We start from the raw sequence: 54,450 nt of genomic DNA, 5'->3' as shown, positions 1-54,450 counted from the left end.
CGCGACTTCATCGCGCGCCATGCGGCCGCGGCAGAAGAGACGGCATAACCAGGCAACATCTACGTCCTTGGATTCCCGCCTTCGCGGGAATGACGGCGCGTCAGTTGTACTGCGCCGTCTTCACCAGCATGTGCTTGGCCAGCAGCCCGTGCAGCTGGCCGAACAGGCGCACCAGGTGCATCGTCGCGAACAGCAGCACCACGCCGGCCAGGATCGCCAGCGGCCACAGCCACGGCTCGGCCGCGCCGAACACCACGATGTCGTCGACATACAGGTGCGAACCGAACCCGAGCAGCAGCGCGATAGGGGCCGCGATCATCGACAGCGACACCGTCAGGCCGACCACCGTCACGGTGAAGTAGAGGATGCCCAGCGGCAGCATCATCAGGAAGTACAGCTGCGTGGCCCAGGTGCGCGGATCGATGAAGAGGTCCTTGATGCGCTCCAGCAACGGCTGACCGCGGGTGCCGTAGAGCGGCCTGCGCGGCATGCGCTCGCCGAGCATCGTCTCGACGATGCGGCCCTCGACCAGCGACAGCATCTTCACCGAGCCGAAGTACAGGATCACGAACGGGATGCCGATGATCAGCACGCCCAGTCCGGCCGACAGCGAGATGCCGGTGACCACCCAGGTGAAATAGAAGATGCCGGTGGCCAGCGACAGCAGCATGTAGAACAGCGCGCCATAGGTGCGCGGCTCGGCGATCACGCCGAAGAACTGGCCCAGCGCCGATTTGCGCGGCGGCGGTGCCGGCGGCCGCAGCGCGGTCTGCACCTTGACCTCGGTGTCGCGGTAGATGTCGGCGACTTCGTCCGGTGCGCCGTAGCTGCTGGCGACGGCGACGATGACATCCGCCTCGGACTTGCCGGGATTCTCGGCCAGTTCCGAGCGCAGGTATTCCTCGGCGTCGTACAGCGCATCCTGCACCAGCGCCGGATCGGCACCGGCCAGTGAGCGACGCAGGTGTTCGAGGTACTCGGGGATCGTGGTCGGCAGGCCGGCGCTGCTGGAATTGAACGCGTTCATTTGTCAGGTCCTTCAAGGACGGTATCGACGGAATCACGGGTGGCGCGCCAGGCGGTGATCCATTCCTGCAGGACCGCACGACCGGCATCGGTGATCTGGTAGTAACGACGGGGCGGGCCCGACATCGACGGCTCGACATGGCTGTCGAGCAGGCCGGCGGCGCCGAGGTTGCGCAGCACCGGGTACAGCGCGCTCTGCTTGCCGCTGAGCACGCCCTCGCCGGTGCGCTCCAGGCGCTTGGCGATCTGGTAGCCGTACATCGGCTCGCTCGCCGCCGCCAGCACCGCCAGCAGCACCAGCGACACGGTGCCGGCACTGAGCTCCTTCTGGAATTTGCGCAGCTGGCTGTCGAGGTCGCTCATGGCTCGGGGGTCCACGGTGTCTTGCGGGTCGGGGGTCCCGCTATGCTGGTGGCAACACTACTATCAAGTTCTATATACAGAACCTGCCATTAGTCATGACCCGGCCCTGAGCCCGGTCCCGGTCCGTTCATGGCCTTGCCGCCCCCTCGACTGCGTCCCTGTTATCAAGCTCTCGCGCCGCACTGCAGGCGGCGAGGAGCGCATCGAAATGCCACGGGGTGACAAATCCGCCTATACCGAAAAGCAGAAGCGCCAGGCTGAACACATCGAAGACAGCGAGCGCGACCGCGGCATGCCCGAAGAGGATGCCGAGCGCATCGCCTGGGCGACGGTCAACAAGCAGGACGGCGGCGGCAAGAAGACTGGTTCGGGTCGCAAGACCGCAAAGAAGGCTACGAAGAAGGCGACAAAGAAGGTCGCGAAAAAGGCAACGAAGAAGGCCACAGCGAAGAAGGTGGCGAAGAAGGCCGCAACCAAGAAGGTTGCGAAGAAGGCAACGAAGAAAACCGCGAAGAAGGCGACAAAGAAGGTTGCCGGCAAGGTCGCCAGGAAAGCCACGAAGAAGACTGCAAAAAAGACCGCGCGCAAGGCACCGGCGCGAAAGACAGTACGCAAGCGCACAGCCAGCAAACGCACGAGGTCGAACGGCAAGTCATCGTGACCCACAACACGGTATGGCGATCGTCCTGACCACCGGCGTTCCGGCCGGGCCGAAAGGGCTGGCCGCGGCGCGGGGGCTGGGCCAGAATCTGCCTGTTCATCCAAGGGGGTAAGTCGTGTCGAAGTCACGCCTGTCGCAACCGCGCCTGTCCAGGGCACGCAAATGGTCGTTCGCCCTGCTCTCGTCGGCGTTGTTGCTGGCGATTTCCGCGGCCGATGCGGCTGCTCCGAAACCGGCCGCACCGAAACCGGCCGCTGCCCAACAGGCCGCTCCTCAACAGGCCGCTCCTCAACAGGCCGCAACCGAACCGGCCGCTCCGGCAGCCAAGCCGCGCTCGATGCAGGAGATCCTCGATGCGTCCGCGCCTTCGGACTGGCGCGTCCCGGACCCGAAGAACACGCTGTACCTTGATCTCGACAGCGGCCAGGTCGTGATCGAACTGGCGCCGGCGTTCGCACCGGCGCACGTCGCCAACATCCGCGCGATGGCCAAGAACGGCTACTGGAACGGGATGAGCATCAACCGTTCGCAGGACAACTTCGTCGTGCAGTGGGGCGACCCGGCCGAGGAAGACAAGGACCGCAAGCCGATGGGCCGCGGCACCAAGGCCAAGCTGCCGGCCGAGTTCGCTCGCAAGTCCGAGGGCCTGCCGTTCGATCGCCTGCCCGACGCCGATGGCTGGGCGCCTCAGGTCGGCTTCTCTTACGGCTTCCCGGCCGGTCGCGATCCGGCCACCAACACGGCGTGGATGGCACACTGCTATGGCACCGTCGGCGCCGGCCGCGATGTCGAGGCCGATTCGAGCAACGCCACCGAGTTGTATGTAGTGACCGGCCAGTCGCCGCGCCAGCTCGACCGCAACATCACCGTCGTCGGCCGCGTCATCAAGGGCATGGAACTGCTGTCGGTGTTGCCGCGCGGCACCGGTCCTCTGGGCTTCTACGAGCAGCCTTCGCAGCGCACGCCGATCCGTTCGGTGCGACTGGCCGCGGACGTGGCGAAGAAGGACCGCGTCGCGATCGAGGTGCTGCGCACCGACACGCCGCTGTTCACCGACCTGGTCGAGTCGCGCCGCAACCGTCGCGACGAGTGGTACAAGCACATGGCCGGCCACATCGACCTGTGCAACGTGCCGCTGCCCACGCGCGCACCGCCGCCGAAGCCGGTGAAGCCGGCGCCGGCAGCGAAGGCGAAGGCCAAGCCGAAGACGAAGCGCTGACTTCCGTCTCCGACACACCCTCACCGTCATCCCGGCGAACGCCGGGATCCAGTTGCCGTTGACGTTGATTCAACGTCCATGGGTTCCCGCCTTCGCGGGAACGACGGTGCTCTACGGCGCGGTCCGCTCCTGCCTCGGTTCGCGATTCAGCGCCTCGTCCTGGAACAGGCACATCCGCACCACGTCGTGGTAGCGGCCATCACTGAAGAATTCGTCGACCAGCACGCCTTCGCGGCGAAACCCGGCCTCCTCGTACACCCGGATCGCGCGGTCGTTGTCGACATCGACCAGCAGGTAGAGCTTGTAGAGGTTGAGCACGCGGAAGGCGTAGTTGATCGCCAGCCGCGTTGCCTCGCGGGCGTAACCGCGGTTCTGCTGCTCGGGCGAGATCATGATCAGGAACTCCGCGCGCCGGTGCAGGTGGTCGATCTCCACCAGCTCCACCAGCCCGACCCGCTCGTGCGCGCCGTCCTCGACGATGAAGCGGCGCTCGGACTGGTCGTGGATGTGCTTGCGGTACAACTCCTCCAGCTCGACGAACGACTCGTACGGCTCCTCGAACCAGTAGCCCATGATGCTGCGGTTGTTGTTGAGCACATGGACGAAATGCAGGTCGCCGCGTTCGAGCGGGCGCAGGGTGACGCCGGTGGGCGGGGTCCTGGTGTCGTTTTCCATGGCCTAACCCTACTCCATGGGCATGACATCGCAACGTAGCCGGGGGCGCGCCATCACGCGGTCTTATCCCGCCGCTCAATAGCCTCGTATGGCCCCAACCGAAAGGCCCCCGCCATGCCCTTGATGCGTCTACGAGTCACCGGCAGCGACGACAGCGTCCGCGCCATCAGCAACCTCCTCACCAGCCTCGACGGCATCGAACACATCGAGGAGGTCGACGACCTGATGTCGCACCTGGACGACGACGATTCGAGTTCGGCCGGCCTCATCGACGACCAGGGCCCGGGGCAGCACGCACTGGAGATCGAAGCCCCCAACCTGGCGACGGCCGCCCGCGTGCGCGACGCGGTCGAGGCGCTGGCCTTCGATCTCGACGTGCTGGTGGAGTTCGATACCGAAGAGGACTGACCCCCGCGGCAGCCAACGTCGCGGCATCGGCCGTCAGGGCAGGGCCTTGAGCGTGGCGGTGACGCCCGGCAGCAGCGCCTTCACGCGCGGGTCGCTGGACAGGTCGGCCTCGACGTAGATCGCCTCGAGGAACGCATTCAGATCGTGGCGGCGCGCCAGCCAGGCGCTGTCGCGCCATGCCAGCGCCGGATCGCCGATGCGCGGCAGGAACGCCTTGAACCAGGTCGACCACGCGGCCTCGTCGCGTACCCCGCGCTGTGCCGCATGCACCAGCGGCGCCGCCATCCGCTGCGGTTCGCCGAAGATGTAGGCGTGCCCACTTGGCGGAACGACCTGCACCGCCAACGCATCGACGATGCGGTTCAACTGCGGCGCGTCGAGGGCCGGATTCAGGCTCAGCTGCATCAACCAGTCGGCACCGTGGGCGACACCGTGGCGCCAACCGACGTCGGCGTCGAAGCCGCGATAGTCACGCACCGACTCGAAATACACCGTCGCGCGAACCACCATCGTCGCCCGCTCCGCCGGCGTCATCCAGGGCGTGGTGCGGTCGGTTCTGGCCACTTCGGCCAGTACCAGCGCCGCGAATGGCCAGCGCACGCCTTGCGGGTCGGGCTCGGCGAGCATCGCGTAGAGGCGTTCGCGCATCGGCCGCAGCGTCTCCGGTGCCAGCTCGCCCTTGCGCATCCACGCCGCCAATCCCTCATAGGCAATACCGTCGCGCAGTTGCGGATCGGTATCGCCCAGGCAGTCGAGCAGGCCCATGGCCAGCGCTGAGCGCTCGCCGGCGTCGGCGATGACGAACTGCGACTGCTTCAGCGCTTCGAGCTTTTCCGCGTTCCAGCCGTCGGGCGGGCAGGAGGCCGCGAATGCAGGCGCCGATGCAAGCGCCAGCGTCAAAGTCAGGACCATCGTGCGCATGTCAGCGACCTCCGCGTCGGCGCATGCGCCGCCACAACCAGACTGCCACCAGCACCACCAGTCCGAGCGGGATCAGGAACGCGGCGGCACGGATGGTCCATGCGGTGCCCATCGCCAGGGTTTCACCAAAGTCGCGCAAGGCTTGACCGATCTCGCTGCGACCGTTTTGACCGGCGGGTGGCAGGAACGAGATCGTCAGCTTCTGCGTGTCGATGCGCATGCGGTGTTGCGCACGCTCCTGCTCGGCCGCCTGCAACTGCGCCTCGACTTCGGCCAGCTGCCGCGACAGCGCGATCATGTCGGCGACGGCGAGGTCGCGGCGCTGCTGGAAGGCCTGGAGCTGGGTGCGTTCGTTCTGCAAGCGCTGGCGCTGGAGCTCGTTGTCGCGCACGGCCACGGCCAGGTCCTCGGCGTGAGTGCGGCGGTGACCGATCTCGCCGTCCTTGCCGGCCAGGGAAATCAACGGTTCAACGCCAGCGGGCACCACACGTACGGTCAGGCTGGCACTGCGCGTATCCCCGGCCTGCTGGTCGACATCGAGCACGGTGCAGTCGCCCACGCGCTGCTGGCTGCAGGCATCCCGTACGGCTTGCAGTCGTGGCGGAATCTCCCCGGCATCGAGCCAGACGACGACGCTGTGCTCATAGGCCAGCATCGAACCGGCGCGGTTGGCGGTGGCCTGCGCGGGGCCCGAACCGCCCGCGTCCATGGCGCTGCGCTTCTCGCTGCAGCCTGCCAACGCAATGACCAGCGCCAGGATAGTCGTAGCCGCAAACCTGATCCGCATCGCCGCCCCTCTTGAAGTCAACGGTCGCGACTATGCCATGGGCCGGGCGGCACTTCAGCCCGGATCGACGGCAACAGGCCTATCATCGGCGCATGCCGGCGGAGCAGCCGGCCATCGAATACTGCAGATGACCGACAACAAGCCCATCGACCCGTACGACAAGCCCGCCGGTGGCTGGGATGCACTGAAGAGTTCCTGGCAGGCCCTGCGCGAGCAGCAGGTGCTGGTCAAGGGCGCCAATACCCTATTGCGCGCCAACCAGCCGCGCGGCTTCGACTGCCCGGGTTGCGCCTGGCCCGACCGCAACGTGCATTCGACGTTCGAGTTCTGCGAGAACGGCGTCAAGGCGGTCGCCAACGAGGCCACTTCGAAGCGGGTGACGCGCGAATTCTTCGCCGCGAACAGCGTCAGCGAGCTGGCGCAGTGGGAGGATCGTCTGCTCGAGGCGCAGGGCCGCCTGACCGAGCCGATGGTCTACGACGCCGGCAGTGACCATTACCGTCCGATTGCTTGGGACGATGCATTCGCACTCGTCGCCGATGCACTCAACGACCTGTCCTCGCCCGACGAGGCGATCTTCTACACGTCCGGCCGGACGTCGAACGAGGCGGCGTTCCTCTACCAGTTGTTCGTGCGCGAGTACGGCACCAACAACCTGCCCGACTGTTCGAACATGTGCCACGAGGCCTCGGGCGTGGCGCTGACCGAGCAGCTCGGCAGCGGCAAGGGCTCGGTGACTCTGGAGGATTTCGAGCACGCCGATGCGATCTTCATCTTCGGCCAGAACCCCGGCACCAATCATCCGCGCATGCTCGGCGAACTGCGCACGGCGTCGCGTCGCGGTTGCCGCATCGTCGTGTTCAATCCGCTGCGGGAACGCGGACTGGAACGGTTCGCCAACCCGCAGTCGCCGGCCGACATGCTCGGTGGCAGCGGCACGCGCATCGCCTCGGAGTATTACCAGCCGCGCATCGGCGGCGACCTCGCGGTGGCGACCGCGCTGGCCAAGGTCGTGGTCGAACGCGACGCGGTCGATGCCGACTTCATCGCCGCCCACACCAGCGGCTTCGAGCACTTCGCGGCCTCGCTGCGCGCCACCGGCTGGGACACGCTGGAACGCGAGTCGGGCCTGACCCGCGCCGACCTCGAACACGCCGCGCAGACCTACATCGACAGCCCGACGACGATCCTGTGCTGGGGCATGGGCATCACCCAGCATGCGCGCAGCGTCGCCACGATCCAGATGCTGGCCAACCTGCTGCTCCTGCGCGGCAACATCGGCCGCCCGGGCGCGGGCCCCTGCCCGGTGCGCGGCCATTCCAACGTGCAGGGCGACCGCACGATGGGCATCTACGAGCAACCTTCGCCGGCCTTTCTCGACCGCCTTGGCGCCGAGTTCGACTTCCAGCCGCCGCGCGCGCATGGCCACGACACCATCGCCGCCATCGAGGCGATGCACGACGGCCGCGCCGGCGTGTTCTTCGCGATGGGCGGCAACTTCGCCGCGGCCACGCCCGACAGCGCGCGGGTTGTCGAGGCGCTGCGCCGTTGCCAGCTCACCGTGCACGTCAGCACCAAACTCAACCGCTCGCACCTGGTGCACGGGCGCCAGGCATTGATCCTGCCGTGCCTGGGGCGCACCGAGATCGACCTGCAGGCCTCCGGCCCGCAGGCGGTGACGGTGGAAGACTCGATGAGCATGGTGCACCTGTCGTCGGGCATGAACCCGGCGGCGTCGGACCAGTTGCTGTCGGAGCCGGCGATCGTCGCGCGCCTGGCTGCCGCGACGCTGCCACGCAGCCGCACACCGTGGCTGTGGCTGGTGGAGGATTACGACCGCATCCGCGATCGCATCGCGCGCGTCATCGACGGTTTCGCCGACTTCAATTCGCGCGTGCGCGCATCGGGTGGGTTCCACCTGCACCATCCGGGGCGCGAACGGGTGTTCCCGACCGCCAGCGGCAAGGCGACGTTCCATGCCCATCCGCTGCTGCCGGCAGTTGAAGCGCGGGACGGCAAGCTGTTCACCCTGATGACCGTCCGCTCGCACGATCAGTACAACACCACCGTCTATGGCCTCGACGACCGCTACCGCGGCGTGCACGGCCTGCGCCGCGTGTGTTTCATCAACGCCGCCGACCTGCGCCGGCTCGGCTTCTACGACGGCGAGCTGGTAGACATCACTTCGGTGTGGTCCGACGGCGAGCGCACGGTGACCGGCTTCCGCCTGGTCGAGTACGACATCCCCGAAGGCTGCCTCGCAAGCTACTTCCCGGAGACCAATGCACTGGTTCCGCTCGACCACCATGCCGAACGCGCGCGCACGCCGGCATCGAAATCGATTCCGGTGCGGCTGGCGCGGAGCACGACCGCATGACCGAGGAATCCGCGCTCGCGCTGCTGCAGCTGCTCGCCGAGGAAGACGGGCAATCGATCCATCGCGTGGCCAAGCGGCTCGGGCTGGGCCTGAGCGAACTGCAGCGGCTGCTGTCGGCGCTGGGCAGCGATCCGCGGTTTGACGGACTGGACCTGGTCGAGCAACGCGAGGACGGCGATCGCACGCTGCTGTGGCTGACTTCACGCGGACGGCAGCTGTGCGGGACCGTGTGAGCGAGCCGCTGAGCGATGTGCAGGCGTTGCGCCTGCACGGCGACGTGCGTGCGCCGCACGAGGACCGCGTGATAGTCGAAGCGCCGGTGGCGCTGCTCTACAACGGCGAGCCATTCGTGGTGATGATGGCCACGCCCGAATCGCTTCCGGACTTCGCCCTCGGTTTTGCGCTGAGCGAAGGCATCGTCGCCAGCGCCGATGAATTCCGCCTGGTCGATGTCGTGCGTCATGACGAAGGCATCTCGCTGCACGCTGCCATTCCGCAGGCGCGCTTCGACGCCCTGCAGGCCCGACGGCGCGGCCTCGAAGGCCGCAGTGGCTGCGGCCTGTGCGGGGTCGAATCGCTGCAGGCGGCGCTGCGCCCGGTGCCGCGCGTGGTCGCGCCGACGCCGGTCAGTACAGCGACGATCCACGCAGCGCTGGCCGCCCTCGCCGAGCAGCAGCCCCTCAACACCCACAGCGGCGGCGTGCATGCCGCCGGTTTCGCGCACGCCGGCGGACTGCTGGTGCGCGAGGATGTCGGCCGGCACAACGCGCTCGACAAACTGGTCGGCGCGATGGCGGCGCAACAGCCGCCGCTGCGCGCGCAGGACGGCTTCCTGGTCATCACCTCGCGGGCGTCGTACGAAATCGTGCACAAGGCGGCCACCGCGGGCATCGCGATCGTGGTGGCGATCTCGGCCCCGACCGACCTGGCCATCCGCACCGCCGAAGCCGCCGGCATCACCCTGGCGGCGTTCGCTCGCGGCGGTCAGCTCAATGTCTACGCCCACCCTGGCGGCATCGCCGCCGCCTGAGCCCCCGCCCGGCCGCTTGCGACAGATTCGGCAAGGCAACCGGCGGTCCGCCTCAACCAACGACCCATGCGGGCCCCTCTCCGCAGGCGATATCCTGTGGAGATCGCGGCCTGCCGCCTGTCCCGAGACCTGCCATGCGTTCGTTGCGCCCCACCCTCCTCGCCGTCGCCGTGCTCAGCGCGACCCTGGCCGCCTGCCAGCCGCAGACCCCGCCGGCGCCGGCCGATACCGCCGCCACGGCACCGGCCGCCCCGGCCTCCGATGCCGCCACCGACGCCCGCTTCGCCGAACTCTCGCAGCGCTGGCTCGACGGCTGGCTGCGGCTCAACCCGGTCAGCGCCACGCAGATCGGCAAGCACGACTACGACAGCGAGGTCGACGACCTCAGCGCGGCCGGCCGCGCCAAGCTGGTCGACTTCAGCAAGAAGCTGCTGACCGAGCTCGACGCGATCGACACCACCAAGCTCTCGCGCGAGAACCAGATCGACGCCTCGATCCTGCGCAACCAGATCCGCGGCGACATCTGGGGCATCGAGACGCTGCAGAGCTGGGCGTGGGATCCGCAGGTCTACAGCGGCCTGGCCGGCGGCGCGATCTACAACCTGATGGCGCGCGACTTCGCACCGATGCCGCAGCGCCTGAAGTCGGCCACCGCGCGCATGCAGAAGATCCCGGGCATCTACGCGCAGATGCGCGAGAACCTCGATCCGGCACGCGTGCCGTCGATCCACGCCGAGACCGTCGCCAAGCAGAACGCCGGCGTGCTCAGCCTGATCGACACCTTCATCGTCCCCAACGCCGACCAGCTCAAGGGCGAGGACCGCAAGCAGCTCGACGCCGCCGTCGCCGGCCTGCGCAAGGCCGTGGCCGAGCAGCAGACCTGGCTCGACAAGACCCTGGTGCCCAACGCCAAGGGCGATTTCCGCATCGGCCAGACGCTGTACGACGAGAAGCTGCAGTTCTCGCTGAACTCCTCACTGTCGCGCGCGGAGATCAAGCAGCGCGCCGAGTCCGAACTCAAGCGCGTGCGCGGCGAGATGTACGCCATCGCCCAGACCGTGCTCAAGGACAAGCCGGGCGCTCCGGAACTGCCGGCCAACCCGAACCCTGACCAGCAGCAGAAGGCGATCGAGGCCGCGCTGGAGCTGGCCTACGCCGACAAGCCGGCACGCAACGAAGTGGTCGACTTCGCCAAGAAGACGCTCGCCGAAGCAACCGACTTCACCCGCAAGCACGACCTGGTCACCGTGCCCAACGACCCGGTCAAGATCATCCTGATGCCGGAGTTCCAGCGCGGCGTCGCGGTGGCCTATTGCGACTCGCCCGGTCCGCTCGACAAGGGCCTGGACACCTATTACGCGATCTCGCCGATCCCGGACGAGTGGGACGACAAGCAGGCCGATTCGTTCCTGCGCGAATACAACAGCCGCATGATCCACCTGCTGTCGATCCACGAAGCGATGCCGGGCCATTACCTGGAAGGCGCGCATTCGGCCAAGTCGCACTCGACCCTGCGTTCGGTGCTGCGTTCGGGCCTGTTCGCCGAGGGCTGGGCGGTCTACACCGAGGACATGATGGCCGACGCGGGTTACCTCGATAACGACCCGCTGTTCCGCCTGGTGCAGCTGAAGTTCTACTTGCGCACGATCGCCAACGCGATCCTCGACCAGGGCGTGCACGTGGACAACTGGAGCCGCGAGCAGGCGATGGAACTGATGACGAAGCAGGCCTTCCAGCAGGAGCGCGAAGCGTCCGGCAAGTGGGTGCGCGCGCAGCTGACCTCGGCGCAGCTCCCGACGTATTTCGTCGGTGCGCAGGAGCACTTCGACATGCGCAAGGCGGTGGAAGCCAAGCTCGGCGACAAGTTCAACGCCAAGGCCTACCACGACCAGGTGCTGTCGTACGGCGCGCCGCCGGTGCGTTTCGTCCGCGAGATGATGCTGGACGAGCCGATTAAATGATCGTCATCCCGGCGAAAGCCGGGATCCAGCGCGCGAAGCGCGTGCCCTCACCCCAACCCCTCTCCCGCACGCGGGAGAGGGGCTTCCAAACGAGGAACCCGCCATGTCCCCCGGCAGCACGGTCATTCCCACCCTGGTCTACCACGACGCACCCAAGGCCATCGACTGGCTGTGCGACGCCTTCGGCTTCCAGCGCCAGGCGGTCTACGCCCACGGCGACGTGATCCTCCACGCGCAACTCGTCCATGGCAGCGGCATGATCATGCTCGGCTCGGCCAACAAGGACGGCGAGTGGTCACGGCTGATGATCCACCCCGACGAGACCGGCCAGCGCGCAACCCAGAGCATCTGCGTGATCGTCACCGATGCCGACGCCCACTACGCCCAGGCAACCAAAGCCGGCGCCCCGGTCGTGATCGACATCGCCGACCAGCCCTACGGCGGCCGTGGCTACGCCTGCCGCGACCTCGAAGGCCACCTGTGGTGGTTCGGCACCTACGACCCATGGAAGGACGCCTGAGCGATGGACGAGTTCGGTAACGGACCGAAACCGGTCGACGGTATCCGCGTCGGCGTCGGCGGCTGGACCTACGTGCCCTGGCGCAACAACTTCTACCCGAAGGGCCTGGTGCAGCGGCGCGAACTCGAGTACGCCAGCCGCCACCTCAGCGCGATCGAGGTCAACGGCACGTACTACGGCTCGCAGAAGCCGGCGACCTACACCAAGTGGGCGGCGGAAACACCGGACGGTTTCCTGTTCTCGGCCAAGGCGCCGATGCGGATCATGCAGTCGAAGACGCTGGCGAAGACCGGCCCGCAGGTCGAGGACTTCGTCGGTGGCATCGCCTCGTTGGGCGATCGCCTCGGCCCGATCGTCTGGCAATTCGACCAGGGACCGCCGCTGCAGCGCGACACGTTTGCACAGTTCCTCGCACTGCTGCCGACCGAGGTCGAAGGCAGGCGGCTGCGTCATGTGATCGACGTGCGCGACCACGCCTTCGTCGACCAGGACTACGTGGCGCTGCTGCGCCAGCACAACATGGCCGGGGTGTTCACGGATTCGTCCGAGCATCCATCCTTCGCCGACGTCACCGCGGACTTCGTCTACGCGCGACTGATGCAGACGCGCAGCGACATCGCCGATGGCTATCCCGATGACGAACTCGATCGCTGGGCAGCACGTGCGCGCGAGTGGTCGCAAGGCGGCCAGCCCGCCGACCTGCCCTATCTTGCGCCGCAACATGACGACGCCGGGAAGCGTGACGTATTCGTCTATTTCATCAGCGCCGCGAAAGAGCGCAACCCGGCTGCCGCGATGGCGCTGCTGCGGCGCCTGGGCGCCTGAAGAATCCCGTCATCCCGGCGAAAGCCGGGATCCAGTCGCGCGAAGCGCGCCCGCGTTTCGCAGCCGTGCCAATCGGCACTCGCCCAACGCACGGGCAACAACGGCACAATCCCCCTTCACCCCGCCGGAAGAGATCACGCCATGGCCAACCGTCGCGAGTTCATCTCCACCGCCACCCTGACCGCCGCCGGCATCGCCCTGGCGCCGCTGGTGGCGTGCAGCCAGGAACAGCCGGCTGCAAGTGCAGCCGCGCCGTCGACTGCAGCACCCAAGCCATTCAAAGGACCGCTGCTGACGCGCGCGGTCCCCGCCACCGGCGAGAAGATCCCGGTGATCGGCATGGGCACGTCGGGCAGTTTCGAAGTCGGCACGGATGGCGCCTCGCGCGCACCCCTGCGTGAGGTGCTCGACACCTTCATCAACGCCGGCGGATCGCTGATCGATACCGCACCGACCTACTCCACCGCCGAAGACGTCCTCGGCGATCTGATCGCCGACGCCAAGGCGCGCCAGAAGCTCTTCATCGCGACCAAGCTGTCGGGCGTGAGCGGCCGCGAGGAAGGCCTGGCCCAGTTCGACGATTCGCTGCGCCGGCTCAAGACCGACAAGGTCGAGCTGCTGCAGGTCCACAACCTGCGCGACACCGCCGCGCAGATCGCGCTGGCGCGCGAACTCAAGCAGCAGGGCAAGACGCGCTACGTCGGCCTCACCCATTACCGCGAGGACGGCCAGGCGCAGCTCGCCGCCGAGATGCGCCAGCACAAACCCGACTGGATCCAGATCAACTACTCTCCGGTGTCGCGCGGCGCCGAAAAGACGATCTTTCCGTTGGCAAAGGAACTGGGCATCGCGGTGATGATCAACCGCGCCTTCGAGGACGGCCGCCTGATCTCGCAGATGCGCGACAAGCCGCTGCCACCGTGGGCGGCCGAGGTCGGTGCCGATTCCTGGGCGCAGCTGATCCTCAAGTACGTGCTCAGCCCGCCGGAAGTGACGGTGGTGATCCCGGCCACGTCGAAGGCCCGGCACCAGCTCGACAACCTCAAGGCCGGCACGGGCCAACTGCTCGATGCCAAGCAACGCGACGCGCTCGTCGCTGCCCTGGCCTGACCGGTGCCCATGGCGAACTGGTCGCACAAGATCGCGTCCCTCTTCGGCGTGACCGAAGAGGAGGCGCCGCCGGTACTGGCCGGCGCCCTGGTGTTCTTCCTGCTGTTCGCCGGCTACTTCATGCTGCGGCCGGTGCGCGAGACGATGGGCGTCGCCGGTGGCGTCGACAACCTGCAGTGGCTGTTCACCGGCACCTTCGTCGCCACGCTGGCGGTGATGCCGCTGTTCGGCTGGATCGCGGCGAAGGTGAAGCGGCGCCACATCCTGCCGTGGACGTTCGGCTTCTTCGCCGCCAACCTGGCGTTGTTTGCGGTGTGCTTCCAGCTCGATCCGGAAAACCTGTGGATCGCGCGCACCTTCTACATCTGGATCTCGGTGTTCAACCTGATCGCGGTGTCGGTGGTGTGGAGCGTGTGCGTGGACCTGTTCCCGACCTCGCAGGCCAAGCGCATCTTCGCGCTGATGGCCTCCGGCGCGAGCTTGGGCGGGCTGGTCGGGCCGCTGCTTGGCATCGCCCTGGTCGAACTGATCGGCCATTCCGGGCTGTTGTGGCTGGCGGCGACGCTGCTGGTGGCGGCGATCTTCGCGGCCCGCCACCTGCAACGCTGGCGCGATGCGCATCCGGTGCGGGAGGAACTCACCGCCGGCGCGCGTGCGCGTCCGCTGGGCGGCAGCCCGCTGGCCGGCATCACCACGGTGATGCGCTCGCCGTACCTGCTCGGCATCTCCGCGTTCGTGCTGCTGCTGGCGAGTGTCAGCACCTTCCTCTACTTCGAGCAGGCGCGGCTGATCGAACTGCGTTTTCCTGATCGCGACGACCAGACCCAGGTGTTCGGCCTGATCGACGTGATCGTGCAGAGCCTGACGATCGCCTCACAACTATTCCTCACCGGCCGGCTGGTGCAGCGGCTGGGACTGGGCGTGCTGCTGGTGGTGGTGCCGATGGTGACCGTGCTCGGCTTCCTGTGGCTGGCGCTGGCGCCGACGTTCGCTGTGCTGGCTGTGGTGATGGTGGTGCGCCGCTTCGGCGAGTACGCCTTCGTCAGGCCGGGCCGCGAAATGCTGTTCACCGTCGTCCCTACCGAGGCCAAGTACAAGGCCAAGAGCTTCATCGACTCGGTGGTCTATCGCGGCGCGGATGCCGTCAGCGGCTGGGCCAAGACCTTCGTCGACATGCTGGCGCAGCAGCCGGCGATTGCCGCGCTGGTCGGCGCCGCGATCGCGTTGGCGTGGGCGGTGACGGGCGCGAGTCTGGCGCGGGCGCAGTCGCGAATCGCCGACCAGTTGGAGGCAGCGCCCGCGTCAGCGTCCGTTTCCGGGGACCGCCCTGTCTAGCCCAGGCGCGCCATTGCACGCACCGGGAACGTACCTGCGCCCTTCACCTTGGGCGGGATCGCGCTGAAGGCGAAGCCCTCGTCCGGCAGTGCGGCGAGGTTGCACAGGTGCTCGACGATCAGGATCTCGGCGCCGAGCAGGGTCGTATGTACCGGGCGATCGCCGCCGCGGGTGTCGTCGATGTTCATCGAGTCGATGCCGACCAGGGCGACGCCGCAGTCGCGCAGGTATTCAGCCGCGTCCTCGGTCAGGTACGGGTGTTCGATGGCATAGCCCGGCTCGCGCCAGTAGGCGTCCCACCCGGTATGGACGAGCACGGCGCGACCGCGCAGTTCCCTGTCGCGGAACCACGAGGCGTCGATCGCACGGACGTCGCGGTGGTCGGCGCGGATGACGATGCCGTCCAGGTCAGCGAACGCGGCGATCCCCACCTGCGACAGATCGTGGCCATGCGCATAGCGGTGCGACGGACAGTCGATGTAGGTGCCGGTGTTGGCGACGATTTCGATCTTCGCGATCTGGAACTCGGTGCCGGCGGCGTACTTGGCGCGCGACTGCTCGCGGCTGAGGAAGTCGCAGATGCGCGCGGCAGGAAGACCGGGATACGTGACCAGGCCGTCCTCGATGACGTGGCTGAGGTCGACGTAGGTGCGCCCTCGATCCCCAGCGCCGGAAGCCTTGCGCTTGTGCGGCTCGGTGATGACCTTCTTGTTGAAGATGCGGGCGGGGCCGACCATCAGCAGGCGCAGGTCGCGGACGATGTAGTCGACGAGGGCGGCATCGTCGATGTCGTCGCCGTCGATGTCCAGGCGGAAATCCTGGCCCTGGATGCCGCCGCCGTTGGTGAACTCGAAGTCGAAGTCGAAGACTACGCGCTTGTCGGCCATGGGTTCCCTCTATTCGTCATCCCGGCGAATGCCGGGATCCAGGTGGCCGCGTGCGGCCATGCCATTCAGTTCATGAAGCGCGCTGCGCGCGTCTGGATCCCGACAGCAACTGGATCCCGGCTTTCGCCGGGATGACGATCTGGCAAAGCCGTGGCCGCTATGCAGCCACGGGCCAGATCGTCACTTCGCAGTGCGCTGGCTGAGCGCGACGCTGCCCAGGATCATCACGCCTGCGATGCCCATCTTCAAGGTCAGCGGCTCGTCGAGCAGCAGCCAGGCCCAGGCCACGCCGAACACCGGGATGAGGTAGGTCACGGTCGACGCGCGACCGGCACCGATGCGCGCGATCAGGCGGTAATACATGACGAACGCCAGGCCGGTGCACAGCACGCCGAGCATGCCGGCCGACAACCATGACTTCATCGCCACCGCATGCGTCGGCCAGTTGGCGATCGCGAACGGCAACGTCAGCAGCGCTGCCACGCCGAGCGTGGCCGAGGCCACGGCAGCCGGCGGCAGGCCGGTCAGGTGGCGACGCACCAGGTTGATGCCGACGCCGTACAGGAACGACGCGCCGGCACCGGCGGCGACGGCCCAGCCGATGCTCGCGCCCGCGGTCTTGTCACTGGCCAGCACGATCACGCCAACGAAACCTGCGACCAGTGCGATCGCGCGACGCGCACCGATCTTCTCGCCGAAGAACAGGAAGCCGACGAGCGCGGTGAACAACACCGTCATCGCATTGGTGATCGCGCCCACGCCAGCCGGTGCCGTCTTGGCCGCCCAGGCGAACAGCATGAACGGCATGGCAGAGTTGAGCGCGCCGATGATCGCCAGCTTCGGCCACAGCTTCGCCGGGAACTGCGACCGTGCGCGCCACAGGAACGGCAGCAGCACGAGCGAACCCAGGGCCAGGCGAACCTCGACCAGCGCCATCGCGCCGAAATCAGGGGCCGCCACTCGCATGAACAGGAACGAGGCGCCCCAGATGGCGCCAAGCAGGCACAGTTCGAGCGGCGTGAGCCAGCCGCGTTCCTGCGTATCGGAAAGACTGGAGGTGGATGCAACGCTGGTCATGCCAAACCTCATGTGGAGACGTACTCGTGGGGGAGGACGTGTGCGGGAACGAACGTCGACGCGCGGGCGCGGTCAGCCCTGCGTCGGGTGATAGCAATGCGTGATGGATTCCGAACTGCCGCCTGCGGCAAGGAACGCGGCGTAGCCAAGGTTCACACCGATCAGGCGTACACCGCTTTCGGTGTGCGGGCGATGCCGGCTGTCGGGCGCGAAGTAGACATAGGTTCCGGCGCCGTGGCGGGCCTCGCCCTCGATCACTTCGCCGCTGATCACGTAGTACGACTCGCCGGTCTCGTGGTGGTCCAGCACCGGCCACTGCGCGCCGGGCGCCATGTCCACCACCCACATGCGCAGGCCGGGGCCGGCCGGCAGGTCGCGGCGCAGGCAACCGGGGCCTACCTCGATGGCCGGCACCGCCTCGATGGGCAGCGCCTGCATCGGCAATTGCGGGATGACTTCGTGCAGATGGCCCATTCGTCCGCTCCTGCGGTCGGGCACCGGGACGGCACCCATCGACTAATCTGGCTCTTGCCAGACCGACATTCTCGTTACCTTCCGGCGAGGCACAAGCGCATACTTTGGCTGTCAGACACAAACCAGATTTGAGGCTCGACATGGCACTGCGCGCGGACTGGCTGCCGGCCCTCACGGCATTCGAATCGGCGGCCCGGCACCAGAACTTCGCCCACGCCGCCGAGGAACTGCACCTGACTGCGAGCGCGGTCAGCCACCACGTCCGCAAGCTCGAATCGCGGCTGGGCGTGGCCCTGTTCCAGCGCCATGCGCGCGGGGTGGCCCTGACCGCCGACGGCCGCAAACTGGCCGACGCCGCCGGCAGCGCCCTGGCCGACGTCGACGGCGTGCTGCGCAGCCTGCGCTCCGGCCGCGAAGACCACGACCGCATCCGCTTCACCACCCTGCACTCGCTCACCTACACCTGGCTGACTCCGCGCCTGCCCGAGTTCACCCGCGCCCACCCCAACCTGCGCCTGAGCATCGACACCGAGGTCGCCCTGACCCGCTTCGACGAACCCGGCCCGGACTTCGGCATCCGCCACGGGCCGGGGCACTGGCCTGGCCTCACCGCCCATTTCCTGATGGACGAAGGCCTGCTGCCGGTGGCCTCGCCGAACTTCCCGGGAATCGACGACGTCCGCCAACCCGCCGACGTCGCCAGGCAGCCGCTGATCTCCGACCACTCGCGCCAGGGCTGGCACGACTGGTTCCGCGCCGCCGGCGTGCACGGCGCCAAGTTCGATGAGCGCCTGACCTACACCGACAGCACCGGCGCGATGAACGCGGCCGTGTTCGGCATGGGCATCGCCCTCGCCCGCTCGCGCATCGTCGCCCCGTATCTCGAAAGCGGACGCCTGCAACAACTGCCGGTGCCGACGGTGAAAGCGCGCTGGGGCTATTACGTGGTGTACCCCTCGCACCGCCGGCTGCGTGCGGCGGCGCAGACGTTCGTGGACTGGTTGCTGGCGCTGCCGAAGGACTGAAGCGGCGAGCAACGTCCATGGGTTCCCGCCTTCGCGGGAATGACGGCGGGCCGGGGGACGACGCGCCACCGCAGAAAATTTCCCAGGCCATGTCGATCCCGGGCGGCCCCGTTCGTCATCAGGACAAGAGCCCCACTGCGGCGGCTCCAGAAAGGAGACGACGATGCGCTTCATGGTGATCGTCCGCGCCAATGCGGACTCCGAAGCCGGCGTGATGCCGAGCGAAGAACTGCTGACCCGGATGGGCGAATACAACGAAGAACTGGTCAAGGCCGGCGTGATGATCGGCGGCGAAGGACTTCATCCCAGCAACAAGGGCGCCCGCGTACGCTTCGGCGGCAAACAGCGCACCGTCATCGACGGCCCATTCGCCGAGACCAAGGAACTGATCGCCGGCTACTGGCTGTTCCAGACCGCATCGCTGGCCGAAGCGGTCGAATGGGTCAAACGCGCCCCCGCCCTGTTCGACAACGAAGAGGACTGCGAGATCGAGATCCGCCAGATCTTCGAAACCTGCGACTTTGGCGCCGAACTCACCCCCGAACTGCGCGCCCAGGACGACCGCCTGCGCGAACAGATCGCCGCCCGCCAATAAGCCCGACACTCCCAGGACCACCCATGAAGATCAACGCCTACCTCATGTTCAACGGCAACTGCGAAACCGCGATGCGGTTCTACGCGCAGGCGCTTGGCGGCACGCTCGACCCCATCACCTCGTTCGGCGACAGTCCCGCGCGAGAGCACGTACCGGCCGACCATCGCGACAGGATCATGCACGCACGCCTGCAGGTCGGCGACCAGGTGCTGATGGCGTCGGACGGCATGCCCAACGACAGCTACGACGGCATCAAGAACTGCTCGATCGCGCTCAATGTAGATTCCGTCGCCGAAGCCGAGCGCGCGTTCAAGGCATTGTCGGACAAGGGCAACGTGATCATGCCGCTCGACAAGACCTTCTGGTCGGCCAGCTTCGGAATGCTCGTCGACCAGTTCGGCGTGCCGTGGATGATCAACTGCGAGCGCGAGGGCTGATACGCCATGGCCAGCCAGATCTTCCTCAACCTCCCGGTCAAGGACCTAGACCGCTCGGTCGACTTCTTCGAAAAGCTCGGTTACTCATTCAATCCCGACTTCACCAACGAGAAGGGCGCGTGCATGGTCGTGACCGACGACATCTACGTCATGCTGCTGACCGAAGCGTTCTTCCAGACCTTCACCCGCAAGCCGGTGCACGACGCGACCAAGGGCACGGAAGCCATCGTCTGCCTGACCCTGGACAGCAGCAATGCCGTCGATGCCATCGTTGCCAAGGCCGTGGCAGCAGGTGCGAAGACCCACTTCGATGCCAGCGACGAAGGCTTCATGTACGGCCATGGCTTCGAAGACCTGGACGGACACCTGTGGGAATTCGTCCACATGAAACCCGATGCGGTCCCGAACCACTGACCTGCCGCCCACCAAGGAGATGCCACCATGCGCTTCATGATGCTGATGATCCCAAAGGGCTACGAATCCGCCGCACCCGGCACGGTGCCCGAAGCCGACGCCGTCGCGGCGATGATGAAATACAACGAGTCCCTGCAGAAAGCCGGCGTGCTGCTGGCGCTGGACGGACTGCACCCGCCGTCGATGGGCGCGCGCGTGAGCTTCAAGGGCGGCAAACCGCAGGTCACCGACGGCCCCTTCAGCGAAGCCAGGGAAGTGCTCGGCGGCTACTGGATGATCCAGGTGAAATCGCGCGAGGAAGCCATCGCATGGGCCTCGCGCTGCCCGGCCTCGGACAACGAAGTCATCGAGATCCGCCAGGTGCAGGAACTGGCCGACTTCCCCGCCGACGTGCAGAAGGCCGCCGCCGGCCTGCAGGACATGCAGCAGCAAGCCGGTTCGACACCCAAGCACTGACCACCGACAACGCAACCCCAGGGAACGGAGTAACGAATGTTCAAGTTCATCGCCATCGCCATCGTCGTACTGATCGCCGCCGTGCTCATCTACGCCGCCACCCGCCCGGACACCTTTCGCGTCGAACGCCGCCTCCACATCCAGGCACCGCCGGAACAGGTGTTCGCGCAGATCAACGACTTCAACCGCTGGCGGGCGTGGTCGCCGTACGAGAAGCTCGACCCGCAGATGCAGCGCGAGATCGGCGGCGCCGCACAGGGCACCGGCGCGACCTACAGCTGGGACGGCAACAACAAGGCCGGCGCCGGGCGGATGGAGATCGTGCAATCGGTGCCTTCCTCGAAGGTCGATATCCAGCTCGATTTCAGCCGCCCGATGCGGGCACGCAGCAGCGCGCAGTTCACCATCGTGCCGCAGGGCAATGGCAGCGAAGTGACCTGGGCGATGAATGGCGACATGCCGTACGTCTCCAAGGTGTTCAGCGTGTTCGTGAACATGGACCGCATGATCGGCAAGGCATTCGAGGAAGGCCTCGGCAACCTCAAGCGCCTCACCGAGCACGGCGGTTCCGCGACACCCGCCCTGGAAGGCGCGTGATGCCGCTTCGAACACTGGTTCGGGTACTTGCATCCGCACAACGTCGGTGGTGTGATCGGTCGCCATGACGGCGACCGACATCCACCGCAGCATCGATGCCGTATGGCGTATCGAATCGGCCAGGTTGATCGCGACGCTCGCGCGCATGGTGCGCGACGTCGGCCTGGCGGAAGAACTGGCGCAGGACGCGCTGGTCGCCGCCCTGGAACGCTGGCCCGAGACCGGCGTTCCCGACCAGCCCGGCGCCTGGCTCATGGCCACCGCCAAGCACCGCGCCATCGACCGCCTGCGTCGCAGCAAGCTGCTGCAGCGCAAGCACGAGGAACTCGCGCGCGAGCTTGAAGCCGAACAGGAAAGCGCCGACGACGCGCACCTGGACAAGCTCGACGACCCGATCGGTGATGACCTGCTGCGGCTGGTGTTCACGGCCTGCCATCCGGTGCTGTCCACGCCCGCACAGGTCGCATTGACCCTGCGCCTGCTCGGCGGACTGAGCACGGACGAGATCGCGCGCGCGTTCCTGGTGCCGGAACCGACGATTGCCCAACGCATCGTCCGCGCCAAGCGCACGCTGGCCGACAAGCAGGTGCCGTACGAAGTCCCGCGCGGTGAAGAGCTGGCGCAACGGCTGTCGTCGGTGCTGGCGGTGATCTACCTGATCTTCAACGAAGGCTATGCCGCCACCGCCGGCGACGACTGGATGCGCCCGGGCCTGTGCGAGGACGCACTTCGCCTGGGCCGTATCCTCGCCGGCCTGGTGCCGAACGAGCCGGAAGTGCATGGCCTGGTCGCGCTGATGGAAATCCAGGCGTCGCGCTCGGCCGCGCGCGTGGACGGCGACGGCGAGCCGGTGCTGCTGCTCGAGCAGAATCGCTCGCGCTGGGACCAGTTGCTGATCCACCGCGGACTGGCGGCGCTGGAGCGCGCGGAGAAGCTCGGCTCGGTGCGCAATCCATCGCGCGGCCCTTACACGCTGCAGGCGGCGATCGCGGCCTGCCACGCGCGCGCGCTGACGGCCGAGGAAACCGACTGGGCCAGCATCGTCGGGCTATACGGTGCGTTGGCGCAGCAGGTGCCGTCGCCGGTGGTGGAACTCAACCGGGCGGTGGCGCTGTCGATGTTGTTCGGCCCGGCCGCCGGCCTGGCCGTGGTCGACGGGCTGACCGGCGACCCGCTGCTGAAGGACTACCACCTGCTGCCGAGCGTGCGCGGCGACCTGTTGCGCAAGCTCGGTCGTTTCGGCGAGGCGCGCGAAGAGTTCGAGCGCGCCGCGGGCATGACCCGCAACGCGCGCGAACAGGCGCTGCTTCGGCAGCGCGCGGCCGAGTGCATGGCCGAAAGCTAGCCTCAGAGCGAGACGATAGGCTTGAAGCCGCCCCAGAACATCCGCTTGGCGTCGAACGGCGAGTTCTTGGGATTCATCATGTCGGCCAGTCGCGGGTCGTTCATCACCAGCTTGTTGATCTTGTCGCGCTGCGCGCGCGACTTGTAGGTGATCCACGAGAAGATCACCACCTCGTCGGCCTTGAGCTTCACCGCCTGCGGGAACGAGGTGACCTTGCCCGGCTGGACATCGTCGGCCACGCATTCGTTGACCTCCAGCGCACCGTGCTCGCGCCAGATCTTTCCGGCCTTGCGCGCCATCGCGCGGTACGCCGGCAGGTTCTTCTTCGGTACCGGAATCACATAGCCATCAACATAGAAAGCCATCGTTTGCTCCTCCTTCATGGGCGACTGCGTGGTCGCATGTTCCGGCATGGGCCGTTAGCGTGCCGGCAAGAAAATGGTCAGCGGGTCACGGCGCCTGTGCCTTGCCCGCCTGGCCCTGCGCCTCCTGCACTGCTTCAACTTGAATCCGCAGCGTCACGTTCATGTCGAAGCCGTAGTCCTTGCCGGCGTCGATGCCGAACTCGTCGCGGCGGAACGTGCCCAGCGCATCGGCACCGCACAGTTCGCGCTTGTGCAGCGGGTGCGGGATGCACTTGAAGCGGTCGATGGTGAGGTCCAGCGGCCGGGTCACGCCGCGCAGGGTCAGTTCGCCCTTCACGCGCGTGGGTGCGCCATCGCGGAAATCGGCCAGGCGACCCTTGTAGACCGCCTTCGGATACTTGCCGGCATCGAGCAGGTCGGCCTCGCGCGCCTTGTCGTTCATCACATCGAGGCCGTAATCGACGCTGGCGGTATCGATCGTCACTTCCACCGTGCCGGTGCCGGCGCTCCTGTCGAGCGAGATCTCGCCCTGGCTGGCGTTGAACTTGCCGCGCCACACCGACACGCCCATGTGGTCGGCTTCGAAGCTCGGGAAGGTGTGGTTCGGATCGATTTCATAGCGGACGGGCTTGGCGACGGCGGTCGCAGCGATTGCCAGCAGGGCCGTGGCCACGGCGATTCGGACGGAAGCGGAGCGTTTGGAGGTCATGAGTGGATTCCGGGATGGAAGGGATGGCGGCCGCAATGGCGGCCTTCACTGTCATGACGAATGGGCCGGGGCGAAATCGACATCGCCTCCGTGGACGGCAGAATGTCTACTTGCGACGCCGGGACGGGGTCTTGCGCAGCGCTGCGGCATGGGCGAGCTCGGCCCAGGGTTTCATCGCCTGCGGAGAATCCATGGCCGATTCCGGCACCGACCAGTAGCTCATCCGGATCGGCAGCTGCTGGCCCAGGTAGACGTATGGCTCGCTGCCGGCGGCCTCGAAATGCAGGCGGGTCTCGTTGTCGACCTTGAGGTACAGGGCCTCCTCGATGACCACGCCGATCAGGGTGCCCTCGAGGTACACGCCATGGCCGCCGAACATGGCACGGGTCGTCACCCGGCCCATCCCGTCGAGCAGGTCGTGGAGATGGGCGATCAGGGCACTGCTCATGGATCCGGATGATCGCCGCCAACGATTTTGCCGGCAACTGCGGTGACAATAGGCCCCTCGCCACCAACGCCCCATCGCGACCACGCCGCATGAACCCGACCAGCAAGGCGCAACTGCAAATCCACTTCTGCGTATTGCTATGGGGCTTCACCGCGATCCTCGGCAAGCTGATCACGTTGCCGGCGTTGCCGCTGGTGTGGTGGCGGATGCTGATCGTGGTCGCCGCGCTGGCGCTGCTGCCGCGCGTGTGGCGCGGGCTGCGGGCGATGTCGCCGCGGCTGATGCTGGCCTATGCCGGCATCGGCGCGCTCGTGGCCCTGCACTGGCTGACCTTCTACGGCGCGATCAAGTTGTCCAACGCTTCGGTCGGCGCGACCTGCATGGCGCTGGGCACGGTGTTCGTGGCCATGATCGAACCCTGGCTGACCCGCACGCGATTCTCCAAGCGCGAACTGGCGCTGGGCGTGATGGTGCTGCCGGGCGTGGTGCTGGTGGTCGGCGGCGTGCCGGCCGGGATGCGCGCCGGCATTGCCGTGGGCGCGATGTCGGCGCTGCTGGTGGCGCTGTTCGGTTCGCTCAACAAGCGCCTGGTCGAACACGGCGACCCGCTCACCGTGACCGCGCTGGAACTGGGCGCGGGCACGCTCACGCTGACCCTGCTGGCGCCGTTGATGCCGCTGCTGTTCCCGGCCTTCGCCGGACCGCTGCTGGTGGTGCCCAGCGGCCACGACATCGCCCTGCTGCTGGGCCTGGCGCTGGCCTGCACGCTGCTGCCGTTCACGCTGTCGCTGGTAGCGCTGCGTCACATGAGCGCGTTCGCGCAGCAGCTGGCGGTGAACCTGGAGCCGGTGTACGCGATCGTGCTGGCGGCGCTGCTGCTGGGTGAACAGCGCGAATTGACGACCACCTTCTACGTCGGCGTGGTCATCATCCTCGCTGCGGTGTTCGTGCACCCGCTGCTGGGCAAGCCCCGGCGCCTGCAGCATCCGGAAGTGCTGGGAACCGCCGAGGCCAAGGGCGCGGCCGACTGAGCCCCGGCAGTAGTTTTGTGGCAGGCTTAGCGCCATCACCCCTTGCAGGTTGCGCATGTACCTCGAGCACTACGGCCTGACCGAGCCGCCGTTCTCGATCACGCCGGACCCGCGTTTCGTGTTCCTAAGCGAGCGCCACCGCGATGCGCTCGCGCACCTGCTGTTCGGCGTCGACCAGGGCGGCGGAGGCGGCTTCGTCCAGCTCACCGGCGAGGTCGGCACCGGCAAGACCACGCTCTGCCGCCTGCTGCTGGAGCAGATCCCCGAGACGACGCGGGTCGCGCTGGTGCTCAATCCGCGCCTGACGCCGGTCGAGCTGCTGGAGACGATCTGCGAGGAATTGCACATCGATCTCGATGGGCGCCGGGGCAGCCTCAAGTCGCTGGTCGACGCCCTCAACGCCTACCTGCTCGACGCCTACGCGCAGGGCCTGCGCGTGGTGCTGATCATCGACGAGGCGCAGAACCTGTCGGTCGATGCACTCGAACAGGTCCGCCTGCTCACCAACCTGGAAACGCCGACGCAGAAGCTGTTGCAGATCGTGCTGCTGGCCCAGCCCGAGCTGCGCACGATCCTCGCCCGCGACGAACTGCGCCAGCTCGCCCAGCGCATCACCGCGCGCTACCACCTCACCCCGCTCGACGCGGCCGAAACCGGCGAATACCTGCGCCATCGTTTTCGCGTCGCCGGCGGCCAGCGATTCCCGTTCAATGCCGGCGCGGTGAAGCGCATCCATGCCCACGCCGGCGGCGTGCCGCGCCTGATCAACAACATCGCCGAACGCAGCCTGCTGGCCGGCTATGCGCACGACGCCAGCCAGGTCGATGCGCGCATGGTCGATCTCGCCGCGGCCGAAGTGCTGCCCGGACAGGCGCGGCGGTGGTGGACGCCCAGGGCGCTGGTGACCATCCCGCTTGCCGTCGCCGCGATGGCCCTGCTCGCCTTGGCGGCCACGCTGTGGTGGCCGCGCGCTCCGGCGCTGGCACCGGCGACGGCCTCGACGCCCGCATCTGCCGCCATGGCAGCCGTGACCAGGCCGGCCGCCGTGGCGGCGCAACCGGCGCTCGACGCGACCGCGTTCGCCACTCGCCTCGATGCCGCCACGCCCTCGCCTGCGCAAGCCTGGGGGCAACTGCTGGCGCGCTGGCAGTTGCCTGCCGGCGGCAACGACATCGCCGCTGCCGCGGCGTGCCCTCCCGTGCTCGCCACGGGCGTCTATTGCCTGCGCGGCCGCACCAGCCTCGATGCGCTGATCGCACAGGATCGTCCCGTGCTGCTGCTGCTCAACCAGGGCGGCACCGCCACCTGGGCGCTGCTTGAAGGCGCCGACGCGCGCCATGTCCGGTTGCGACTGGGCAACGACGTCGTCGCGATCGATCGGATCGCCCTGCAGCAGTTCTGGGATGGCGAGCATGCCGCGCTGTGGCGCGCACCGGCCTTCCTCGCCGACGCGCCGCGCCTTGGCAGTCAGGGCGCCGCGACTGATTGGGTGCACGCGCAACTGCAGCCGCGTTACCTGCCCCGATCAACGGGCGCGGCGACCTTCGATACCGCGATGCAGGAGGCGGTGCGCCGGTTCCAGCGCGACCACGGACTCGCCAGTGATGGCCTGGTCGGTCCGGCAACGCTGCTGGCGCTGGCCGCCACCGGCACCGATGGCCCGCGCCTGCTGACGCCAGGGAAGTGAATCGATGTCGCTGATCCTCGACGCCCTGCGCAAATCCGAAGCCGAGCGCCGCCGCGGCCAGGCGCCGGACCTCTATGCCGAGTTGCCGCCGCTGGTGCCGCGCACCGCAACCCGCCGACCGCTGTGGCCCTGGTGGCTGGCCGGTGGATTCGCCGTGCTGGCGTCGCTGTGGCTGCTGCGCGATGTCACGTCCACCGCGGGCGTGGTGACGGCGCCCGTGGTCGACGCGCCTGCCGCTGCTGCCAATGATCTGGCGGATTCGACTGCAGCGGTGGGGCCTGCCGTGCCGCCGGCAACGGCCCCGTTGCCGAAGCCTGGCCCCCGCTTCGCCAGTGAGCCTTCGCGGTCAGCCCTGCCTGAAGCGCGGCCCGCCCGCGAAGCCATGGCGACCGTGGCCGTGCCACCGGAAACCGGGCCAGCACCGTCCCAGCCTGCACCGGAACCGGTGCTGCCCTCGTCGTCGCAGGCGCCGGTGCAGCCGCCCGTGCAGGTGGCCAGCGTGACCCCGCCGGCGCCTGCCGCCACACCGGCCGCAGCCGCCCCGCTACGCCTGGCCGATCTCTCGGCTGGCGAGCGCGAACAGCTGCCGGCCCTGAAGATCAGCATGCACATGTGGGCGCCAAGCCCTGACCAGCGCTTCGCGATCATCGACGGGGCCCGGGTCGGCCAGGGCGACCGCGTCGGCGATGCGGTGGTCGAGGAGATCTCTGCCGACAGCGTGGTCCTCAACTGGCACGGCCAGCGCGTGGCGCTACCGATCCACTGAGCGGGCGGCGCGTCGCAGTTGCACAGGAACCCGCGCTGGCGTGACCATCAGCGGGTCCCGGCTCCACCCAAGTCCCGCCCGAACCCGTCCAGCCACCACTTCCTGTCAGCCATCCATTCCGAGCAAGGGGTCCCGCCATGAACAGCAGCACCCAGCAAGACACCGGCAAGCTGATCCTGCGCCTCGCCGTGGGCGTCCTGGTTTTCCTGCACGGCATCAGCAAGCTCGAAGGTGGCCTCGACGGCATCGTCAAGATGGTCGAGACACAGGGCTTTCCCGGGTCCTTCGCCTACGGCGTGTTGATCGGCGAAGTGCTGGCGCCGCTGCTGATCATCACCGGCTTCTTCTCGCGCATCGGCGGGATCCTGGTGGTGATCAACATGCTGTTCGCGCTCTACCTGGTGCACCTGGGCGACCTGGGTCGGCTCAATGAGCAGGGCGGATGGGCGATCGAACTGCAGATCATGTTCCTGACCACCGCTGCCGCCGTCGCGCTGCTGGGGCCGGGGAAGTACGCGTTCAACCAGCGCTGAGCGGGTTGATGTGCCGGGGTCCCGGGTGCGCTGCGCTTACCCGGGCTACGCCCCCTCTCCCGCTTGCGGGAGAGGATTGGGGTGAGGGCAACGCCGCCGGTTACATGCGGTTGACGCGGAATTTGCGGCCTTTGATCTTGCCTTCGCGCAGGCGCGCCAATGCCGGCGCGGCCTGCGCGCGCGCCACGGCGACGTAGGAGCGCGTGGCGAATACGTCGATCTTGCCGACTGCATCGGCCTTGAGGCCGGCGTCGCCGGTCAGTGCGCCGAGGATGTCGCCCGGGCGCAACTTGTCGGTGCGGCCGGCGTCGATGCGCAGCGTCACCATCGCCGCCGCCGGTACGTTCGATGCCTTGCCGGCCAGCGGCGTGGCCTTGTACCAGATCAACGGCAGGCCCTGGCGCTCTTCGATCTGGCTGGCACGCGCCTGTTCGCGCGGTCCGCACAGGCTCAGTGCCATGCCTTCGCTGCCGGCACGGCCGGTGCGGCCGATGCGGTGCACGTAGATGTCCGGATCCGGCGGCATGTCGTAGTTGACCACCATCGCCAGTTCCTTGACGTCCAGCCCGCGCGCGGCGACGTCGCTGGCCACCAGCACCGTGCAGCTGCGGTTGGCGAAGCGCACCAGCACTTCGTCGCGGTCGCGCTGCTCCATGTCGCCGTGCAGTGCCAGGGCGGTGAAGCCGTAGTGCGCCAGCGAGGCGGCGACTTCATCAACGTCTTTGCGCATGTTGCAGAACACCACGCACGATTCGGGCTTGTACTGCAGCAGCAACGCCGCCAGCAGCTGCGTCTTCTTCGTCGGATCGGCTTCGTAGAAGCGCTGGTCGATGGCGACGTGCTGTTCGTCGCCTTCGACGGTCACTTCCATCGGCTCGCGCAGCAGGCCGCGGCTGATCTCGCGCACGGCCTCGGGGAAGGTCGCCGAGAACAGCAGGCCCTGGCGCGACTTCGGCGTCTTGCCGACGATCTCGCGGATGGGCTCCTCGAAACCCATGTCGAGCATGCGATCGGCTTCGTCGAACACCAGCGTGCGCAGCGCCGACAGGTTCAGCGCGCGCTTGCGCAGCAGTTCCTGGATGCGGCCCGGCGTGCCGACGACCACGTGCGGTGCGTGCTCGAGCGAGGCCAGCTGCGGCGCCAGCGGCATGCCCCCGCACAGGATCGACAGCTTCAGGTTGGGAATGGCGAAGGCGAGCTTGCGCAGCTGCTTGCCGACCTGGTCGGCCAGTTCGCGGGTCGGGCACAGCACCAGCGCCTGGGTGGCGCCCTGGGCCGGGTCGAGGCGGTGCAGCAGGCCCAGGCCGAAGGCGGCGGTCTTGCCGCTGCCGGTCGGCGCCTGCGCGATCAGGTCGCGGCCGGCGAGGATCGCCGGCAGGCTGCCGGCCTGCACGGGGGTCATCTTCGAATACCCCAGTGCCTGGACGCCCTGCAGCAGGGCCGGATCAAGGGACAGGGAGGCGAAATCGTCGGAAAGCGGCTCGTTCATGCCGACATGATCGCAGCTATCGGCCGAGCACGGGCTCGATGAAGCCACGTCATCCCGGCGGACGCCGGGATCCAGGCCGGCAGAGCAACAGCAAAATGGATCCCGGCGTTCGCCGGGATGACGGTGAGGGCTACGCCGGGATGACGGGCAGGCCCTATGCTGCCGCCATCGGCCCTCGGCCTGCCGGGACGCAGTGCATGACCACCGACCCGCTGTTCACGCATATCCGCATCGTCCTCGGCATCGTCCTCGGACTGGGCCTGACCACCCTGCTCAAGGGCATGGCCCGCTTCGTACAGCACCCCGGCCGCGATCACATCTACTGGGTGCACATGGGCTGGGCGATCTCCATGTTCATCGTGCTCGTGCACTTCTGGTGGTGGGAGTTCGGCCTCAGCCACGTCCATCCGTGGAGCTTCGTCGCCTACGCCTTCCTGATTCTGTACGTGGTGGTGCTGTTCCTGCTGTGCACGCTGCTGTTCCCCGACGACCTGGCCGAGTACGCCGGCTGGCGCGACTACTTCCAGTCCCGCCGCGGCTGGTTCTTCGGGATCATGGCGGTGCTGTACCTGATCGACTTCGGCGACACCCTGATCAAGGGCCACGACTACTACCGCCGCTTCAACGTCGAGTACCCCATCCGCAACGTGGTGATGATCGGCCTGTGCCTGGTCGCGATGAAGGTGCGCTCGGAGACCTTCCACCGCTGCTTCGTCGTCGCCGCGATCGCCTACGAGCTGAGCTGGATCTACCGCCTGTACGACTATCTGGATTGAGAAGCCGCAACTGGGCTGTGACGATTCGCCCCTGCCTGCGAATCATGGGTTCGACCAGGCAATGGACGCGTTCGCGATGGAGTACACCGCCAGCATGACGGCCCAGACCGCTGACCCGCGGCAGCAGTTCGAGGCCCTGCTCCAGGCCCACCGCGGCATCGTCTTCAAGGTGGCGGCGACCTATGCCGCCCACGCCGAAGACCGCGCCGACCTGGCCCAGGACATCGCCGCGCAGTTGTGGCGCGCCTACCCGGGTTACGACCCGCAGCGCCCCTTTCCGACCTGGATGTACCGGATCGCGCTGAACGTGGCGATCTCCTGGCTGCGCGGCGAAGGCCAGCGCCGCCGCCGCACCGTGTCGCTCGACGACAACCTCCACGACCTGCCGGACGAACAGGGCATCGATGTCGAAGCACGGCAACGCCTGGAGGTGTTGGAGCGATTCATCGCCGCACTCGATCCGATGCACCGCGCCCTGCTCCTGCTGTACCTGGAGGATCGCAGTTACCGCGAGATCGCCGAGATCCTGGGCATCAGCGAAACCAACGTGGCCACCCGCATCAGCCGCCTCAAGCAGCGCATCCGCCAGGACGTGGCGTAAGGAACGAACATGGAACTCGACGAACTCAAGCTCGCCTGGCAGACCCTCGACCGCCGCCTGCAGCAGCAGACCGCGCTGAACCTGCAACTGCTCACCGAAAGCCGCATCGACAAGGTCCGCTCGCGACTGCGGCCGCTGTGGTTCGGGCAGGTGATCCAGCTGATCGTCGGCGTGCTGCTGACGGTGGCGTTCGCGAGTTTCTGGATTGCCAACACCGGCTCGCCGACGCTGCTCGCCAGCGGCCTGGTGATGCACGCCTGGAGCGTGGCGCTGATCATCTCGGCGGTGATGGAGCTGCTGCTGATCACCCGCATCGATTACGCAGGTCCGGTGCTGACCATCCAGAAATCCCTGGCGCAGCTGCGGCTGTGGCGCACGCGGGTGTCGCCGTGGCTGGGGTTGCCGTTCTGGCTGCTGTGGATGCCGCTGATGGCGATCGCGTTCAAGCAGCTGTTCGGCGTGCAGATGCACGCCAGCTTCTACTACATCGGTATTCCGATCGGCATCGTCGGCATGCTGGCGATGGTGTGGTTCCACCGCTGGGCGCATAGGCCCGAGCGCCGCCACATCGGCGAAGCGATCGATGCCGAAAGTGCCGGGCGCAGCGTTACGCGCGCCCAGCGGTACCTCGACGAGATCGCGCGGTTCGGGGACGAATGACCTGCCCCGACGCGCGCCGGTTCAGGCCCTGGCGCGCTGCGGGAAACCCACCATGCGCTGGGTTTCCTCGCACCACAGCTTGAGCCGGGCGCTGCGCAGGCTGGTCCACATCGTCAGCCGCGGTGCTGCCTGCAACAGCGGGCTCGACTCGAACGCCTCGCGCAGGCGGTAGTTCGGGATGCGGCTGGCGAGATGGTGGATGTGGTGGTAACCGATGTTGCCGGTGAACCAGTGCACGACCCGCGGCAGGTCGAAGTAGGAACTGCCCGCGACCGCGGCGCGACCGGAATCCCAGTCCTCGCGGCGGGCCCAGTAGGCCTCTTCGAAGGTGTGCTGCACGTAGAACAGCCACACGCCGACGGCACCGGCCACCAGCACCACCGGCATGTGCACCATCAGCACGGTGTGCCAGCCGATGCTGAAGCCGAGCGCGAGGAACGCGACCAGCAGCATCAGGTTGTTGAGCAGCACGCTCGCCCATTCCTTCTTCCAGGTGAAGGGAAGATCGAACGGGAAACGGTGCTTGATCACGAACTGGTAGAACGGGCCGATGCCCAGCAGCACCGGCGTGCTGCGGTACAGGCGGTAGCCCAGGCGGCGAATGCGCGGCAGCGCGCGGTATTCGGCGACGGTGAGCGTGTCGATGTCGCCCATCTCGCGGCGGTCGAGGTTGCCCGAGGTGCCGTGGTGCACGGCGTGGGTCTTCTTCCAGTAGCCGTACGGGAACAGCGTCACCAGGCCGAGGCAGCGGCCGACGATGTCGTTGGCGCGCTGGCTGGCGAAGAACGAACCGTGCCCGCAGTCGTGCTGGATGATGAACATGCGCACGTACAGGCCCGCCGCCGGCAACACCAGCAGCAGCGTCCAGCCGAAGGCCCAGCCATCGACCACGCTCCAGGCCATCAGTGCCCACAGCGCGAGGAATGGAACCAGGGTGTTGATCAATTGCCACACGGCGCGGCCAAGATGCGGGCGGGCGAAGCGGGCGCAAAGCTGGCGAAGGGTTGCGGCGGTGGGTGACGCGGAGGCTGTGGCGCTCAAGGCACTTCTCGGTGTGGACGGTGCATTGTGGGTGCGCGCCATGACAGCCACAATGACGTGCGCATGCGTATGGTTATCGGTCATGGGCAGAACTGCGACCGCCATTGCGCCGGCGACCCCGTCTGCCGGGTCCGCAGCCAGCCACTCGCCACCGCGACCGCTCCTACGCTAGGCTGCCGCCCCATGAATGGTTGGTATGTCTACCTGCTGGAATGCCGTGACGGCAGCCTGTACACGGGCATCACTACCGACGTCGCGCGCCGCTACGCCGAACATGAAGCCGGCAAAGGCGCCCGTTACACCCGCGCCCGGCCGCCGGTGCGCCTGCTTGCGCAATTCCCCTACCCCGATCGCGCAACCGCCAGCCGCGCGGAGTACGCCATCAAGCAGCTGCGGCCGGAGCAGAAGCGCGCACTGTGCGCGGATACCAGCCAGCCGCTGGCCGTCTAGCCGCCAGCCATTGCGCAACGCAAGCAGCGCTGCGAACCTGACCGCCCTTCCCCGCGCCATTGCCATGCAACAGATCGAATTCGAACTCGACCGCGACCACGTCGAACTCAACCAGCTGCTCAAGCTGGTCGGCCTGTGCGACAGCGGCGGCGCCGGCAAGGCCATTGTTGCCAGCGGTGCGGTCAGCGTCGACGGCGCGGTCGAACTGCGCAAGACCTGCAAGATCCACGCCGGCCAGGTCGTGACCATCGACGACATCGAGATCCACGTCGTAGACGCTGCCTGACCGACCTGGCTCTCACGCCAGCGCCGAGAATATTTTCCCGAGCAGTTCCTTCAGCGGCATCCTCATCAGGATGACCGGCAGCAGCGGCACCGCTGCAGCGAGTGCGAACTGGGTCAACAGGAAACGCTGCAGCGGAATCGTTCCCATCTCCTTGACCGTGGCGTAGACGCCGGTCAGATCGCACAGCGCCGACGAGTCACCGGCTTCCAGAATCGGCGAAGCGCCACCGCGGGCGCGCCCGAGCCATCGCTGCTCGAAACTCTCCGAACAGTCGGTGCCCAGCGCGCCGTAGGCCAGCAGGCTGTTGCGCTTGAGCGCGGCCAGCCGTGGCACCAGCAACAGCAGCGGCACCACCATCATCGTCACGCCGATCACGACCCAGCCGGCCATGATGAAACGCAGGCTCTTGAGCTCGGCGCCGTAGTACTGGACATCCAGCGCCAGCGTGCCGGCCAGCGAGATGCCACCGACCAGCGGCAGCGCCAGGAATGCGGCCTGCGCATACCCCAGGAACGCCAGCCCGCCGCGGCCGTCGGGATGGGCCGCGTGCAGGTCGAGGTTGAACCGCGAGAAGCGCAGCAGCAGCAGCGTCCACAGGGCGAAGCGCCAGAACCACAGCAGCACGAGGAAGCGGATCACCGGCATCGCCACCCATTGCAGCCAGATCGCGGCGAAGCTCATCGACTCGGCACTGCCCTTCCAGTCGCTGACGTTGTCCAGCAGCCCGAGCACCGGGATCACGTACGAGGCGAAGATGGAGAGCGCGAACAGGATCAGCTCCGGCGTGTTGGCATCGCGCCAGCGCCGCATCTGCGCCAGCACGCCTTCGAAGCGGTCGCGATCGGTCGCGTCGACCAGGTCCTGCAGGTGCTTGATCGCGCGCCACAGGCGTTCGTCGGCCATCGGTGCCGCCAGGACCAGCAGCGGCACGGCGATGACGAACCGCGCCCAGATCGAATAGTCATGCAGCAGCGGAATGGTCACGCCGCCGAACAGGGTGCCCGCGCGCGCGGCGGCCACCACCATCGGCACCACGATGATCAGGACCAGCGCCATGGCGACCAGCGGCGCGAGCCGGTGCTGGGCGCGGCTGAGGCCGCTGATCCTGGAAACGCGATACACCAGCCCGCCACGCAGCAACGAATAGCGCAGATCACTCATCCCGGGGCCCTCCGGCGCGCTGGCTGCGCGCGCCGGGGCATCGTGCCGCGAGCGATGTGATGGCCGGCTCACGCCGCCGGCGATGCTGCGCCGGTCAGGCGTGCATGGCGGTCAGCTGTCGCCCGCCTGCGGCTTGGCCGATTGTTGCGACACGCCATCGGGCTTGCTCGCACCCGGAACCAGCGCCGTCCCCGGATCGAACTCCGACAACGGACTCTCCGCCGGGCAGGCCTGGTCGGGGAAGCCGAAATCCTTGCGCAGGTCGAGGCCGCAGGTATTGAGCGCGTCCAGGTCGGTGTTGGGCGTCTTGCAGCGCTTGTCGAAGGCACGCACGAACGAATCGCGGCGGCTGACGAAGTCCTCGCCGCACTTGCGCATCAGGCGCAGGCGGTCGAGGTCGTCCTGGGCCGGGTTGACGCCGTCCAGGCCGTACAGCTCCAACTCTTCGGTCGTGAGCAGGCGCAGGCCGCGGTTGGGCACGGCCATCATCAGGTCGGCGACCGCGGTCGCGGCGCCGTTGCGCTCGAGGTAATCGCGCACGCGCTCGTAGACCACGCGCAGCTCGGCGTTGAGCTGCGCGCGCGTGGTCGCGGTCGAACTCATGCGGATGATGCGATGGATGCCGACCTGGCCGGCGATCATGCGGGTGTCGCCGGCGCTGAGGATGAACACGCAGGCGCTGTGGCAGATCGCGCCTTCGCGCACCCAGATGGTCCAGCGCGATTCGGCGATGAAATCGCCGGCCTTGATCGCATCCTCGACCTGGCCACCGGCCGAGTCGACGTCGAGCACGCGCTTGTGGATGCCCAGCTCGTTGGCGACATAGGTGACGCGCTCGACCAGCGAACCGAACTCGGCGGTGATCTTGCCCTTGTAGCGCAGGCGCGCGACGCCGCGCTCGACGCACGGCTTCAACGCGTCGCGCAGTCCGTCTTGGTCGAACTTCGCCAGAACGTTGCCGTCGCCGAGCGAGGCGTAGTCCAGCTCGCAGCTGATGGAAGCCTCGCCCGAGGTCAGCTCGAGCGGCGTTTTCCAGTCGATCGAAGCTTCCTCGCTCTTGGGCTTGGCCGCTTCGCGCACGCTGGTCTTGGCCTTGCGCTGGGAACCGTTGGGCTCGGCCTGGGCGGGCGGCACCTTGACTGGCGCCGTGCTGATCGCACCGCCCTCCTGCGGGCTGTTCACCTCTTCGATGACCATGCCCGAGTGGGTTGCCGGCTCGGCCCGCTGGCAGGCCGCCAGCGCGAGGCACAACAGCAACGGCCAGGAGTGCGTGAGTATCTGTCGCAAGGATGTCCCGCTTGTCAGTCGATGAATGCGCGCGCACCCGTGGCACGCGTATACCCAAGGATACGACGGGCGGGCTGACTGACGGCCTAGCGCGGGAGAAATCGCGTAGCCCGGGTAAGCGCAGCGCACCCGGGATCGTCACCCCAGAACCCGGGTGCGCTGCGCTTACCCGGGCTACGGGTTACTGGTGGCGACCTGATCGCATCGACAGGCTCGCGCCGAGGATCTGCTGTGGCGCCATCTGCGAGGCGGCGAGCGGCAGGCCGGCGGCCGCGGTCTCGATCACGAAGATCTCGCCATCGAAGTCGACCAGGTACATCTGCCCGCTGCTGTCGGCATTGATGCTGACGATGTTGGTGAGCGCGCCGGCGTCTGGGGCGAAGTCGCCGTTGCGCTGGGTGAATTCGTTGGCCTGCAGGGTGGTGCCCGGCACCAGCCGGGATACCGGCACGGACCAGATGTTCGGACTGACGAAGTCGGCAAAGATGTATTCGCCGATCAGCGATTCGACCGGGCCGCGATACACCAGGCCGCCGGTGACCGAACTGCCGTTGACCGGCCCGGTGCCATGCGAGTACTGCGCAACCGGTGGTGTCATTCCGGTTGTGGGTCCACCACGGAACGCCGCAGTGCCCTCCAGGATCGGCCAGCCGAAGTTGGCGCCGCCGTCGCTTGGGCGCATCAGGTCGATCTCCTCGATCGCGCCCTGGCCGACGTCGCCGATCAGCAGGTTGCCGGTCTGCATGTCGAAGCTGTTGCGGAACGGATTGCGCAGTCCATACGCCCACACCTCTGGCGCGCCGCCGGACGCGGCAAAGGGGTTGCCTGCCGGAATCGCATAGTCGCGGTTGGGGTCGCCGGGGAACGCATCGGTCGCCGGGTCCACGCGCAGGATCTTGGCCAGCAGCGTGTTGGTGTTCTGGCCGTTGTTGTCGGGGTCTCCGGCGCCGCCGCCATCGCCCGTGGCGATGTAGAGCATGCCGTCGGGCCCGAAGCCGATCCAGCCACCGTTGTGGTTGCTGCGCGGGTGCGGCACCCGCAGGATCGCGTCGCCGCTGGCGGGATCGGCGCGGTTGAGGTCGCCGGTGACGGTCAGGTAGCGGCGCACTTCCAGGGTCCCGTCCGGCGCCGTCACGAAGATGTAGAAGCGGCCGCTGGTGAAGAAATCCGGCGCCGTCGCAAAGCCCAGCAGTCCCCGCTCGCCATCGATCGATATGGTCCCGCTGATGTCGAGGAACGGCGTGGCCGCGACCGCGCCATTCGCGGTCATGATGCGGATACGACCTTCGCGTTCGACCACGAACAACCGGCCGCTGCCGTCAGGCACCGGCGCGACAAAGATGGGGAAGTTGAGCCCGCTCGCCACGCGCCGCACACGGAAACCGGCACCGAGCACATTGGTGACGGTGACCGACAGCGCCTGCGTGACACTGGCCACGCCATCGCTCGCGGCGATGGTCACCAGGTAGACGTTGTCGCCGTTGGCGTCGACGGGATTTTCGAAATCCGGCGCGTTGACGAATGACAGTGCGCCCTGCGCGGTGATGCGCAGGCGCGCCTGGTCGGCGCCGCCGGCCAGCGAGAACGTGACCGGATTGCCGTCGGCGTCGCTCGCGGTCGCTGTGTAGAAGGCCGCCGTGGTGCCTTCGGGCACCGTCGCCGTAATCCCGGAGGTGAACACCGGCGGCCGGTTCTGCGGCGTCGGCGGTGGCGAAACGGTGGCGCGCGGACTGCCTCCGCCGCCGCCACAGGCGCTCAACAACGCGGCAAGAATCAAGGCAACCCATCCCCGTGATGCGCGTCGTCCGGTCTGCACCATGGCGCTGCTCCTTCGTGCCCGCGACGGACCGCGATGGTCCGACGACGGGACGGCGCCGACGAGGCTGGCAGAACCCGCGCCGAACGGGTGTGAAGGTCGGCTTCACCACGGGTTGGACGGTCGCCCGGCCCGACCTGCGGTCCAGTCAGCCGGCGAGCGCGACCGCATTTCGGCCGCATGGCGTTTATCTGGTTTGAACCTCGTCCGGCGCACGCTGCGGCGGTCGCCTGCGCCCAAGTCTTGCGCCATGTCCGGAGACCGCCATGAGCCCGTCGCTTTCGCAATCGCGCCGCCAGTTCCTCGCCCTGCCCGCCGTTGCCGGCGCCGTCGCGCTCCTCCCCGGTGGTCTGTTGTCGGCACTCGCGCGCGAAACGCCTGCGGTGCCCGACCTGTCGGACTGGAACAGCGTGCGCGCCCAGTTCGCGCTCGATCCGGCCTACGCGCATTTCGCCAGCTTCTTCATCGCCAGCCATCCGGCGCCGGTGCGCGAAGCGATCGAAGCCTATCGCCGATCCATCGACCAGAACCCGTTCCTGGTGATCGAGCAGGGCCTGTTCGAGGACGAGGCGCACAACGTCCCGCTGAAAGTGCAGGCCACGATTGCCGCATATCTCGGTGGCAAGCCCGAACAGGTCTGCCTCACCCGCAGCACCACCGAAAGCCTGGCGCTGGTCTACCACGGCCTGCCGCTCAAGGCCGGCGACGACGTGCTCACCACCGTCCACGACCACTACTCGCACCACGAGTCGATCCGCCTGGCGTGCCAGCGCAATGGCGCCGCGATGCGCAAGATCTCCCTGTTCGACGAGGCCGCCCAGGCCAGCACCGACCAGCTGGTCGAGCGCCTGTTGAAGGGCGTGCAGCCCAACACGCGCGTGGTCGGCCTGACCTGGGTGCACTCCAGCACCGGCATCCGCTTGCCGATCCGCCAGCTCGCCGCCGCCCTCAAGGCAAAGCATCCGGATGTACTGCTGGTGGTCGATGGCGTGCACGGCATCGGCGCCGCCGACGAGACCATCGCCACGATGGATGCCGACTTCCTCTGCGCCGGCTGCCACAAATGGATGTTCGCTCCGCGCGGCACCGCCATGGTCTGGGCGACGGCGGAGAACTGGGCACGCCTGCATCCGACGGTGCCGACCTTCAGCGACCTCGAGGCGTACAACGCCTGGGCCGAGAACCGCGATCCGAAGACGCCCAACAGCGCCGCGCGCATGAGTCCCGGCGGTTTCCATGCCTTCGAGCATCAGTGGGCGATGGCGGCCGCGTTCCAGATGCACCAGCAGATGGGGCGGCAACGTGTCGCCGCGCGCATCGCCAGTCTCAACACCCAGCTCAAGAAGAACCTTGCCGAGAATCCAAAGATCAAGATCCACACGCCGATGTCGAGCGATCTCTCGGCAGGCCTGGTCGCATTCGAGGTCGAAGGCGTGAAGACCGAAGACGTGGTCAAGCGTCTGCTGGAGCGCAAGATCGTCGCCAGCAGCAGCCCCTACGCCGTCAGTTACCCGCGCCTGGCACCGAGCCTGGTCAACACGCCCGAAGAAGTGGATCGCGCCGCACGCGCGGTCCACGAGCTTGCGTCCTGAGCCGGCCCAGGCTCAGACACCCCACAGCGCTCGCGCTTCCTCGGCGATGAGGTCCGGGAACTCTTCCGGGAAGAACAGCTTCGCTCCCTCGATGCGACGCACGCCGCGCGAGTTGCCGAAGCTGCGGTCCAGGTGTTCGGCGCCACGCTCGGAGAAGATGGTGTCGCCCGTGCCCCAGAGGATCCGGGTCGGTCCGTCGAAGCGCGCGAGCGCCGGGCCGATGCCCTGCAACCAGTTGCGGTCCAGCCCGATCGCGTAGGCATGGGTGCGATCGGCATTGCGCACCAGCGGGCCGAGGTAGGTGTCGACGGCCTCGTCGCCGGGATGGGACGGACAAGTGAACGTCTGCCCGCCCAGCCCCTGCGGCGAACGCGCCAGCGCCTTGTCGGCCAGCCAGGGCGCCAGCCATTCCTGGACGAACCTGCCCTGCTTGGCCAACTCCAGCACCGGCAGCAGCGCCGGCGGCGGGCATTCGATCTCCGAGTCGCAGTTGGTCAGCAGCAGCGTGCGCACGCGCTGCGAATAGCGTGCAAGGAACAATTGTGCGGCCTGCCCACCGCTGTCGTTGGCGATGATGTCGACCCGGTCGATGCCGAGGCGATCGAGCAGGTCGGCCAGCATCGCCACCTGGGCGTCGGGTGCCACGCTCTGGCCCGGCGCGACTTCGGTATTGCCCAGGCCGAGGAAGTCCGGCGCGATGCAGCGCCGGTACGGCGACAGCCGCTGCAAAGCGCCGCGCCACTGGTAGCCGTTGAGCGGGAATCCGTGCAGGAACAATGCGGCCGCGCCGCGGCCGCGTTCGGCATAGGCGATGTTGCCGAACGCTGTCTTCATGAAGCGGCTGGCGGCGCGGAAAGCCGCGGCCGCGGCGACGTCGTCTGCTGTGGCGTCAGCCGCGGCGGCCACGCCGTTCGTTGCGCCCAGAGCCGCCGAATACCCGCCCAGCGCGCCCGCTGCCGCTGTGCCCATCGCCATTGCCAGGAACTGCCTGCGAATCATGGTCCTGATCTCCAGGGCACGCCGTGGCCCTTCGTTGCGGCAAATGATTCGCCCGCCAGGGCATGCGATCAACGAAGTGGCAGGTCATGGCGTCATGACCTGCGAGGTCATGGAACTCATGGCAGGCCGCCCTTATGCTGCGGCCGTGAACAACTTCGCCCATCCCACGCCCCAGGTCGGCACCGTCTTGCGCGAATGGCGCGCGGCGCGCCGCCTCAGCCAGCTCGGCCTGGCACTCGATGCAGGCATCTCGACACGCCACCTCAGCTGCATCGAGACCGGCAAGGCGCAGCCCAGCCGCGATGTGGTCACGCGCCTGGCCGATGCGCTCGACATGCCCTTGCGCGAGCGCAATGCGTTGCTGGTGGCCGCCGGCTACGCGCCGCGCTACCCGGAAACGGCGCTGGCGACGCCCGAACTGGCGCAGGTGCGGCGCGCAATCGAATTCATCCTCGCCCAGCAAGAACCCTACCCGGCGTTCGTCCTCAATCGCCGCTGGGACGTGCTGATGGCCAACGACGCTGCGATGCGGGTCAACGGTTACGTGATGCGCGGCCGCGCCAGCGCGCACCGCAACATGATCCGGCAGATCTTCGATCCCGATGACCTGCGCGCGGCGGTGGCGAACTGGGAGGAAGTGGCCGGCGACCTGATCCACCACCTCCATGCCGAAGTGGCGGCCGCGCCGTCGGACCTGGCAGCGCGCGCGCTGCTCGATGACGTGCTGGCCTACCCCGGTGTTCCGGCACGCTGGCGCAGGCGCGACCTGGAAACCGCGCCGGCGCCGCTGCTCACGACCGTGCTGCAGCGCGACGACCGGCAACTGCGCTTCTTCTCGACCATCACCACGTTCGGCACGCCGCGTGACGTGACCCTGGACGAGCTGCGCATCGAATGCTGCTTCCCGGTGGACGAGGCGACCGTGCAACTGTGTCGCGAGCTGGCGGCGGCAAACCTATAAGGGCGCGGCGCGGCGCAGCGACCAGAAACCAATGTCGCGGCGATCGCGATACCCGCCGCGCTCGTACAACTGCTTTGCGCGGTGGTTCTCGTGGGCAACATGCAGGAATGGCATGCGCCCACGATCGAGCACGTCGTTGCTCAGCCACGCCAGCAGATGGCGCGCGTAGCCGCGGCCGTTGAAGTCCGGATGCGTGCACACGGCGCTGATTTCCTGGAACTCGTCCATGCCCATGCGCTCGCCGATGATCGCTGCGAGTCGACCGTCCTGGTAGATGCCGAAATAGCGCCCCAGGTCCATCGTGTGCGGACGGAAATAGTGCGGGTACACCAGCGCGGTGAGTTCCAGCACGTCTTGCCGGTGCGCCTCACCCAGTTCCAGGATCGGCGGGCCTTCGACCTCGGCCATGTGTTGCGGGCATTCCATCTGCGCCAGCATCGCCAGCTTGTCCAGGCGCCAGCCTTCGGGCACCGCCGGCGTCACCCCGAGCAGCAGCACGGTGTCATCCGGCGGGACCAGCTGCGCCAGCGCGGTGCCGATGTCTGCACCGTCGGCGGCGACACCAAGGAACGGCGCGATCTGCGCCGGATAGCGGGCAACATCGCCGATGCGCAGGGCCAGGTCGCGGTGACGGCTGCGCAGCGATTCCCAGATGGGGTTGTCGAGTACGTGATCGGCCATACCCGGATGCAACCAGAGATCGGCACGCCCGGCAAGACCATGCCGTCACGATGCACGCCGTCACGATGCATGCGGTCACGATGAGATCACCGGCCCCCTGCGGCCGCCGCCCGCGTCGCGCAGCGCGCTCCTGAACTGCGTGGCATTGGTGCCGCTCTTGGCGCGGAAGGCGCGGGCGAAGCTGCAGGCGTTGTCGAACCCGCAGGACTCGGCGATCTCGGTGATGTCCATCGAGGTCGTCTCGAGCAGGTCGTAGGCGCGCTCGATGCGCAGGCGCGACGCCGCCGTCTGCACGCTTTCGCCATACAGCTCGTGGAACGACTTCGACAGGTACCACAGCGAGTAGTTGCTGATCGCCATGATCTCGCTCATCCGCACCATGCGGTGGGCGTTGCCCTCCAGGTACAGGCGCGCCCGCTGCAGGCGGTTGAACAGGCGGCGCTTGCGGGTGCGTGAATGACCCGGGCAATGACCGAGCGCGGCGACGTGCCGCGCCTGCACCGACGACATGTGCAGGATCAGCGGACGCAGCGCCCGCACCAGGGTGCGGTCGGGAACGCGCTCGTGCGCCTGCAGGATCCGCACGGCGCCGTGCCACAGCCGCAGCGCCAGGATGCGATCGCGCAACGACATGCTGCCCTTGCCGACGAACAGGTAGGCGTCCTGCAGCAGCGGCATGAGGTCGACCGGCACCAGCAGGGCCAGGGTGAGGCCGTTGTGGTCGGCCTGCACCTCCGGCGCGGAATCGCTGTCGAGCGCGATCCACGCGCCGGTGCGAAGACGGAACGTGCCCTCGGCCGCATGCACCTGCGCGCTGCCGCGGATCTGCATCCACAGCGAGAACGACGGGCGCGCCACCTCCACGCTGCCCAGCCGCGACACCGCGGCCCAGCACACCCGCGCCGCCGTGTCGGCATCGATGCCACGGAACTGGCCGTCATGGGCCCAGACGCGATGCGGCGACAGCGTGGATCCGGGCCCGGGCTGGCCAGGGGCATGCATCGACGGCGCATGCATCAACGGGGCATGCATCGACGAGGGACTCACCGACATCCGCGAACTGGCCATGGCACCGCTCCGTGTGGGGTGCCGTCGATGTGCCCATTCCGCGGTTCTGATGTCCTGCCGTTGTGGAGATTTCTTGCTGAAATCGCGGTATCGGATTCCTGAAGAAGTTCTGAAACCCTTGCCGCGCCTGGCGTGCGTCAGTGCGCGGCCGCCGGCAGCCGGGCGAAGCCGATGTCGCTGGCGTCCTGCGTGCTGTAGGAGTAGTACAGCCAGCCGCTGCCGGCGTCGTAGCTGACTCCGGTCAGTTCGCCGCCACGCGGGTCCAGGCACGGTCCGCTGCGCCCCCCTTTCGGCGCGTTCACGGCAATCCAGCGGACATTGCAGCCGTCGCCGGCACCGACGATCCAGGTGCCGCGTGCGGAGGTCGCCAGCCGTCGGCTCTGCAGGTAGAAGCCGGCGCTGGGGACGATCCGCGGCATGGTGCCACCCGGATCGGCGTGCAGGTCGTCGAGGATGCGCGGGCCATCGAGGTCCGGACCGGCCTGCCACAGTCCCCACGAGGCAGTGCGGAAGAACAGCACCCGCCGCGACGACGGATCCAGGCGCGCCATCGCGACATCGTCGAGGCTGGCCAGCGCCTTGAGGTCCTGCGCGCTGCGCGCGTACAACGTCAGCCCGAGTCGTCCTGCGCCGCGATCGGACACCACCAGCAGCCGGCCGGGCTCGGCCAGGTAGGCGCCGTAGGTCGGCCGCCCCTGCGGCAGCGCCAGCTTGCGCGCGGCTCCGGTCGCCGGGGTGATCTCGTACAGCGCCTCGTTGTCGCCATCGGCGCCGATCGCCAGCACGGTCTTGCCATCGGCCGACCACGCCACCGGATGGCGCGGGAACGGCACGAAGTTCTCGATCGGCCGCAGCGACGACGCGCGCCCGATCTCGCCCCACCACAGTCGCGCATCGCCGGTGCGATCGGAGACGAACATGATCTGCCGGCCGTCGGGCGACACCGACGGCAGCATCTCGCTGCCGGACGACGGGAACACCGGTTCCGGCGACGTCGGCGACTCGCCCTCCGCCGGAATGCGAATGCGGTACAGCGCGGTAGCCGCTTCCTCGATCACGAACGCCACCGACGCGTCCTTCAACGCGACACTGGGGTTGCGCGCATTGACCACGCCCAGCTCGGTGATGCGGCGCGACTGCACGTCCAGGCGCAGCAGCGAGGGTTCCTGGCCGCGGTAGGCGGAGAACACGATCGACTTGCCATCCGGAGCCCAGGCCAGGCCATAGATGTTGGATTCGATCCGGGTCAGCCGTTCGGGCTGCCCGCCCGTCGCCGCCACCAGCCACAGATCGCCGCGCGATACATTGCGCTGGAACGCGATCCAGCGTCCGTCGGGCGAATACGCCGGTGCCAGGTCGAGGTCGCTGGCCGCGTGGGTGTAGTCGAGCTTGCGCGACGTGCCGGCCGCGATGTCGAACACTTCGACCGCGTTCACTCCGGTCTGCCCGGCAATGCTCGCGCCGAACACCAGGTGCTGGCCATCAGGGTGCCAGTTGAACTTGCGCAGGTGGTCGACTTCGCAACTGGCCACCGGATGCGGCTCGCCACCGGCCGAGGCCATGATCATCACGTGGCAACTGGGGTCGGGACTGCGCCGGAGGCGATAGAAGGCGATCTGGCGGCCGTCGGGCGACCACGCCGACATCACATCCTGCTCGCCCGCGGCCGGGTGTGTCAGCGGCCGCGGTTCAACCGGTGCCGTCGTCTGCAGCATCAGCGCCGTGCGCCCTTCGCCGGCCTCATCGACGTAGGCGCTGTAGGCCACCTGCGAGCCGTCGGGGGACAGGCTCGGCGAGTATTCCATGCCGGGTGCCGAGGTGATCTTCAGGAACGGCGGATCGGCATCGCCGGATCCGCCAGTGACCTTCTGCGCGCGTTCGCGGTCGGCGCCGATCGCCAGCCACAGCACTAGGCCCAGCGTCGCCAGCGCTGCCGCCACACCGACTGCACGCAATGCCGGTCGCGCGGTCGTGGTGGCAGTCGCTGCAGGCTCCGTTGCCGGCACGGGCTCGTCCTGCACCGCGTCGGGCACGTCCAGCCACTGCACCGGCGCCAGCAACCGGTAGCCGTGCTTGGCGATCGTCTCGATGCAGGGTTCGTCGCTGCCCAGTGCCTTGCGCAGCTGCGCCACGGCCTGGGTGACGACGTCGTCGCCGGGCAAGGTGTCCGGCCACACGGTTTCGAGCAGCGTCTCGCGGCTGACGACTTTGCCGGCGTGCTCGATCAGCACCAGCAGCAGGTCGATCGCCTTGAGGCTGACGCGATGCGGCGCTCCGCCGGTGGTGATTTCGCGCGCGGCGAGGTCGACGATGCTCTCGCCGACGCGAACGCGCTGGGAAGGCAACGTCTGCAACAAGCTTTGATGCTGTTTGGGCATTGCGCGCCAGAACCGTCGTGAACGAGTCCTGGCAGGATTCTAGATCAACTTCACCGGCACCACTGTCGCAGGTCATGCATGTCTACGCCGGGCCTGGCAGCGCGGGGCAACGAGGAAGGGCTTGCGCCCTGCCTCGCTGCCCCTGCCCCTGCTAGAACTTCTGGGAGTACGTCATGTAGAAGAACCGTCCGCCGATCTCGTACGCCGGATCGATGCTGTTGGCGAAGGCGGTGATCGCAATCGGCGGGTCGCGGTCGAAGGCGTTGTTGACGCCCAGCGTGATCCTCGCGTTCCACGGTGCGTTCCAGTACACCGTCAGGTCGTGGTACGTGGCGCTGGGGATGTTGTTCTCCGGACGGGCGGCGGGGCCGTCGGGCAGCAGGTCGGGGTCGTCGCCGTCGAGGTTGGTGAAGCGGTTGGGATCGGAGCACAGGCGCTCGATCTGGGCCGCCGGCACGTTCGGCGTGCCCACGCACAACTCGTCCTGCGGCGAGTAGTAGCGCACGTACCAGGTCGCACCGAAGTCGTCCTTCTCCCAGCGCGCCGACAGGTTGGAACGGATCCGCCAGTTGTTGGTGAACGTCGAACCGAAGTACTCGCCGACGTTGTTGCCTGACTCGCCATTGAGCTGGTCCGCCGAGAACAGGCCGTCGCCATTGACGTCGATGAACAGCTCGCTGGTGTAGGCCGTGTCCCAGACGAAGGAGAACTTGCCCCACGGGGTCTCCGGCATCCGGTAACTCACCGTGAAGTCGTAGCCCTGGGTGTCGATGGTGCCGATGTTGCTCGGGATCGACAGCAGGTCACTAACCTGCCCCGACGACGTGCGCGTGATCAGCGCGCAGGCCGCATCGGTGCCGTTGCGGTAACAGTTGTCGAGGATGGCCTGCCCGGTCTGCAGGAAGATGGCGTCGTCGATCTCCACCTGCCACCAGTCCAGCGAGATATCCAGGCCCTGCACGAAGGACGGGCTGTAGACGAAGCCGAGCGTCTTCGAGGTCGACAGCTCCGGTTGCAGGTCCGGGTTGCCGCCTACCGTGATCCGGATCTGCGGATTGTTCTGGTTGTATTGCGGGATGCCCGCACAACCGGCCGGGATGTCGTTGTTGGGCGTGCCCTGCAGGCTGCCGGCGCAGGGATCGGTGATGGCCGGGAACGAATCGGCCTGGCCGGCGAACAGCTCGGCGATGGAGGGCGCGCGGAACCCTTCCGACCAGTTGCCGCGGATCATCAGGTCCTCGATCGGTTTCCAGCGAAAACCAAATTTGCTGTTGAGCGTGTCGCCGAAGTTGCTGTAGTCCGAATAGCGCGTGGCGAGGCTGAAATCGAGCAGCTTTGCGCCCGGCAGGTCGGCCAGCACCGGAATCGCCAGTTCCAGGTAGGCCTCGTCGAGCGAGTAGCCACCGCGGGTCGCGGTTCGCGCATTGCCGGTGGTGTCGCCGGAGTTGATCAGCCCGTCGGGTTCGTCGTAGCCGAACTCGGTGCGATGCTCCACGCCGAACGAGAAGCCGAGCGCACCGCCGGGAAGGTCGAACAGGTTGCCACCGACATTGGCGTAGTACGTCTTCTGCTTGTAGTAGAACTCGTCGTGGGCGGTGAAGGTGGCGTAGTCGATCATCGGCTGGGTCAACGTGCCGGCACCGCCCAGCAGGTTCATCGGCACGCAGCCGTCGATCACCGTGCTGGCATCACCGGGAACGGTCACGCAGATCGACGTTCCGTTGGCGTCCAGCATCGACGGCCCGATCGCATTGGCGACCTTGCTGATCTGGAACAGGCCGTTGGTGGTGTTGTTGGCCTTGTTGTCACCGTAGAAGTAACCGGCCTCCCAGTCGAAGAAGCGCTCGCCGACATCGAACGTGCCTTCGAAGCCGCCATCGAAGGCGAAGGTGCGCACGTCCTGATTGAACGAACGTCCGCCGGTCTCGGCCATGCGCCGGAAGATCTCGTTGACGTCGCGTCCGTAGGGGTTGTAGATGCTGTCGGCGCTGATGATTTCGGGATCACCGGAACTGGCGTCGAACGCCAGCGGCACCGCCGCCAGCAGTTGTTCGGACTTGCGCTGGTTGTAGGTGACGGTGGTCCGGAAGCGGATGTGGTCGCTGATCTCCAGCGAACCGCTGCCGAACAGCGAGACGCGCTCCTGCGGCGTGATCAGGTAATTGTCCGGCGCGAAGTTGTAGTTGTCGGCCAGGCCCTGGTTCTGCCGATAGCCAGGCGCCACACCGGGCGTGGGAATGAAGAAACCGTAGTCGCCATTGGGCTGGGTGAAGAACGGGCCGGGGTCGTCATCGTCGACGGGCGGTCGGAAGAACGAGAAGTTGCCGTCCGGCGGCGAGAAGCTGCCACCCGTGCCGGGAATGGCACCGAACACCGGCACCGCCGATTCCGGCCGGTCGCCCGCCATCACCGGCTCCTCCTTCACGTAGCCGACGCCGAGCATGGTCGACCAGCGATCGGACGTCGTACCGATCAGCACATCGTACGACTGGCGGAAGCCGTCGCCCTTGTCGTACTGCCCCAGGTAGGCGTTGGCTTCGGCGCCGTCGAAGTCCTTGCGCAGGATCACGTTGACGACGCCGGCGATGGCATCGGAACCGTAGATGGTGGATGCGCCGTCCTTCAGCACTTCGATCCGCTCCACCGCCGCGGTCGGGATCGTATTGAGGTCGACCGCACCGCCCAGTCCGGTGCCACCCACCCAGCGCCGGCCATTGACGAGCACCAGGGTGCGATTGGAACCCAGGTTGCGCAGCGACACGCGGGTCTCGCCGTTGCCGGCGTTGTTGAACGCGGAGTTGAGGGTGGAACCATTCGCGGTGATGTTCTGGATCACATCACCGATCGAGGTCAGGCCCTGCGCCTGGATCTCATCGCGATTGAGGCTGAAGATCGGTTGTGAGGTCTCGATATCGGCACGCTTGATGCGCGAGCCGGTGACCTCGATGCGATCCAGCGTGGTGGTCGTGTCTTCAGGGGCCGGCGCTGCTGGTGCAGGTGCTTGCTGCGCACCGGCCAGAGCCGGCAGCAACGCCAGGGCGATGCTGGCCGGCAGCGGCGCGCGCCGCAGTGACGATCGCGAATGGCAAGGACTCATGGTGGACCTCCGCTTTGCGTTCTGGGCGAATTAACTGCCCTTTAACGCTAAGCGCTGGTGCCATCGAAGCGCCTACCCAAGGTTGGGGAGGGTTCGTACCTGTGTTGGCATCGCTGCGTGGTCGCGTGGTCGCGTGGTCGCGTGGTCGCGTGGTCAGTGGGGGGAGGAGGTGGGGTGTATTCCGCGAACCTCCGCTTCGCTCCGTGATTGTTCGCGAAATACACCCCACCCCCTCCTTCCGGAAGCTGTCTTTGTTTTATTGACTTCGACTTCTGGTGGGAGCGCAGTGCGCGCGTGATGCGTCTGCGAGGGTCGGACTCGCACTGTGCAGGCCCTGGACGGGGTCCGTGCCCTCGCTCATTCGCACGTCTGCTCGGTGAGCTAGGTCCCGGACTCCCGCGGGAGGATGAGGTGGTTTCAAAGGCGGGGAGCAACGTCCTTGGACTCCCGCCTTCGCGGGAATGACGGGTTGATGGGCGTCATCGAAGAATGGGCAATGAAATGCCGGAGCGTCGTTCGACGGGCCGGGGATTGATCCGCAGCGGGACATGGATGTCCCGCGCCCCGCATCAGACAGGATGTCTGACTAAGGGGCGGAGCAATCCCCGGGTCGGCGGACGACGCCACGACGGAGCAAGAGCCAAAGCCAAAGCCAAAGTGGGTCCCGGCCTTCGCCGGGACGACGGTTCACACCATCGGCAGCTTGAGGCCCTGCTCCTTCGCGCACGCCTTGGCGATGTCGTAGCCCGCGTCGGCGTGACGCATCACGCCCGTGCCCGGATCGTTCCACAGCACGCGCGCGATGCGCTTGTCGGCTTCCTCGCTGCCATCGCACACGATCACCACGCCCGAATGCTGCGAATAACCCATGCCGACGCCGCCACCGTGATGCAGCGACACCCAGGTCGCGCCGCCGGCTACATTGAGCATCGCATTGAGCAACGGCCAATCGCTGACCGCATCGCTGCCGTCCTTCATCGCCTCCGTCTCGCGGTTGGGCGACGCCACCGAACCACTGTCGAGATGGTCGCGACCAATGACCACCGGCGCCTTCAACTCACCATTGCGCACCATCTCGTTGAACGCCAGGCCAAGCTTGTGGCGCAGCCCCAGCCCGACCCAGCAGATGCGCGCCGGCAAGCCCTGGAAACTGATGCGCTCGCGGGCCATGTCGAGCCAGCGATGCAGGTGTGCATCGTCCGGAATCAGCTCCTTGACCTTCGCGTCGGTCTTGTAGATGTCCTCCGGATCGCCGCTCAGCGCCACCCAGCGGAACGGACCGACGCCGCGGCAGAACAGCGGACGCACATACGCCGGCACGAAGCCCGGGAAATCGAACGCGTTCTCGCAGCCCTCGTCCTTGGCCATCTGGCGGATGTTGTTGCCGTAGTCGAACACCGGGATGCCCATGTCCTCGAACGCCAGCATCGCCTCGACATGCGTTCGCATCGACTTCTTGGCGGCATCGCGCACGCGACCCGGATCCTCGACTTGCATGCGCTGCCACTGCTCCACGCTCCAGCCGATCGGCAGGTAACCGTGGACCGGATCGTGCGCGCTGGTCTGGTCGGTCACCGCATCCGGACGCACACCGCGGCGCACCAGCTCCGGCAGGATCTCCGCCGCGTTGCCCAGCAGCGCGATCGACTTCGCCTCGCCGGCCTCGCAGTACTTCTCGATGCGCGCCAGCGCGTCGTCGAGGTCGCTGGCCTGCTCATCGACATAACGCGTGCGCAGGCGCATGTCGATGCGGCTCTGCTGGCATTCGATGTTGAGGCTGCAGGCACCGGCCAGCGACGCCGCCAGCGGCTGCGCGCCGCCCATGCCACCCAGGCCGGCGGTGAGGATCCACTTGCCCTTGAGGCTGCCGCCGTAGTGCTGGCGGCCCATCTCGACGAAGGTTTCGTAGGTGCCCTGGACGATGCCCTGGCTGCCGATGTAGATCCAGCTGCCGGCGGTCATCTGCCCGTACATCATCAGGCCCTTCTTATCGAGGGCGTTGAAGTGCTCCCACGTCGCCCAGTGCGGCACCAGGTTGGAGTTGGCCAGCAGCACGCGCGGCGCATCGGCATGCGTCGGGAACACACCCACCGGCTTGCCCGACTGGATCAGCAGCGTCTCGTTGTCCTCCAGCTCGCGCAGCGACTTGAGGATGGCGTCATAGCTTTCCCAGTCGCGCGCGGCGCGACCGATGCCGCCGTACACCACCAGCTCGGTCGGGCTCTCGGCCACTTCCGCGTCGAGGTTGTTCTGGATCATCCGGTACGCGGCTTCGCTCAACCACGACTTGCAGCTCAACTCGGTACCGCGCGGGGCGCGGATGACGCGGGACGGATCTTTGCGGGTGGACATCGGACGACTCCGGCTGGGCGACGGCCGGCCATGCGGGGGCATGGCGGCATTGAATGACTGGAGAAGGATTATCGCGCCGCGTTTGCGGCGGAATGCCGCCAGCACCGCGCGAACCGTGCCTTTCGTGCCCGGTTTTCGCCACATCGGGCGGTTTTGTATACGCTGTATACATGAGCCGCTCCGAACATGCAGGCACCGACACCGCCACCCGCATCCTGCGCGCCGCGCAGGCGCTGTTCGACCGTGAAGGTGCGCAAGGCGTGACCATGCGCCGTGTCGCCGCCGCGGTCGGCCTGACGCCGATGGCGATCTACCGCCACTTCCCCAACCGCGAGGCGCTGCTCAAGCGCATGAGCGACGACAGCTTCGACGCGATCGCCCGGCACTGGCACGCGCGCGGCAGCGGCGGCGACGTCGGCGAACGACTGCTGGCCGTGCAGCGCATCTACCTCGATTTCGCCCTCGCCTACCCGCACCGCTTCGACCACGCCTTCTCGACACCGCGCAACGATGCGCGCAGGTTCCCGCAGGACTTCCATGCACGCCTGTCGCCGACGCTCAACGTCGTCGCCGATGCGGTCGAGGATGCGATGCGTGCAGGCGTGCTCAGGAAGGACGACGTCTGGGACGTGACGATGACGCTGTGGGCGCACACGCACGGGCTGATCGCGCTGTATCGCGCCGGGCGTTTCAGTTTCGACGAGGCGGCATTCCGCCGCTATTACGACGCGTCGCTGCAACGCCTGATGACGGGCCTGCAGCGGTAGCGGCGGACTACGGAATCCTCACTCGGGGTTGCACCGGCGGGATATCGTTCGGCGGCGGTGGCGCCGGCACCGGCTCGGCTTCGATCCGCTCCAGTTCGCCTTCCTTGCCCTGGCGCCAGGCATCGTGATCGGCCTGCTTCTTGTCGTATTCCTGGCGCAGCTCGTTGCTGCGCGTGGGATTGGCGCCGCGGTCGCGATCCAGGCGCGCGCGGTCGTCCTGCAATTGCTGGTCGGCGCGGTCGATATCGTTGCGCACGCCGTCGGCCTGCACGCGGCGACTGGCCGCGTCGATGTCGCGGCTGAGCTTGGCGGCGTCGCTGCCGGCGCGCGTGGGCCTGGTGCCCACCGGCGACGACGGCGGCGGGATCGGCGCCACCAGCGGTGGCCGCTGCAGCGAGTTCGACTGCGCGTGAAGCGGCGGCGAGGCCACCCACGCGACAGCCAGCAGCAATGACAACTTCCCGAGCATCGGTCAGTGCTTACTTGATCGACGGGTCGAGGTGGCGCAATGCGTCGTGCAGGTCCACCTGGCCAGTACGTTCAAGGTCGTCACGACCGTAGGTGCGACCGGGCCCCTGTGCACAGGCCGGCTTGCCGGTCTTGCGATCGGCGGTACGGATGCGCGAGCCGGTGTACCGCAGGCAGTTGTAAGGCGTCTGCGCGGCGAGCTTGTCGCCAGGCGCCTGGTTGTCGGTGACGGCAGGCGTCGCGTCACTCTGGCCGAGGTCGGCCTGGGCTGCGAGCTGCGGATCGGCCTGCTCCGGCGCCGTCGCCGGCGCGGACTGCGCAGACACCGCGAATGCGCTGGCCATCAGGCAGGCCGCGATCAACGTGGGGGTCGTGCGGTTCATGGCATCGCCTCCTGGCAAGGTACCAATGACACTGCGGCGGGCATTGCCGCGATTCCACGATACGCCGGCAACGGCACCGCGGCAGGTGCGCGCGGCCGGACGTTTAGGCCGTCGTCAGCCTTGTGGACAGGTCGTCCTGCGGCCATCGCGGAAGGCCATGGCCTCGGCCTCGCCGACCGGGCGCGGCTCGACGCCATCGTCGAACAGGACCCGCCAGACACCGTCCGCCCCGCGGTGCCAGACCGAGTTGAAGGCCCCGATCCGGTAGCGATGCTCGGCCTTGGGGTCCGCGTCCTCAAACAAAGAGGGACCGCTCGACCAGGCGATGTCGCCAACGCCGCCGATCGTGGTCCGCGTCGGGTACCAGGCCAGCTTGAAGCGCTTGCCCTCGACGATGCCCGCCCAGCGCTTGGCGATCAGCTCGCGCCCCCGGGTCGGCTCCGGGCCGCTGGCTCCGAACGCCGCCTGCGGCTCCAGGTGCGAGGCGAACGCCACGGCATCGTGGTCGGCTACCGACTGGGCAAAACTCAGCTCGCGCGCCCAGACCTGGCATTCCTCGGCGCTCATGCGCGCCACCGGCGCGGGTTTGACCGGCTGTTGCGCACTGGCGGAAGCAATCACCAGCAACAGGGCAACCCCTGCAGGGACCATTGCGTGACGGACTGCCTTTGGCTTCATGGCGACGCTCCTCGGACGAGGCGCCACTATCGGCAAGGTCGGCGCCGGCGACCAGCGACTAAAGTCATGCCGCAACACAGGCTGGCTATCATCGCCCGATGCCATCGATACGTTTCGCGGCCGCGGCCGCCTGCCTCGCCCTCGCTTCGGCCCTGTCCGGTTGTTCCAGTGCCCCGCCGCGCGCAGCGGTGGCACCCGCGTCGTCGACGAACCTGTCGACCCGCGCCGACAGCCTGCTGCTGGTGTCCATCGACGGCTTCCGCGCCGACTACCTCGATCGGGGCATCACCCCCAACCTGGCGCGCATCGCCGCACAGGGCGTGCGCGCGCAGTGGATGAATCCTTCCTACCCGTCGCTCACGTTCCCCAACCACTACACGCTCGTCACCGGGCTGCGTCCGGACCACCACGGCATCGTCCACAACAGCATGTGGGACGACGGCCTCGGCACGTTCCGGGCGTCCGACCATGCCGCCGTCGGCACCTCGCAGTGGTGGGGCGGCGAGCCGATCTGGGTCGGCGCGGACAAGGCCGGGCTTCGTACCGCGACGATGTTCTGGCCGGGCAGCGAAGCGGCGATCAAGGGCCGTCGCCCGCAGCGCTGGATGCCGTTCGACAAGGCCTTCGGCGCCGATGCCCGCGTCGACAAGGTCCTGGCATGGCTGGACGAACCGGCGGCGACGCGACCGCAACTGGCGACGCTCTACTTCGACCAGCTCGACGTCGCCGGCCACGACTACGGTCCGGATTCGCCGCAGGTGCGCCAGACCATCATCGAACTCGATGCCGCGATCGGCCGCCTGCTCGATCGCCTCGAGGCGCGCGGCCAGCTCGATCGCATCAACCTGATCGTCGTCTCCGACCACGGCATGGCCAGGGTCGGCCCCGGACACGTCATCGCCGTGGAAGACATGGTCGCGCCGGAAGACGCCACGGTCGTGTCGGTCGGCCAGTCGATCGGCATCGCGCCCAGGCGCGGGCGCAAGGCCGTCGTCGAGAAGCAGCTGCTCGGCGCGCACGCGCACTACGATTGCTGGCGCAAGGAAGAACTGCCCGAGCGCTGGCACTACGGCAGCAACCCGCGCGTACCGCCGATCATCTGCCAGATGCACGAAGGCTGGGACGCACTGGCGCGCGAAAAAGTCGCCGAGCGCCCGCCGGGCATCACCCGCGGCTCGCATGGCTTCGACCCGGCGCTGCCGTCGATGCGGGCGATCTTCCTCGCCCGCGGCCCGTCGTTCCGCAGTGGCGCGGTGTTGCCGGCGTTCGACAATGTCGATGTCTATCCCCTGCTTGCCAAGCTGCTGGGGATTGCAGCGGCGCCGAACGATGGCGATGCGGCGGCACTGCTGCCGGCATTGCGCGAGCAGCCCTAGCGCCCCTGTTCCGAGGCAG

The 54,450-nt window shown here is 67.6% G+C and carries 57 protein-coding genes (1 of these 57 cut by a window edge); 32 read left to right on the top strand and 25 right to left on the bottom strand.

Annotated elements, in window-relative coordinates; translation table 11 throughout:
- A protein-coding gene (locus ACFOPO_RS02800; protein ID WP_386700623.1) for a polyhydroxyalkanoate depolymerase crosses the window boundary here: on the top strand, positions 1-48 show its 3' portion. Its footprint begins 1,215 nt before the window's first position; only the last 48 of its 1,263 coding nucleotides appear in the window; its start codon lies off the left edge, out of view; its stop codon occupies positions 46-48.
- A gap of 52 nt (positions 49-100) precedes the next feature.
- Here ACFOPO_RS02800 and ACFOPO_RS02795 read toward each other — a convergent pair whose 3' ends face one another.
- Together ACFOPO_RS02795 and ACFOPO_RS02790 are read right to left on the bottom strand one after the other, a co-directional pair.
- Positions 101-1,027 carry a sensor domain-containing protein gene (locus ACFOPO_RS02795; protein ID WP_386700621.1) on the bottom strand — a complete coding sequence of 309 codons (927 nt, stop codon included), beginning with the start codon at positions 1,025-1,027 and terminating at the stop codon, positions 101-103.
- Positions 1,024-1,389 carry a PadR family transcriptional regulator gene (locus tag ACFOPO_RS02790; protein ID WP_386700618.1) on the bottom strand — a complete coding sequence of 122 codons (366 nt, stop codon included), beginning with the start codon at positions 1,387-1,389 and terminating at the stop codon, positions 1,024-1,026. The genes ACFOPO_RS02795 and ACFOPO_RS02790 overlap by 4 nt, the downstream gene beginning before the upstream one ends.
- A gap of 208 nt (positions 1,390-1,597) precedes the next feature.
- Between ACFOPO_RS02790 and ACFOPO_RS02785 the strand changes: the two genes are divergently transcribed.
- Positions 1,598-2,050 carry a hypothetical protein gene (locus ACFOPO_RS02785; RefSeq protein ID WP_386700616.1) on the top strand — a complete coding sequence of 151 codons (453 nt, stop codon included), beginning with the start codon at positions 1,598-1,600 and terminating at the stop codon, positions 2,048-2,050.
- Positions 2,051-2,165: 115 nt separating this feature from the next.
- Positions 2,166-3,269, top strand: a complete 1,104-nt coding sequence (locus ACFOPO_RS02780; RefSeq protein ID WP_386700614.1) for a peptidylprolyl isomerase — start codon at positions 2,166-2,168, stop codon at positions 3,267-3,269.
- Between the two features lie 111 nt (positions 3,270-3,380).
- Here ACFOPO_RS02780 and speG read toward each other — a convergent pair whose 3' ends face one another.
- The gene (speG, locus tag ACFOPO_RS02775; protein ID WP_386700612.1) at positions 3,381-3,944 is read right to left on the bottom strand and encodes a spermidine N1-acetyltransferase; all 564 of its coding nucleotides are present in this window, start codon (positions 3,942-3,944) and stop codon (positions 3,381-3,383) included.
- 114 nt (positions 3,945-4,058) lie between these two features.
- Between speG and ACFOPO_RS02770 the strand changes: the two genes are divergently transcribed.
- Positions 4,059-4,352, top strand: coding sequence for a hypothetical protein (locus ACFOPO_RS02770; protein WP_241918785.1), 294 nt, complete (start codon positions 4,059-4,061; stop codon positions 4,350-4,352).
- 33 nt (positions 4,353-4,385) lie between these two features.
- On the opposite strand, the gene ACFOPO_RS02765 is transcribed toward ACFOPO_RS02770, so the two are convergent.
- A complete protein-coding gene (locus ACFOPO_RS02765) occupies positions 4,386-5,273 on the bottom strand; it encodes a DUF2785 domain-containing protein (protein ID WP_386700609.1) in 888 nt (295 codons plus the stop codon).
- 1 nt (position 5,274) lies between these two features.
- Positions 5,275-6,060, bottom strand: a complete 786-nt coding sequence (locus tag ACFOPO_RS02760) for a DUF4349 domain-containing protein (RefSeq protein ID WP_386700607.1) — start codon at positions 6,058-6,060, stop codon at positions 5,275-5,277.
- A 127-nt stretch (positions 6,061-6,187) separates the two neighbouring features.
- Here ACFOPO_RS02760 and ACFOPO_RS02755 point away from each other — a divergent pair, with 127 nt between their 5' ends.
- The 8 genes from ACFOPO_RS02755 (at position 6,188) to ACFOPO_RS02720 (ending at position 15,218) form a co-directional block, all read left to right on the top strand.
- Positions 6,188-8,437 (top strand): FdhF/YdeP family oxidoreductase, encoded by a 2,250-nt coding sequence (locus ACFOPO_RS02755; protein ID WP_386700605.1) that lies wholly within the window; start codon positions 6,188-6,190, stop codon positions 8,435-8,437.
- Positions 8,434-8,670: a helix-turn-helix domain-containing protein gene (locus tag ACFOPO_RS02750; protein ID WP_386700603.1), complete on the top strand. Its 237-nt coding sequence runs from the start codon at positions 8,434-8,436 to the stop codon at positions 8,668-8,670. Before ACFOPO_RS02755 ends, ACFOPO_RS02750 begins: the two co-directional genes overlap by 4 nt.
- Positions 8,655-9,467, top strand: coding sequence for a formate dehydrogenase accessory sulfurtransferase FdhD (gene fdhD, locus ACFOPO_RS02745; RefSeq protein ID WP_386700601.1), 813 nt, complete (start codon positions 8,655-8,657; stop codon positions 9,465-9,467). Before ACFOPO_RS02750 ends, fdhD begins: the two co-directional genes overlap by 16 nt.
- Before the next feature lie 143 nt (positions 9,468-9,610).
- Positions 9,611-11,428 (top strand): DUF885 domain-containing protein, encoded by a 1,818-nt coding sequence (locus ACFOPO_RS02740; RefSeq protein WP_386701255.1) that lies wholly within the window; start codon positions 9,611-9,613, stop codon positions 11,426-11,428.
- 103 nt (positions 11,429-11,531) lie between these two features.
- The gene (locus ACFOPO_RS02735) at positions 11,532-11,948 is read left to right on the top strand and encodes a VOC family protein (protein WP_386700599.1); all 417 of its coding nucleotides are present in this window, start codon (positions 11,532-11,534) and stop codon (positions 11,946-11,948) included.
- Between the two features lie 3 nt (positions 11,949-11,951).
- Positions 11,952-12,773 carry a DUF72 domain-containing protein gene (locus tag ACFOPO_RS02730; RefSeq protein ID WP_386700597.1) on the top strand — a complete coding sequence of 274 codons (822 nt, stop codon included), beginning with the start codon at positions 11,952-11,954 and terminating at the stop codon, positions 12,771-12,773.
- A 141-nt stretch (positions 12,774-12,914) separates the two neighbouring features.
- The gene (locus ACFOPO_RS02725) at positions 12,915-13,883 is read left to right on the top strand and encodes an aldo/keto reductase (RefSeq protein ID WP_386700595.1); all 969 of its coding nucleotides are present in this window, start codon (positions 12,915-12,917) and stop codon (positions 13,881-13,883) included.
- 9 nt (positions 13,884-13,892) lie between these two features.
- Positions 13,893-15,218: an NTP/NDP exchange transporter gene (locus ACFOPO_RS02720; RefSeq protein ID WP_386700593.1), complete on the top strand. Its 1,326-nt coding sequence runs from the start codon at positions 13,893-13,895 to the stop codon at positions 15,216-15,218.
- On the opposite strand, the gene ACFOPO_RS02715 is transcribed toward ACFOPO_RS02720, so the two are convergent.
- From ACFOPO_RS02715 to ACFOPO_RS02705, 3 genes are all read right to left on the bottom strand, one after another.
- A complete protein-coding gene (locus tag ACFOPO_RS02715; RefSeq protein ID WP_386700591.1) occupies positions 15,215-16,105 on the bottom strand; it encodes a cyclase family protein in 891 nt (296 codons plus the stop codon). The genes ACFOPO_RS02720 and ACFOPO_RS02715 overlap by 4 nt on opposite strands.
- A gap of 180 nt (positions 16,106-16,285) precedes the next feature.
- A complete protein-coding gene (locus tag ACFOPO_RS02710; RefSeq protein ID WP_386700588.1) occupies positions 16,286-17,182 on the bottom strand; it encodes a DMT family transporter in 897 nt (298 codons plus the stop codon).
- 72 nt (positions 17,183-17,254) lie between these two features.
- Positions 17,255-17,656: a cupin domain-containing protein gene (locus tag ACFOPO_RS02705; RefSeq protein WP_386700585.1), complete on the bottom strand. Its 402-nt coding sequence runs from the start codon at positions 17,654-17,656 to the stop codon at positions 17,255-17,257.
- A gap of 140 nt (positions 17,657-17,796) precedes the next feature.
- Between ACFOPO_RS02705 and ACFOPO_RS02700 the strand changes: the two genes are divergently transcribed.
- The 7 genes from ACFOPO_RS02700 (at position 17,797) to ACFOPO_RS02670 (ending at position 22,525) form a co-directional block, all read left to right on the top strand.
- A complete protein-coding gene (locus ACFOPO_RS02700; RefSeq protein ID WP_386700583.1) occupies positions 17,797-18,681 on the top strand; it encodes a LysR substrate-binding domain-containing protein in 885 nt (294 codons plus the stop codon).
- 163 nt (positions 18,682-18,844) lie between these two features.
- Complete coding sequence (locus ACFOPO_RS02695; RefSeq protein WP_386700581.1) at positions 18,845-19,276, top strand: YciI family protein; 432 nt, start codon at positions 18,845-18,847, stop codon at positions 19,274-19,276.
- A 23-nt stretch (positions 19,277-19,299) separates the two neighbouring features.
- A complete protein-coding gene (locus ACFOPO_RS02690) occupies positions 19,300-19,713 on the top strand; it encodes a VOC family protein (RefSeq protein WP_386700579.1) in 414 nt (137 codons plus the stop codon).
- 6 nt (positions 19,714-19,719) lie between these two features.
- Positions 19,720-20,127: a VOC family protein gene (locus ACFOPO_RS02685; protein ID WP_386700577.1), complete on the top strand. Its 408-nt coding sequence runs from the start codon at positions 19,720-19,722 to the stop codon at positions 20,125-20,127.
- A 27-nt stretch (positions 20,128-20,154) separates the two neighbouring features.
- A complete protein-coding gene (locus ACFOPO_RS02680; protein WP_386700575.1) occupies positions 20,155-20,583 on the top strand; it encodes a YciI family protein in 429 nt (142 codons plus the stop codon).
- Positions 20,584-20,619: 36 nt separating this feature from the next.
- Positions 20,620-21,180, top strand: a complete 561-nt coding sequence (locus ACFOPO_RS02675) for an SRPBCC family protein (RefSeq protein WP_386700573.1) — start codon at positions 20,620-20,622, stop codon at positions 21,178-21,180.
- Positions 21,181-21,244: 64 nt separating this feature from the next.
- Positions 21,245-22,525: an RNA polymerase sigma factor gene (locus ACFOPO_RS02670; RefSeq protein WP_386700571.1), complete on the top strand. Its 1,281-nt coding sequence runs from the start codon at positions 21,245-21,247 to the stop codon at positions 22,523-22,525.
- A gap of 2 nt (positions 22,526-22,527) precedes the next feature.
- Here the strand turns inward: ACFOPO_RS02670 and ACFOPO_RS02665 are convergent, their stop codons facing one another.
- From ACFOPO_RS02665 to ACFOPO_RS02655, 3 genes are all read right to left on the bottom strand, one after another.
- The gene (locus tag ACFOPO_RS02665; RefSeq protein WP_386700569.1) at positions 22,528-22,890 is read right to left on the bottom strand and encodes a DUF1428 domain-containing protein; all 363 of its coding nucleotides are present in this window, start codon (positions 22,888-22,890) and stop codon (positions 22,528-22,530) included.
- 85 nt (positions 22,891-22,975) lie between these two features.
- Complete coding sequence (locus ACFOPO_RS02660) at positions 22,976-23,599, bottom strand: YceI family protein (RefSeq protein ID WP_386700567.1); 624 nt, start codon at positions 23,597-23,599, stop codon at positions 22,976-22,978.
- Positions 23,600-23,705: 106 nt separating this feature from the next.
- Positions 23,706-24,047 carry a TfoX/Sxy family protein gene (locus ACFOPO_RS02655; RefSeq protein ID WP_386700565.1) on the bottom strand — a complete coding sequence of 114 codons (342 nt, stop codon included), beginning with the start codon at positions 24,045-24,047 and terminating at the stop codon, positions 23,706-23,708.
- Positions 24,048-24,136: 89 nt separating this feature from the next.
- Between ACFOPO_RS02655 and ACFOPO_RS02650 the strand changes: the two genes are divergently transcribed.
- From ACFOPO_RS02650 to ACFOPO_RS02635, 4 genes are all read left to right on the top strand, one after another.
- A complete protein-coding gene (locus ACFOPO_RS02650) occupies positions 24,137-25,078 on the top strand; it encodes a DMT family transporter (RefSeq protein ID WP_386700563.1) in 942 nt (313 codons plus the stop codon).
- Between the two features lie 55 nt (positions 25,079-25,133).
- A complete protein-coding gene (locus ACFOPO_RS02645; RefSeq protein ID WP_386700561.1) occupies positions 25,134-26,765 on the top strand; it encodes an AAA family ATPase in 1,632 nt (543 codons plus the stop codon).
- Positions 26,766-26,769: 4 nt separating this feature from the next.
- Positions 26,770-27,531 carry a general secretion pathway protein GspB gene (locus tag ACFOPO_RS02640; protein ID WP_386700559.1) on the top strand — a complete coding sequence of 254 codons (762 nt, stop codon included), beginning with the start codon at positions 26,770-26,772 and terminating at the stop codon, positions 27,529-27,531.
- 137 nt (positions 27,532-27,668) lie between these two features.
- The gene (locus tag ACFOPO_RS02635; protein WP_386700557.1) at positions 27,669-28,064 is read left to right on the top strand and encodes a DoxX family protein; all 396 of its coding nucleotides are present in this window, start codon (positions 27,669-27,671) and stop codon (positions 28,062-28,064) included.
- Positions 28,065-28,164: 100 nt separating this feature from the next.
- On the opposite strand, the gene dbpA is transcribed toward ACFOPO_RS02635, so the two are convergent.
- Positions 28,165-29,553, bottom strand: a complete 1,389-nt coding sequence (dbpA, locus tag ACFOPO_RS02630) for an ATP-dependent RNA helicase DbpA (RefSeq protein ID WP_386700554.1) — start codon at positions 29,551-29,553, stop codon at positions 28,165-28,167.
- Between the two features lie 197 nt (positions 29,554-29,750).
- Between dbpA and ACFOPO_RS02625 the strand changes: the two genes are divergently transcribed.
- From ACFOPO_RS02625 to ACFOPO_RS02615, 3 genes are all read left to right on the top strand, one after another.
- Positions 29,751-30,329 (top strand): hypothetical protein, encoded by a 579-nt coding sequence (locus ACFOPO_RS02625; RefSeq protein ID WP_386700552.1) that lies wholly within the window; start codon positions 29,751-29,753, stop codon positions 30,327-30,329.
- A 94-nt stretch (positions 30,330-30,423) separates the two neighbouring features.
- On the top strand, positions 30,424-30,930 hold the full coding sequence (locus ACFOPO_RS02620) for an RNA polymerase sigma factor (RefSeq protein WP_386701253.1): 507 nt from the start codon (positions 30,424-30,426) through the stop codon (positions 30,928-30,930).
- A 9-nt stretch (positions 30,931-30,939) separates the two neighbouring features.
- Complete coding sequence (locus ACFOPO_RS02615) at positions 30,940-31,590, top strand: hypothetical protein (protein ID WP_386700550.1); 651 nt, start codon at positions 30,940-30,942, stop codon at positions 31,588-31,590.
- 21 nt (positions 31,591-31,611) lie between these two features.
- Here the strand turns inward: ACFOPO_RS02615 and ACFOPO_RS02610 are convergent, their stop codons facing one another.
- On the bottom strand, positions 31,612-32,544 hold the full coding sequence (locus ACFOPO_RS02610) for a fatty acid desaturase (protein WP_241918753.1): 933 nt from the start codon (positions 32,542-32,544) through the stop codon (positions 31,612-31,614).
- A 270-nt stretch (positions 32,545-32,814) separates the two neighbouring features.
- Here ACFOPO_RS02610 and ACFOPO_RS02605 point away from each other — a divergent pair, with 270 nt between their 5' ends.
- Both ACFOPO_RS02605 and ACFOPO_RS02600 read left to right on the top strand, forming a co-directional pair.
- Positions 32,815-33,081 carry a GIY-YIG nuclease family protein gene (locus tag ACFOPO_RS02605; RefSeq protein ID WP_386700548.1) on the top strand — a complete coding sequence of 89 codons (267 nt, stop codon included), beginning with the start codon at positions 32,815-32,817 and terminating at the stop codon, positions 33,079-33,081.
- Between the two features lie 64 nt (positions 33,082-33,145).
- A complete protein-coding gene (locus ACFOPO_RS02600) occupies positions 33,146-33,367 on the top strand; it encodes an RNA-binding S4 domain-containing protein (protein WP_386700546.1) in 222 nt (73 codons plus the stop codon).
- A 12-nt stretch (positions 33,368-33,379) separates the two neighbouring features.
- Here ACFOPO_RS02600 and ACFOPO_RS02595 read toward each other — a convergent pair whose 3' ends face one another.
- The 3 genes from ACFOPO_RS02595 to ACFOPO_RS02585 all read right to left on the bottom strand — a co-directional run bounded on the left by ACFOPO_RS02595 (position 33,380) and on the right by ACFOPO_RS02585 (position 37,634).
- Positions 33,380-34,528: a hypothetical protein gene (locus ACFOPO_RS02595; protein WP_386700544.1), complete on the bottom strand. Its 1,149-nt coding sequence runs from the start codon at positions 34,526-34,528 to the stop codon at positions 33,380-33,382.
- A 111-nt stretch (positions 34,529-34,639) separates the two neighbouring features.
- Positions 34,640-35,815, bottom strand: a complete 1,176-nt coding sequence (locus ACFOPO_RS02590) for a hypothetical protein (RefSeq protein WP_386700542.1) — start codon at positions 35,813-35,815, stop codon at positions 34,640-34,642.
- 181 nt (positions 35,816-35,996) lie between these two features.
- Positions 35,997-37,634, bottom strand: a complete 1,638-nt coding sequence (locus ACFOPO_RS02585; RefSeq protein WP_386700540.1) for a PQQ-dependent sugar dehydrogenase — start codon at positions 37,632-37,634, stop codon at positions 35,997-35,999.
- Positions 37,635-37,897: 263 nt separating this feature from the next.
- On the opposite strand from ACFOPO_RS02585, the gene ACFOPO_RS02580 reads away from it, so the two are divergent.
- Entirely contained in the window at positions 37,898-39,223 is a 1,326-nt protein-coding gene (locus ACFOPO_RS02580; protein ID WP_386700538.1) for an aminotransferase class V-fold PLP-dependent enzyme, read from the top strand.
- 12 nt (positions 39,224-39,235) lie between these two features.
- Here the strand turns inward: ACFOPO_RS02580 and ACFOPO_RS02575 are convergent, their stop codons facing one another.
- The gene (locus ACFOPO_RS02575; RefSeq protein WP_386700536.1) at positions 39,236-40,222 is read right to left on the bottom strand and encodes an alpha/beta fold hydrolase; all 987 of its coding nucleotides are present in this window, start codon (positions 40,220-40,222) and stop codon (positions 39,236-39,238) included.
- A gap of 145 nt (positions 40,223-40,367) precedes the next feature.
- Between ACFOPO_RS02575 and ACFOPO_RS02570 the strand changes: the two genes are divergently transcribed.
- On the top strand, positions 40,368-41,183 hold the full coding sequence (locus ACFOPO_RS02570; protein ID WP_386700534.1) for a helix-turn-helix domain-containing protein: 816 nt from the start codon (positions 40,368-40,370) through the stop codon (positions 41,181-41,183).
- Here the strand turns inward: ACFOPO_RS02570 and ACFOPO_RS02565 are convergent.
- The 5 genes from ACFOPO_RS02565 to hutU form a co-directional block, all read right to left on the bottom strand.
- The gene (locus tag ACFOPO_RS02565) at positions 41,178-41,864 is read right to left on the bottom strand and encodes a GNAT family N-acetyltransferase (protein WP_386700532.1); all 687 of its coding nucleotides are present in this window, start codon (positions 41,862-41,864) and stop codon (positions 41,178-41,180) included. The genes ACFOPO_RS02570 and ACFOPO_RS02565 overlap by 6 nt on opposite strands.
- Before the next feature lie 75 nt (positions 41,865-41,939).
- Positions 41,940-42,932 (bottom strand): helix-turn-helix domain-containing protein, encoded by a 993-nt coding sequence (locus ACFOPO_RS02560; RefSeq protein ID WP_386700530.1) that lies wholly within the window; start codon positions 42,930-42,932, stop codon positions 41,940-41,942.
- Between the two features lie 137 nt (positions 42,933-43,069).
- Positions 43,070-45,289, bottom strand: a complete 2,220-nt coding sequence (locus tag ACFOPO_RS02555; protein ID WP_386700528.1) for a winged helix-turn-helix domain-containing protein — start codon at positions 45,287-45,289, stop codon at positions 43,070-43,072.
- Positions 45,290-45,461: 172 nt separating this feature from the next.
- On the bottom strand, positions 45,462-48,407 hold the full coding sequence (locus ACFOPO_RS02550) for a TonB-dependent receptor plug domain-containing protein (protein ID WP_386700526.1): 2,946 nt from the start codon (positions 48,405-48,407) through the stop codon (positions 45,462-45,464).
- Between the two features lie 687 nt (positions 48,408-49,094).
- Positions 49,095-50,759: a urocanate hydratase gene (hutU, locus tag ACFOPO_RS02545; protein WP_386700524.1), complete on the bottom strand. Its 1,665-nt coding sequence runs from the start codon at positions 50,757-50,759 to the stop codon at positions 49,095-49,097.
- A gap of 170 nt (positions 50,760-50,929) precedes the next feature.
- Between hutU and ACFOPO_RS02540 the strand changes: the two genes are divergently transcribed.
- On the top strand, positions 50,930-51,526 hold the full coding sequence (locus ACFOPO_RS02540) for a TetR/AcrR family transcriptional regulator (protein ID WP_386700522.1): 597 nt from the start codon (positions 50,930-50,932) through the stop codon (positions 51,524-51,526).
- Between the two features lie 7 nt (positions 51,527-51,533).
- Here the strand turns inward: ACFOPO_RS02540 and ACFOPO_RS02535 are convergent, their stop codons facing one another.
- From ACFOPO_RS02535 to ACFOPO_RS02525, 3 genes are all read right to left on the bottom strand, one after another.
- Complete coding sequence (locus ACFOPO_RS02535; protein WP_386700520.1) at positions 51,534-51,995, bottom strand: hypothetical protein; 462 nt, start codon at positions 51,993-51,995, stop codon at positions 51,534-51,536.
- A 10-nt stretch (positions 51,996-52,005) separates the two neighbouring features.
- Positions 52,006-52,377 carry a hypothetical protein gene (locus ACFOPO_RS02530; RefSeq protein WP_386700518.1) on the bottom strand — a complete coding sequence of 124 codons (372 nt, stop codon included), beginning with the start codon at positions 52,375-52,377 and terminating at the stop codon, positions 52,006-52,008.
- A 114-nt stretch (positions 52,378-52,491) separates the two neighbouring features.
- Positions 52,492-53,055, bottom strand: a complete 564-nt coding sequence (locus ACFOPO_RS02525) for a YybH family protein (protein ID WP_386700516.1) — start codon at positions 53,053-53,055, stop codon at positions 52,492-52,494.
- Positions 53,056-53,153: 98 nt separating this feature from the next.
- Between ACFOPO_RS02525 and ACFOPO_RS02520 the strand changes: the two genes are divergently transcribed.
- Entirely contained in the window at positions 53,154-54,431 is a 1,278-nt protein-coding gene (locus ACFOPO_RS02520) for an ectonucleotide pyrophosphatase/phosphodiesterase (RefSeq protein WP_386700514.1), read from the top strand.
- Positions 54,432-54,450: the final 19 nt, after the last annotated feature.

Origin of the sequence: Lysobacter sp. GCM10012299, from assembly GCF_042649405.1 — a bacterium.
GTDB lineage: Bacteria > Pseudomonadota > Gammaproteobacteria > Xanthomonadales > Xanthomonadaceae > Lysobacter_J.
This window is presented reverse-complemented; position numbering and strand designations above follow the sequence as displayed.

What these genes read in the sequence shown, in the direction of transcription:
- ACFOPO_RS02600 (WP_386700546.1), top strand. Translation starts at nt 33,146, where the DNA reads ATGCAACAGATCGAATTCGAACTCGACCGCGACCACGTCGAACTCAAC.
- ACFOPO_RS02540 (WP_386700522.1), top strand. Translation starts at nt 50,930, where the DNA reads ATGAGCCGCTCCGAACATGCAGGCACCGACACCGCCACCCGCATCCTG.
- ACFOPO_RS02725 (WP_386700595.1), top strand. Translation starts at nt 12,915, where the DNA reads ATGGCCAACCGTCGCGAGTTCATCTCCACCGCCACCCTGACCGCCGCC.
- ACFOPO_RS02650 (WP_386700563.1), top strand. Translation starts at nt 24,137, where the DNA reads ATGAACCCGACCAGCAAGGCGCAACTGCAAATCCACTTCTGCGTATTG.
- ACFOPO_RS02735 (WP_386700599.1), top strand. Translation starts at nt 11,532, where the DNA reads ATGTCCCCCGGCAGCACGGTCATTCCCACCCTGGTCTACCACGACGCA.
- ACFOPO_RS02685 (WP_386700577.1), top strand. Translation starts at nt 19,720, where the DNA reads ATGGCCAGCCAGATCTTCCTCAACCTCCCGGTCAAGGACCTAGACCGC.
- speG (WP_386700612.1), bottom strand. Translation starts at nt 3,944, where the DNA reads ATGGAAAACGACACCAGGACCCCGCCCACCGGCGTCACCCTGCGCCCG.
- ACFOPO_RS02595 (WP_386700544.1), bottom strand. Translation starts at nt 34,528, where the DNA reads ATGAGTGATCTGCGCTATTCGTTGCTGCGTGGCGGGCTGGTGTATCGC.
- dbpA (WP_386700554.1), bottom strand. Translation starts at nt 29,553, where the DNA reads ATGAACGAGCCGCTTTCCGACGATTTCGCCTCCCTGTCCCTTGATCCG.
- ACFOPO_RS02700 (WP_386700583.1), top strand. Translation starts at nt 17,797, where the DNA reads ATGGCACTGCGCGCGGACTGGCTGCCGGCCCTCACGGCATTCGAATCG.
- ACFOPO_RS02715 (WP_386700591.1), bottom strand. Translation starts at nt 16,105, where the DNA reads ATGGCCGACAAGCGCGTAGTCTTCGACTTCGACTTCGAGTTCACCAAC.
- ACFOPO_RS02705 (WP_386700585.1), bottom strand. Translation starts at nt 17,656, where the DNA reads ATGGGCCATCTGCACGAAGTCATCCCGCAATTGCCGATGCAGGCGCTG.
- ACFOPO_RS02560 (WP_386700530.1), bottom strand. Translation starts at nt 42,932, where the DNA reads ATGGCCAGTTCGCGGATGTCGGTGAGTCCCTCGTCGATGCATGCCCCG.
- ACFOPO_RS02640 (WP_386700559.1), top strand. Translation starts at nt 26,770, where the DNA reads ATGTCGCTGATCCTCGACGCCCTGCGCAAATCCGAAGCCGAGCGCCGC.
- ACFOPO_RS02585 (WP_386700540.1), bottom strand. Translation starts at nt 37,634, where the DNA reads ATGGTGCAGACCGGACGACGCGCATCACGGGGATGGGTTGCCTTGATT.
- ACFOPO_RS02550 (WP_386700526.1), bottom strand. Translation starts at nt 48,407, where the DNA reads ATGAGTCCTTGCCATTCGCGATCGTCACTGCGGCGCGCGCCGCTGCCG.
- ACFOPO_RS02580 (WP_386700538.1), top strand. Translation starts at nt 37,898, where the DNA reads ATGAGCCCGTCGCTTTCGCAATCGCGCCGCCAGTTCCTCGCCCTGCCC.
- ACFOPO_RS02645 (WP_386700561.1), top strand. Translation starts at nt 25,134, where the DNA reads ATGTACCTCGAGCACTACGGCCTGACCGAGCCGCCGTTCTCGATCACG.
- ACFOPO_RS02530 (WP_386700518.1), bottom strand. Translation starts at nt 52,377, where the DNA reads ATGAACCGCACGACCCCCACGTTGATCGCGGCCTGCCTGATGGCCAGC.
- ACFOPO_RS02615 (WP_386700550.1), top strand. Translation starts at nt 30,940, where the DNA reads ATGGAACTCGACGAACTCAAGCTCGCCTGGCAGACCCTCGACCGCCGC.
- ACFOPO_RS02605 (WP_386700548.1), top strand. Translation starts at nt 32,815, where the DNA reads ATGAATGGTTGGTATGTCTACCTGCTGGAATGCCGTGACGGCAGCCTG.
- ACFOPO_RS02620 (WP_386701253.1), top strand. Translation starts at nt 30,424, where the DNA reads ATGACGGCCCAGACCGCTGACCCGCGGCAGCAGTTCGAGGCCCTGCTC.
- hutU (WP_386700524.1), bottom strand. Translation starts at nt 50,759, where the DNA reads ATGTCCACCCGCAAAGATCCGTCCCGCGTCATCCGCGCCCCGCGCGGT.
- ACFOPO_RS02625 (WP_386700552.1), top strand. Translation starts at nt 29,751, where the DNA reads ATGACCACCGACCCGCTGTTCACGCATATCCGCATCGTCCTCGGCATC.
- ACFOPO_RS02690 (WP_386700579.1), top strand. Translation starts at nt 19,300, where the DNA reads ATGAAGATCAACGCCTACCTCATGTTCAACGGCAACTGCGAAACCGCG.
- ACFOPO_RS02795 (WP_386700621.1), bottom strand. Translation starts at nt 1,027, where the DNA reads ATGAACGCGTTCAATTCCAGCAGCGCCGGCCTGCCGACCACGATCCCC.
- ACFOPO_RS02670 (WP_386700571.1), top strand. Translation starts at nt 21,245, where the DNA reads ATGACGGCGACCGACATCCACCGCAGCATCGATGCCGTATGGCGTATC.
- ACFOPO_RS02750 (WP_386700603.1), top strand. Translation starts at nt 8,434, where the DNA reads ATGACCGAGGAATCCGCGCTCGCGCTGCTGCAGCTGCTCGCCGAGGAA.
- ACFOPO_RS02755 (WP_386700605.1), top strand. Translation starts at nt 6,188, where the DNA reads ATGACCGACAACAAGCCCATCGACCCGTACGACAAGCCCGCCGGTGGC.
- ACFOPO_RS02720 (WP_386700593.1), top strand. Translation starts at nt 13,893, where the DNA reads ATGGCGAACTGGTCGCACAAGATCGCGTCCCTCTTCGGCGTGACCGAA.
- ACFOPO_RS02655 (WP_386700565.1), bottom strand. Translation starts at nt 24,047, where the DNA reads ATGAGCAGTGCCCTGATCGCCCATCTCCACGACCTGCTCGACGGGATG.
- ACFOPO_RS02575 (WP_386700536.1), bottom strand. Translation starts at nt 40,222, where the DNA reads ATGATTCGCAGGCAGTTCCTGGCAATGGCGATGGGCACAGCGGCAGCG.
- ACFOPO_RS02730 (WP_386700597.1), top strand. Translation starts at nt 11,952, where the DNA reads ATGGACGAGTTCGGTAACGGACCGAAACCGGTCGACGGTATCCGCGTC.
- ACFOPO_RS02770 (WP_241918785.1), top strand. Translation starts at nt 4,059, where the DNA reads ATGCCCTTGATGCGTCTACGAGTCACCGGCAGCGACGACAGCGTCCGC.
- ACFOPO_RS02565 (WP_386700532.1), bottom strand. Translation starts at nt 41,864, where the DNA reads ATGGCCGATCACGTACTCGACAACCCCATCTGGGAATCGCTGCGCAGC.
- ACFOPO_RS02635 (WP_386700557.1), top strand. Translation starts at nt 27,669, where the DNA reads ATGAACAGCAGCACCCAGCAAGACACCGGCAAGCTGATCCTGCGCCTC.
- ACFOPO_RS02760 (WP_386700607.1), bottom strand. Translation starts at nt 6,060, where the DNA reads ATGCGGATCAGGTTTGCGGCTACGACTATCCTGGCGCTGGTCATTGCG.
- ACFOPO_RS02680 (WP_386700575.1), top strand. Translation starts at nt 20,155, where the DNA reads ATGCGCTTCATGATGCTGATGATCCCAAAGGGCTACGAATCCGCCGCA.
- ACFOPO_RS02535 (WP_386700520.1), bottom strand. Translation starts at nt 51,995, where the DNA reads ATGCTCGGGAAGTTGTCATTGCTGCTGGCTGTCGCGTGGGTGGCCTCG.
- ACFOPO_RS02675 (WP_386700573.1), top strand. Translation starts at nt 20,620, where the DNA reads ATGTTCAAGTTCATCGCCATCGCCATCGTCGTACTGATCGCCGCCGTG.
- ACFOPO_RS02525 (WP_386700516.1), bottom strand. Translation starts at nt 53,055, where the DNA reads ATGAAGCCAAAGGCAGTCCGTCACGCAATGGTCCCTGCAGGGGTTGCC.
- ACFOPO_RS02660 (WP_386700567.1), bottom strand. Translation starts at nt 23,599, where the DNA reads ATGACCTCCAAACGCTCCGCTTCCGTCCGAATCGCCGTGGCCACGGCC.
- ACFOPO_RS02790 (WP_386700618.1), bottom strand. Translation starts at nt 1,389, where the DNA reads ATGAGCGACCTCGACAGCCAGCTGCGCAAATTCCAGAAGGAGCTCAGT.
- ACFOPO_RS02695 (WP_386700581.1), top strand. Translation starts at nt 18,845, where the DNA reads ATGCGCTTCATGGTGATCGTCCGCGCCAATGCGGACTCCGAAGCCGGC.
- ACFOPO_RS02665 (WP_386700569.1), bottom strand. Translation starts at nt 22,890, where the DNA reads ATGGCTTTCTATGTTGATGGCTATGTGATTCCGGTACCGAAGAAGAAC.
- ACFOPO_RS02785 (WP_386700616.1), top strand. Translation starts at nt 1,598, where the DNA reads ATGCCACGGGGTGACAAATCCGCCTATACCGAAAAGCAGAAGCGCCAG.
- ACFOPO_RS02765 (WP_386700609.1), bottom strand. Translation starts at nt 5,273, where the DNA reads ATGCGCACGATGGTCCTGACTTTGACGCTGGCGCTTGCATCGGCGCCT.
- ACFOPO_RS02710 (WP_386700588.1), bottom strand. Translation starts at nt 17,182, where the DNA reads ATGACCAGCGTTGCATCCACCTCCAGTCTTTCCGATACGCAGGAACGC.
- ACFOPO_RS02520 (WP_386700514.1), top strand. Translation starts at nt 53,154, where the DNA reads ATGCCATCGATACGTTTCGCGGCCGCGGCCGCCTGCCTCGCCCTCGCT.